The organism is Hymenobacter monticola (assembly GCF_022811645.1).
Taxonomy (GTDB): Bacteria; Bacteroidota; Bacteroidia; order Cytophagales; family Hymenobacteraceae; genus Hymenobacter; species Hymenobacter monticola.
On the sequence record NZ_CP094534.1, the window covers coordinates 5,331,522 to 5,389,192 of the forward strand.

At 64.8% G+C, this 57,671-nt stretch carries 44 protein-coding genes (2 of these 44 cut by a window edge); 25 read left to right on the forward strand and 19 right to left on the reverse strand.

Annotation, left to right across the window (positions count from 1 at the left end; translation table 11 throughout):
* From MTP16_RS22320 to MTP16_RS22345, 6 genes are all read left to right on the forward strand, one after another.
* A protein-coding gene (locus MTP16_RS22320; protein WP_243514203.1) for a DUF885 domain-containing protein crosses the window boundary here: on the forward strand, window positions 1-1,037 show its 3' portion. 820 nt of this gene lie to the left of the window's left edge; only the last 1,037 of its 1,857 coding nucleotides appear in the window; the start codon falls outside the window, past its left edge; it ends in the stop codon at window positions 1,035-1,037.
* 47 nt (window positions 1,038-1,084) lie between these two features.
* On the forward strand, window positions 1,085-3,421 hold the full coding sequence (locus tag MTP16_RS22325; RefSeq protein WP_243514206.1) for a S9 family peptidase: 2,337 nt from the start codon (window positions 1,085-1,087) through the stop codon (window positions 3,419-3,421).
* 150 nt (window positions 3,422-3,571) lie between these two features.
* A complete protein-coding gene (locus MTP16_RS22330) occupies window positions 3,572-5,587 on the forward strand; it encodes a S9 family peptidase (protein ID WP_243514208.1) in 2,016 nt (671 codons plus the stop codon).
* Between the two features lie 121 nt (window positions 5,588-5,708).
* Window positions 5,709-7,205 carry a M28 family peptidase gene (locus MTP16_RS22335; RefSeq protein ID WP_243514211.1) on the forward strand — a complete coding sequence of 499 codons (1,497 nt, stop codon included), beginning with the start codon at window positions 5,709-5,711 and terminating at the stop codon, window positions 7,203-7,205.
* A gap of 107 nt (window positions 7,206-7,312) precedes the next feature.
* Window positions 7,313-7,732 (forward strand): MauE/DoxX family redox-associated membrane protein, encoded by a 420-nt coding sequence (locus MTP16_RS22340; RefSeq protein WP_243514215.1) that lies wholly within the window; start codon window positions 7,313-7,315, stop codon window positions 7,730-7,732.
* A 60-nt stretch (window positions 7,733-7,792) separates the two neighbouring features.
* Window positions 7,793-8,425, forward strand: a complete 633-nt coding sequence (locus tag MTP16_RS22345; RefSeq protein ID WP_243514218.1) for a flavin reductase family protein — start codon at window positions 7,793-7,795, stop codon at window positions 8,423-8,425.
* A gap of 72 nt (window positions 8,426-8,497) precedes the next feature.
* Here the strand turns inward: MTP16_RS22345 and MTP16_RS22350 are convergent, their stop codons facing one another.
* Window positions 8,498-9,691: an MBL fold metallo-hydrolase gene (locus tag MTP16_RS22350; RefSeq protein ID WP_243514221.1), complete on the reverse strand. Its 1,194-nt coding sequence runs from the start codon at window positions 9,689-9,691 to the stop codon at window positions 8,498-8,500.
* Between the two features lie 205 nt (window positions 9,692-9,896).
* Window positions 9,897-10,265: a hypothetical protein gene (locus tag MTP16_RS22355; protein WP_243514223.1), complete on the reverse strand. Its 369-nt coding sequence runs from the start codon at window positions 10,263-10,265 to the stop codon at window positions 9,897-9,899.
* Between the two features lie 120 nt (window positions 10,266-10,385).
* Between MTP16_RS22355 and MTP16_RS22360 the strand changes: the two genes are divergently transcribed.
* Window positions 10,386-11,525: an esterase/lipase family protein gene (locus tag MTP16_RS22360; RefSeq protein WP_243514225.1), complete on the forward strand. Its 1,140-nt coding sequence runs from the start codon at window positions 10,386-10,388 to the stop codon at window positions 11,523-11,525.
* A 78-nt stretch (window positions 11,526-11,603) separates the two neighbouring features.
* Here the strand turns inward: MTP16_RS22360 and MTP16_RS22365 are convergent, their stop codons facing one another.
* Window positions 11,604-11,915: a hypothetical protein gene (locus tag MTP16_RS22365; RefSeq protein WP_243514227.1), complete on the reverse strand. Its 312-nt coding sequence runs from the start codon at window positions 11,913-11,915 to the stop codon at window positions 11,604-11,606.
* Between the two features lie 106 nt (window positions 11,916-12,021).
* Window positions 12,022-13,566: an HTTM domain-containing protein gene (locus MTP16_RS22370; RefSeq protein ID WP_243514230.1), complete on the reverse strand. Its 1,545-nt coding sequence runs from the start codon at window positions 13,564-13,566 to the stop codon at window positions 12,022-12,024.
* A 130-nt stretch (window positions 13,567-13,696) separates the two neighbouring features.
* Between MTP16_RS22370 and MTP16_RS22375 the strand changes: the two genes are divergently transcribed.
* Window positions 13,697-14,116, forward strand: a complete 420-nt coding sequence (locus MTP16_RS22375; protein WP_243514233.1) for a thiol-disulfide oxidoreductase DCC family protein — start codon at window positions 13,697-13,699, stop codon at window positions 14,114-14,116.
* Window positions 14,117-14,230: 114 nt separating this feature from the next.
* Here the strand turns inward: MTP16_RS22375 and MTP16_RS22380 are convergent, their stop codons facing one another.
* From MTP16_RS22380 to MTP16_RS22415, 8 genes are all read right to left on the reverse strand, one after another.
* The gene (locus tag MTP16_RS22380; RefSeq protein WP_243514236.1) at window positions 14,231-15,472 is read right to left on the reverse strand and encodes a serine hydrolase; all 1,242 of its coding nucleotides are present in this window, start codon (window positions 15,470-15,472) and stop codon (window positions 14,231-14,233) included.
* Window positions 15,472-16,587, reverse strand: a complete 1,116-nt coding sequence (locus MTP16_RS22385; protein ID WP_243514238.1) for a mandelate racemase/muconate lactonizing enzyme family protein — start codon at window positions 16,585-16,587, stop codon at window positions 15,472-15,474. Before MTP16_RS22385 ends, MTP16_RS22380 begins: the two co-directional genes overlap by 1 nt.
* An 81-nt stretch (window positions 16,588-16,668) precedes the next feature.
* A complete protein-coding gene (locus tag MTP16_RS22390; protein ID WP_243514239.1) occupies window positions 16,669-16,914 on the reverse strand; it encodes a hypothetical protein in 246 nt (81 codons plus the stop codon).
* Between the two features lie 491 nt (window positions 16,915-17,405).
* Window positions 17,406-18,380, reverse strand: coding sequence for a hypothetical protein (locus MTP16_RS22395; RefSeq protein WP_243514241.1), 975 nt, complete (start codon window positions 18,378-18,380; stop codon window positions 17,406-17,408).
* Between the two features lie 296 nt (window positions 18,381-18,676).
* Entirely contained in the window at window positions 18,677-20,944 is a 2,268-nt protein-coding gene (locus tag MTP16_RS22400) for a pectate lyase family protein (RefSeq protein WP_243514243.1), read from the reverse strand.
* A 292-nt stretch (window positions 20,945-21,236) separates the two neighbouring features.
* Window positions 21,237-21,830, reverse strand: a complete 594-nt coding sequence (locus tag MTP16_RS22405) for a hypothetical protein (protein ID WP_243514244.1) — start codon at window positions 21,828-21,830, stop codon at window positions 21,237-21,239.
* 127 nt (window positions 21,831-21,957) lie between these two features.
* The gene (locus MTP16_RS22410) at window positions 21,958-22,359 is read right to left on the reverse strand and encodes a hypothetical protein (protein WP_243514246.1); all 402 of its coding nucleotides are present in this window, start codon (window positions 22,357-22,359) and stop codon (window positions 21,958-21,960) included.
* A 756-nt stretch (window positions 22,360-23,115) separates the two neighbouring features.
* On the reverse strand, window positions 23,116-25,569 hold the full coding sequence (locus MTP16_RS22415; protein ID WP_243514248.1) for a glycoside hydrolase family 31 protein: 2,454 nt from the start codon (window positions 25,567-25,569) through the stop codon (window positions 23,116-23,118).
* Between the two features lie 246 nt (window positions 25,570-25,815).
* Here MTP16_RS22415 and MTP16_RS22420 point away from each other — a divergent pair, with 246 nt between their 5' ends.
* From MTP16_RS22420 to MTP16_RS22435, 4 genes are all read left to right on the forward strand, one after another.
* Window positions 25,816-27,255: a glycosyltransferase family 4 protein gene (locus MTP16_RS22420; RefSeq protein ID WP_243514250.1), complete on the forward strand. Its 1,440-nt coding sequence runs from the start codon at window positions 25,816-25,818 to the stop codon at window positions 27,253-27,255.
* 78 nt (window positions 27,256-27,333) lie between these two features.
* Complete coding sequence (locus MTP16_RS22425; RefSeq protein ID WP_243514254.1) at window positions 27,334-27,804, forward strand: YdeI/OmpD-associated family protein; 471 nt, start codon at window positions 27,334-27,336, stop codon at window positions 27,802-27,804.
* Window positions 27,805-27,965: 161 nt separating this feature from the next.
* On the forward strand, window positions 27,966-29,846 hold the full coding sequence (locus tag MTP16_RS22430) for a glycoside hydrolase family 13 protein (RefSeq protein ID WP_243514257.1): 1,881 nt from the start codon (window positions 27,966-27,968) through the stop codon (window positions 29,844-29,846).
* A gap of 52 nt (window positions 29,847-29,898) precedes the next feature.
* The gene (locus MTP16_RS22435; RefSeq protein WP_243514260.1) at window positions 29,899-31,740 is read left to right on the forward strand and encodes a sensor histidine kinase; all 1,842 of its coding nucleotides are present in this window, start codon (window positions 29,899-29,901) and stop codon (window positions 31,738-31,740) included.
* 179 nt (window positions 31,741-31,919) lie between these two features.
* Here MTP16_RS22435 and MTP16_RS22440 read toward each other — a convergent pair whose 3' ends face one another.
* The gene (locus tag MTP16_RS22440; RefSeq protein ID WP_243514264.1) at window positions 31,920-33,776 is read right to left on the reverse strand and encodes a T9SS type A sorting domain-containing protein; all 1,857 of its coding nucleotides are present in this window, start codon (window positions 33,774-33,776) and stop codon (window positions 31,920-31,922) included.
* Window positions 33,777-33,809: 33 nt separating this feature from the next.
* The gene (locus tag MTP16_RS22445) at window positions 33,810-34,445 is read right to left on the reverse strand and encodes a response regulator transcription factor (RefSeq protein WP_243514268.1); all 636 of its coding nucleotides are present in this window, start codon (window positions 34,443-34,445) and stop codon (window positions 33,810-33,812) included.
* Between the two features lie 142 nt (window positions 34,446-34,587).
* Between MTP16_RS22445 and MTP16_RS22450 the strand changes: the two genes are divergently transcribed.
* The 5 genes from MTP16_RS22450 (at window position 34,588) to MTP16_RS22470 (ending at window position 41,160) form a co-directional block, all read left to right on the forward strand.
* Window positions 34,588-36,117 (forward strand): hypothetical protein, encoded by a 1,530-nt coding sequence (locus MTP16_RS22450; protein ID WP_243514270.1) that lies wholly within the window; start codon window positions 34,588-34,590, stop codon window positions 36,115-36,117.
* On the forward strand, window positions 36,075-37,835 hold the full coding sequence (locus MTP16_RS22455) for a tail fiber domain-containing protein (protein WP_456237613.1): 1,761 nt from the start codon (window positions 36,075-36,077) through the stop codon (window positions 37,833-37,835). Before MTP16_RS22450 ends, MTP16_RS22455 begins: the two co-directional genes overlap by 43 nt.
* Window positions 37,835-39,286, forward strand: a complete 1,452-nt coding sequence (locus tag MTP16_RS22460; RefSeq protein ID WP_243514271.1) for a T9SS type A sorting domain-containing protein — start codon at window positions 37,835-37,837, stop codon at window positions 39,284-39,286. Before MTP16_RS22455 ends, MTP16_RS22460 begins: the two co-directional genes overlap by 1 nt.
* 24 nt (window positions 39,287-39,310) lie before the next feature.
* Window positions 39,311-40,474 (forward strand): T9SS type A sorting domain-containing protein, encoded by a 1,164-nt coding sequence (locus tag MTP16_RS22465; protein ID WP_243514272.1) that lies wholly within the window; start codon window positions 39,311-39,313, stop codon window positions 40,472-40,474.
* Between the two features lie 317 nt (window positions 40,475-40,791).
* Window positions 40,792-41,160, forward strand: a complete 369-nt coding sequence (locus MTP16_RS22470) for a hypothetical protein (RefSeq protein ID WP_243514275.1) — start codon at window positions 40,792-40,794, stop codon at window positions 41,158-41,160.
* A 99-nt stretch (window positions 41,161-41,259) separates the two neighbouring features.
* Here MTP16_RS22470 and MTP16_RS22475 read toward each other — a convergent pair whose 3' ends face one another.
* Window positions 41,260-41,826, reverse strand: a complete 567-nt coding sequence (locus tag MTP16_RS22475) for a hypothetical protein (RefSeq protein ID WP_243514278.1) — start codon at window positions 41,824-41,826, stop codon at window positions 41,260-41,262.
* A 292-nt stretch (window positions 41,827-42,118) separates the two neighbouring features.
* Window positions 42,119-44,185: an alpha amylase C-terminal domain-containing protein gene (locus MTP16_RS22480; protein ID WP_243514281.1), complete on the reverse strand. Its 2,067-nt coding sequence runs from the start codon at window positions 44,183-44,185 to the stop codon at window positions 42,119-42,121.
* A 300-nt stretch (window positions 44,186-44,485) separates the two neighbouring features.
* Between MTP16_RS22480 and ggt the strand changes: the two genes are divergently transcribed.
* On the forward strand, window positions 44,486-46,237 hold the full coding sequence (ggt, locus tag MTP16_RS22485) for a gamma-glutamyltransferase (protein WP_243514284.1): 1,752 nt from the start codon (window positions 44,486-44,488) through the stop codon (window positions 46,235-46,237).
* Window positions 46,238-46,403: 166 nt separating this feature from the next.
* Here ggt and MTP16_RS22490 read toward each other — a convergent pair whose 3' ends face one another.
* Window positions 46,404-46,772, reverse strand: a complete 369-nt coding sequence (locus tag MTP16_RS22490) for a hypothetical protein (protein ID WP_243514287.1) — start codon at window positions 46,770-46,772, stop codon at window positions 46,404-46,406.
* Window positions 46,773-46,948: 176 nt separating this feature from the next.
* Window positions 46,949-48,022, reverse strand: a complete 1,074-nt coding sequence (locus MTP16_RS22495; RefSeq protein ID WP_243514289.1) for an NYN domain-containing protein — start codon at window positions 48,020-48,022, stop codon at window positions 46,949-46,951.
* 169 nt (window positions 48,023-48,191) lie between these two features.
* On the opposite strand from MTP16_RS22495, the gene MTP16_RS22500 reads away from it, so the two are divergent.
* From MTP16_RS22500 to MTP16_RS22510, 3 genes are read left to right on the forward strand one after another with little or no spacing between them, the layout of a single operon-like run.
* The gene (locus MTP16_RS22500; protein WP_243514292.1) at window positions 48,192-51,215 is read left to right on the forward strand and encodes a TIM-barrel domain-containing protein; all 3,024 of its coding nucleotides are present in this window, start codon (window positions 48,192-48,194) and stop codon (window positions 51,213-51,215) included.
* A 21-nt stretch (window positions 51,216-51,236) separates the two neighbouring features.
* Window positions 51,237-52,730 (forward strand): TlpA family protein disulfide reductase, encoded by a 1,494-nt coding sequence (locus tag MTP16_RS26045; protein ID WP_317244081.1) that lies wholly within the window; start codon window positions 51,237-51,239, stop codon window positions 52,728-52,730.
* Between the two features lie 39 nt (window positions 52,731-52,769).
* On the forward strand, window positions 52,770-53,327 hold the full coding sequence (locus MTP16_RS22510) for a GNAT family N-acetyltransferase (protein ID WP_243514295.1): 558 nt from the start codon (window positions 52,770-52,772) through the stop codon (window positions 53,325-53,327).
* On the opposite strand, the gene MTP16_RS22515 is transcribed toward MTP16_RS22510, so the two are convergent.
* A complete protein-coding gene (locus tag MTP16_RS22515) occupies window positions 53,324-53,956 on the reverse strand; it encodes a phosphatase PAP2 family protein (protein ID WP_243514298.1) in 633 nt (210 codons plus the stop codon). The two genes, MTP16_RS22510 and MTP16_RS22515, sit on opposite strands and share 4 nt — an antisense overlap.
* A 161-nt stretch (window positions 53,957-54,117) precedes the next feature.
* Between MTP16_RS22515 and MTP16_RS22520 the strand changes: the two genes are divergently transcribed.
* The 4 genes from MTP16_RS22520 to MTP16_RS22535 form a co-directional block, all read left to right on the forward strand.
* Window positions 54,118-55,593: an alpha-amylase family glycosyl hydrolase gene (locus tag MTP16_RS22520; protein ID WP_243514300.1), complete on the forward strand. Its 1,476-nt coding sequence runs from the start codon at window positions 54,118-54,120 to the stop codon at window positions 55,591-55,593.
* Window positions 55,594-55,659: 66 nt separating this feature from the next.
* Complete coding sequence (locus tag MTP16_RS22525; RefSeq protein ID WP_243514301.1) at window positions 55,660-56,376, forward strand: DUF421 domain-containing protein; 717 nt, start codon at window positions 55,660-55,662, stop codon at window positions 56,374-56,376.
* Window positions 56,377-56,551: 175 nt separating this feature from the next.
* Window positions 56,552-57,142 carry a nitroreductase family protein gene (locus MTP16_RS22530; RefSeq protein WP_243514303.1) on the forward strand — a complete coding sequence of 197 codons (591 nt, stop codon included), beginning with the start codon at window positions 56,552-56,554 and terminating at the stop codon, window positions 57,140-57,142.
* 126 nt (window positions 57,143-57,268) lie between these two features.
* A protein-coding gene (locus tag MTP16_RS22535) for a TlpA disulfide reductase family protein (protein WP_243514305.1) crosses the window boundary here: on the forward strand, window positions 57,269-57,671 show its 5' portion. Its footprint extends 743 nt past the window's final position; 403 of the gene's 1,146 nt are visible here — the first part of the coding sequence; it begins with the start codon at window positions 57,269-57,271; its stop codon lies beyond the right edge, outside the window.

Here is a 57,671-nt window from a genome sequence, read left to right on the forward strand (position 1 = left end):
ACCTGCCCAAGGCCCGCACCACCTCCGGCTACGGCGACCTGCCCGGCGGCGCAGCGGCCTACCGCTACGCGGTGAAAGAGGCCACGACGACCAGCAAAACGCCCGACGAAATCTACCAGACGGGCCTGAGCGAGGTGAAGCGCCTGCGCACGGAAATGGAGCGGGTGAAAAACGAAGTGGGCTTTCAGGGCGACCTGCCGGCCTTCTTCGCTTACATGAAAACCGACCCGAATTTCCGGCCCTACAAAACGCCGCAGGAGGTGCTCGGCGGGTTCGAGGCCATTCACCAGCGCATGGCGCCCAACCTCAAGAAGCTGTTTGGGCGCACCCCCAAAACGCCGTTTGAGGTGCGGCAGACGGAAGCCTACCGGGCGGCTTCGGCCAGCGCCCAGTACGTGCCCGGCGCGCCCGACGGCTCGCGGGCGGGCATTTTCTACGTGCCCATCCTCGACGCCACCCAGTACAACGTGACCGCGCTGCCGCCCATGGAGGACGTGTTTCTGCACGAAGCCATTCCGGGCCACCACTACCAGATAATGCTGCAATACGAGAACACGGCCCTGCCGGAGTTCCGGCGTTTTGGCGGCTCAGGCGCGTTTGTCGAAGGCTGGGCTTTGTATTGCGAGAGCCTGGGCAAGGAGTTGGGCCTCTACACCGACCCGTACCAATACGTGGGGTCGTTGGGCGGTGAAATGCACCGCGCCATCCGGCTGGTGGTGGATGTGGGCCTGCACGCCAAGGGCATGACCCGGGAGGCCGCCATTAAGTATATGATGGACAACGAAGTCATCACCGAGCAGCTGGCGACGGCCGAAATTGAGCGCTACATGGGCAACCCCGGCCAGGCCCTGAGCTACAAAACGGGCCAGTTGAAAATCCTGGAATGGCGCGCCCGCTACCAGAAGCAGCTGGGTTCCAAGTTCGACCTGCGCGCCTTCCACGACGAGCTACTGGCCGGCGGCGCGCTGCCGCTGGACGTAGCCGAGCGCCGCATGGACGCCTGGGCCGCCCGCCAGCGCCAGGCCCCGCCCAAATAGCCCTGCTTTCCCCAATTACCTGAATTCCCGCTTTTTTGACTGACACTATGCACAAGTATGTACCGGCCCTCGTCACGGCCGCGACCTTTTTCGTTTCGGCGGCGTCGGCCCAGCAGCGGCCCGTGCGCACGGCCGAAGACTACGCCCGCGCCGAGCGCGCCATGGGCTACAACACCGCCGCGCTGATAGACCACAGCGCCGGCCAGCCCAATTGGCTGGCGAACGACCGGTTCTGGTACCGCACCATGACGGCCCAGGGCAGCGAGTTTATCCTCGTGGACCCGGTGCGCAAAACCCGCACCCCGGCCTTCGACCAGACCAAACTGGCGGCGGCGCTGTCGGCGGCCAGCGGCAAGAGCTACGAGGGCAGCCGGCTGCCCTTCCGCACGTTCACGTTTGCGCCCGATGAGAAGTCCATCACCTTCGCAGCGGCTGGCAAAAGCTGGAAGTACGACCTGGCCAGCGGACAGGTGAGCCAGGACACCGCGCCGGCCCCGGCCGCCAACCCGAATGCGGGCAACGAAGAGGTGTCGCCCAACGGCCAGCTGGCCGCCTACATCAAGGACTACAACCTGTGGGTGCGCGACACGAAAACCAACCAAAGCACCCAGCTCACCACCGACGGCACCAAGGACTACGGCTACGCCACCGACAACGCCGGCTGGACGCACAGCGACAAGCCCATCCTGCGCTGGTCGCCGGACTCGCGCAAGATTGCCACCTTCCGGCAAGACCAGCGCAACGTGGGCGACATGTACCTCGTGACCACCAACATCGGCCACCCCACCCTGAAAAGCTGGAAATACCCGCTGCCAGGCGACAAAGACATTGCCATGATTGAGCGCGTCGTCATCGAGGTGAACCCGGCCAAAGTGGTGCGCTTCCAGATGGCGCCCGACGCCCACCGCGGCACGCTTTCGGACGATATTTCGAGCAGCGGCACCTTCGACGACGTGGACTGGAGCGCCGACGGCCGCGAGCTGGCGTTTGTGTCGACCTCGCGCGACCACAAGGAAGAAAAGGTGCGGGTGGCCGATGCCACGACCGGCGCCGTGCGCGACGTGTTCAGCGAAACCGTGGCCACGCAGTTTGAGTCGGGCCAGGGCACCATCAACTGGCGCTATTTGCCCAAGAAGAAGGAAATTGTCTGGTATTCGGAGCGCGACAACTGGGGTCACCTCTACCTGTATGATGCCGGCAGTGGTAAGGTGAAAAACCAGATTACCAAGGGCAATTTCGTGGTGACGCAGCTGCTGAAAGTGGACGAGGCTAAGCGCCAGCTCTACTTCCTGGCCGATGGACGCGAGGCCGGCAATCCCTACTTCACGCACCTTTACCGCGTGGGCCTCGACGGCAAGAACCTCACCCTGCTCACCCCCGAAGCCGGCAACCACCAGGTGATGGCCTCGCCCTCGGGCCGCTACTTTGTGGACACCTACTCGCAGCCCGACAAGCCGGGCGTAACGGTACTGCGCAGCGCCGACGGCAAGCTGATTTCGACGCTGGAGAAAACCGATATCTCGCGCCTGGCCGCCACCGGCTGGAAGGCGCCCACGCCCATCACGGTGAAGGCCCAGGACGGCAAAGACGACCTGTACGGCCTGATGTTCACGCCCTCCAACCTCGACCCCAGCAAGAAATACCCGGTTATCGACTACATCTACCCCGGCCCGCAGGGCGGCGGCGTGGGCAGCTGGTCGTTCTCGGCTGCGCGCGGCGACCACCAGGCCCTGGCCGAGCTGGGCTTCGTGGTGGTGGTGATTGAAGGCAGCTGCAACCCCCTGCGCAGCAAGAGCTACCACGATGCCTGCTACGGCAACATGGCCGAAAACACGCTCTCGGACCAGGTGACCGGCCTGCGCCAGCTCGCCCAGAAGTACTCCTACATCGACCTGGACCGGGCCGGCATCTGGGGGCACTCGGGCGGCGGCTACGCCACGGCCATGGCCATGTTCCGCTACCCCGACTTCTTCAAGGTGGGTATTTCGGAATCGGGCAACCACGAAAACCGCAACTACGAAGACGACTGGGCCGAGCGTTACCTCGGCCTGCTCAAAACCAACCCCGACGGCACCACCAACTACGACAACCAGGCCAACGCCACCTTCGCCAAGAACCTGAAAGGCAAGCTGATGCTGGCCCACGGCCTGATGGACGATAACGTGCCGCCCTACAACACCTGGCTGGTAGTGGAAGCCCTCACCAAAGCCAACAAGAGCTACGACTTGGTGGTATTTCCCAACGCCCAGCACGGCTACGGCCAATATTCGCCCTACATGACGCGCCGCCGCTGGGACTACTTCGTGCAAAACCTGGCCGGCGCCGAGGCCCCCCACGACTACCAGATGACGCCCAAGCCCGACCCGCGCAACATGGCGCAGTAAGCACCGGATAGTTAATAAAAAGAACGTCATGCCGAGCGGAGCCGAGGCATCTCGCGTGCAGCAGTAATCCAACCGAAGGGTTTACTATTGCACGCGAGATGCTTCGACTTCGCTCGGCATGACGTTCTTCTTTTTCCTTCCAAAACGGTTATGGAAATCCGTCACATCAAACCACTTCCACGATTCCAGCTTCTCGGGCTGCTGACGTTGCTGCTGCTTCCCTGTCTCAGCCAGGCCCAGCGGCGCTTCGAGCTGGCCGACATCGGCCGCTTGGTGAGCGTGAGCGACCCGCAGCTCTCGCCCGATGGCAAAAGCATTCTGGTGGTGGTTTCGCGGCCTAACGTGACCACCAACCGCAATGAGGCCGAGGTAGTGCTCGTGTACGTGGCTAGCGGCCTGCAGCGCGTGCTGGTGGCCGGGCGGCCCACGGTGAAGCAGCCGCGCTGGTCACCCACCGGCGACCGGGTGGCGTTTCTGGCACGCACCGGCGCGGGCAAGGACGCACACACCCAGCTTTTCGTCCAAAACCTGGCCTCTGGCGAAGTGCGCCAGCTGACCACAGCCGTTGAAAACGTGCAGCTTTATAGCTGGAAGCCTGACGGCAAGGCCCTCGCCTACTCTTCGGCAAATGCTCCGGCCAACGCCGCTGAGGTAGCCCGCGGCAACGACAGTTTCGAGGTGGGCAACGGCAGCGTGACGGCCAGCGCGCCGCCCGCACCCGACCACATCTGGCTGGTGTCGGCCACCGACGGGCAGCCGGCCCGCCGCCTCACCTCTGGCCCGCTCAGCCTGCCTGACGATTCCTCCGCGCCTTTCGCCTGGCACCCCGACGGCCGCACGCTGGCTTGCGTGTTGCGTCCCAGCGCCCAAACCGGCGACCAGGAAACCACTGTGCATACGCTGGACGTGGCCAGCGGCGCCCTGCGCGAGCTGCCCGGCTCCCCGCACCGCGTCGATTTGCCCGCCTACTCGCCTGATGGCAAGTGGCTCAGCTACCAAACGCCTCGGGAGGCGCCGTTTTTTGAGTCGCTTGAGTTTGATGTAGTGCCCGCGGAGGGCGGCCCCGCGCGTCACATCTGCCGGGTAATTGACCGGAATTTGCAGCGGGCTTTGTGGAGCCCGGACAGCAAGAGCCTGCTGGTGGGCGGCAACGACGCGGCCACAGTTTCCATCTGGCAGCAGGGCTTGGATGGCAAAAGCCAGAAGCTGAAGCTGGGGCCGGTTTCGCCCAACGGCAGCTACTGGGTGGAGATGTCGGTGGGCAAGCGCAATGCTTTGGCCATTACGGCCAACGAGCCCGGACGCCCGGCCGAGTTGTACTACCTGGCTTCCCCTACTGCCACCCCGCGCCGCCTCACCGATTTCAACCACGAAACCGCGGCCTTGGCGCTGGGCCGCATGGAAGCCGTGGAATGGCAGTCGGACGACCTGCGGCCCGACGGCATCCTGACTTATCCGCCCGATTTTGACCCCACCAGGAAATACCCGCTGGTGCTGATGATGCACGGCGGACCGTCCAATGCCTCACGGGCTGCCTTCTACGGGCTGGGACAGGCGGTAGCGTCGCACGGCTACGTGGTATTTCAGCCCAACTACCGGGGCTCCGATAACCTCGGCTACGCCTTCCAGCGGGCCATTCGTGACGATGCGGGCACCGGACCGGGGCGTGATGTGCTGGCCGGCATTGCCATGCTGGAAAAGCGCGGCTGGGTCGATACCAGTCGCATTGCGCTTTCAGGCGCCTCGTACGGCGGTTTTATGACAGCTTGGCTGATGGGCGAGCCGCGGCGCTGGCGCTGCGCAGTGGCCGCGGCTTCGGTGGTCGATTTGCTGGACAGCTACAACCTGAGCGACAACAACATCGCCAATGCCGGGCACTACGGCCCTTCCCCCTGGCTGAGCGCCGCGAACCTGGCGCATTACCAGGCGCAGTCGCCGCTGTCGCGGGCCACGCGCTGGCGTACGCCCACGCTCATTCTGCACAACGTGGGCGACTTCCGCGTGCCCATCAGCAACTCGTACAAGATGTACCACGCGCTGAAAGACAACGGCATACCGGTGCGCTTCATGGCCTTCCCCACCGCCGCCCACGTGCCCGGTGACCCGGTGCGCAGCGCCGAATGGAACCGCCTGTGGCTGGAATGGCTGGACCGGTACCTGAAATAAAGTACGACGTAGGGGCGGCGCCTGCCCCCGCCCGGTTGCGTGCGCCGTATCAACGGCTTCGTTCAACGGTGGGCGGGGCAGGCCCCGCCCCTACGCCGTTCAATAATTGACCCTATACCCCATGCAAAAGCTCATACAAACTACCTCCCACCTCCTGCTGGCCAGCCTGATGCTGGCCTCTCCACTGGCCGCCACGGCCCAGAAAAAGCCCGCCGCCAAACCCGCCAACGCCCAAAACGCCATCCGCGAAGCCGACATCAAGCGGGACTTGTTTGCGCTGGCGGCCGACCATTTCCGGGGTCGCGAAGGTGGCACGCTCGACGAGTTGAAGGCCTCCGTGTGGCTGGCCGACCAGATTCGGGCCACGGGCATGCAGCCGGCTGGCGACGACGGCACCTACTTCCAGTGGTTCAATATGCAGCGCACCCGCCTGAGCAAAAGCAGCACGTTGCGCATTGGCACCCACGAAATCAGGCTAAACGAAGACGGCGCCGTAACGGCCCCCACCAACGCCAGCCTGAACGTGCCGCTGGTGTATGTCGGCTCGGGTTCGACGGCCGATTTGGCCAAAGTGGACATCAAAGGCAAGGCCGTGGCGGTGCAGATTTCGGGCGCGCCCACCGACGGCATCAGCTACCGGCGCTACGTATTTGGCAAATTTGCGAACCAAGCTGGCGAGTTGGTGAAGGCCGGTGCTGTGGCCGTGGTGTTTGTGTCGGACCCCAAGCAGCAGGCCCTCTACGACCATTGGAGCCACATTTACGAGCGGGGCCGCTACAGCCTGCCCGGCGCGGCTACTACCCGGGTGGTGAGTGCGCCGCCGGTGGTGTGGCTGCCCGCCAGCGCCGCCAGCTGGGTACAGCAGGCCGGGCAGCAGCTCACTGCCGAGTTGAAGGTGGAAAGCTTTCAGTACCCGTCCGTCAACGTCGTGGCCAAAATGCCCGGCACCGACGCGCAACTGAAGAAAGAGTACGTCCTTTTCAGCACCCACCAGGACCACGACGGCGTGCGGGCGCCCGTAGCCGGCGACTCCATCTACAACGGCGCCGACGACAACGCCACCGGCTGCGCGGCCCTGCTGGCCATCATGCGGGCCTTCAAGCAGCAGCCGGGGCGGCGCTCAGCGCTGTTTGTATATCAGGGTTCGGAGGAACGCGGGCTCATTGGCTCGACCTATTTTTCGGCCCACCCCACGGTGCCGCAGTCGTCTATTGTGGCGGTGCTGAACGCGGAGATGATGGGCCGCAACGCACCCGACAGCGCCGCCCTGCTGGGCAGCACGCCGCCGCACATGAATTCTTCGGATTTAGTGAAAACCGCGCTGGCAGCTAACCAGGCCGGCCCCAAATTCAAGCTCGATACCGAGTGGGACAAGCCCACGCACCCCGAGGGCTGGTACTTCCGCTCCGACCACCTGCCCTACGCGCGCCTGGGCATCCCGGCCATCATGTACACCTCGTGGCTGCACGTCGACTACCACACCCCGCGCGACGAAGCCAGCCGCATCGACTACGCCAAGCTCACGCGCATGACGGAGTGGATGTACCTCACCGGCTGGGCCGTGGCCAACCGCACGGCACCGCCCGCGCGCGAGCCCGGCTTCAAGCTGGAGCGTTAATGTAGCGTGGACGCTGCGAGTCCGCGCAATGCCAGAACGTTCACACGGGCGCGGACTCGCAGCGTCCACGCTACATCTCTGCATCAAGCTGCGCCGTATGGAGAGGCATGCTGAACCTAACCAACCCCGAAGTGGCCTTCGTGCTGGGCCGCCTGCTGCTGGGCGTGGCATTTCTGACGCATTTTCTGGCGCGGCTGCCCAAGCTGGCCGCGTTTCAGGCGGGCATGGTGAAGCAGTTTGCCAACTCGCTACTGCCGGAACTGTTGGTGCGGCCGTTTGCGGCGGTGCTGCCCTTTGTGGAGGGCGCCATTGGCCTGCTGCTCATCATTGGCCTGTTCACCCGCCCGGCGCTGGCCGCCGCCCTGCTGCTGATGACGGCGCTGGTGTTCGGCAGCAGCTTGCTGGAGCAGTGGGACACTGTGGGCACGCAGCTGGTGTACGGCCTGTTTTTGTTTGCGCTGGTGCTGCACTGCCAGCACAACCGCCTGTGCCTCGACCGCCGCGTGGCACCGGAAAAATTTAACTGAACAATTGAGCAGGCCGGCGCTTAATTGCTCGTCTTCATTGCTCATTAAGCGAAGCGTAAAATGCGCCACCTCACCGCCGCCGACATCCAGGCTTTCGACAAAATCTACCGTCTCAACCTCGTCAACGGCCTGCCAGGCTTCAAGCCGGCCAACCTGGTGGGCACGGCCGCGCCCGACGGTGCTACCAACCTGGCCGTGTTCAGCTCGGCCCTGCACCTGGGCTCCGACCCTGCCCTGCTCGGCATCGTGACGCGCCCCACCACCGTGCCCCGCCACACCTACGCCAACCTGAAAGCCAGCGGCTGCTTCACCCTCAACCACGTGCCCGAAGCCCTAGCCGCGCCGGCCCACTACACCTCGGCCAACTTCCCGGACGACGTGTCGGAGTTTGACGAATGCGGCTTCACCGCCGAATACCGCGACGACTTTCCCGCGCCCTACGTGGCCGAAAGCGCCGTCAGCATCGGCCTGCGGTTGCTCGAAGAGCACGCCATCAGCAACGGCACTGTGCTGCTGGTAGGCACCGTAGAGCACGTGTACCTGCACGCCGAGCTGTTGCGGCCCGATGGCACGCTGGACCTGGTGGCCGCCGGTACGGCCGCCATTTCCGGCCTCGACGGCTACCACGCCGTGGCCCCGCCGGTGCGCTTCGGCTACGCCCGGCCGGGCCAGCCGCCTGTGCCGCTGCCCTAATCTAGCTTTTTACCACACAAAAGCCTCGCTTCCAGTCGGAAGCGAGGCTTTTGTGTTAGTGGGCTTTTTTCTTTACGGATACTGCGTCTCGATTTTGCGACTTCCGGTGTCGGAGTAGCGCTGCTCGGCGTGGTGCTCATTCCCATCAGCCGATGCTGCATTGGATGAGTAGGTTTCGAAGCCGCTGGCCTCCGGCCCGGCCGGGCTGTCGCGGTACCAGGCGCGGTAGGAGCCATCAGGCGTGCGCGACGGCACCCGGTCCGATGCAGCCGGCTGGGGGTATTGCTGCGCTTTGCGCTTCTTGCCTTTCTTCTTGCCCTTGCCCGCCGTGGCCAGCGCGATGCCGCCGATGGCCACGCCGGCCACGGCCAGCACTTTCAGCCAGGGCTTTACCAGCGGCGGCGGCACCGACGTCACGCCGCTGCCATCGGCCGTGGCGGGCACGTGGGCGTAGCGGCCCACTTTCGGGCGTGCCAATACGTCGAACCGGGGCACAAAATCAGCCAGTTGGCGGCGCAGTTCCTCGCCATGCATGGCAATGCCGTGGCCGGTGGCCGCCACTTCGGGCTCCAGGCGGGCCAGCAGGGCCATCGAGTCGCGCGCGGCATCCCAGTCGGGCGTGAAGTAGGCCGGCGGGCCGTGCACCTCCTGCTGCTGGGTATACACGGCCGAGCCCGACTCCTGCTTCACGGTGGTGAAAGCGTCGCCGGCCACGAGCAGCTTGTCGTGCTGCCGGAAGAAGGACACGTGCCCGAACGTGTGGCCCGGCGTGTGCACCCAGCGCCAGCCGGGCAGGCCGGGCACACTGCCGTCGGCCGGCAGGGCCTGCACCCGGTCGCCAAAATTGTAGGCGTGCTTGGGGTAGGTGAAGGACAGGTAGGCCATCATGCCGCCGCCCACGGTGGGGTCGGGCGGGGGGAAGCTAGAGCGGCCCGTCAGGTAGGGCAGCTCCAGGGGGTGGGCATACACGGGCACGTCGGGCCAGGAGGCCAGCAGGCCGTCGAGGGCGCCCACGTGGTCGAAGTGACCGTGGGTGAGCAGAATGGCCACGGGCGGCGTGTCGGGGCCAAACAACTCCTCGGCCTGCTTCTTAATCTTGTGGGCCGAGCCGGGCAGGCCGGCATCAATCAACACCCAGGGGCCCTGCGGCTGGTCTTCGGGGAAGGCGTAGAAGAGGTTCACAAACACGTCGCGCAGCACGCTCAGGCCGGGCACTACGGAAGTGAAGGCGGGCGTGTTGGCCCGGGTGGCATCGTTGGAAAGCATAGGCGAATGGTGAATGGGTGGACGGATGCGTTGGCGGATTGCAAGGCGGCCGGGCCGCGCCGGTACTACGGCAGCCAATAGGCCGGGGGTTGGGTTTTTGCGCGTTAAGGGCAGCCGGCCTACGTGCCACGGTGGCGCTTGACCGAAACGCAAAAAGCCCATTACCGGGAAGGTAATGGGCTTGTAAAGCGGAGCTTATAAAAAGCTACTCCGGCTGTTGCTGGTCGTTCTGGTTGCCGTTGCCGTTCGTCGACTGGCCGGCGTTGCCGAGCTGGCCGCTGGCATCCTGGGGCGAGGTGCTGCTGTTGCCGGCCGGGGCCGAGTTCAGCTGGTCTTGCACGGTGCCGTTCTTGATGCCGATGGCCGAGCCCACGCCGATGGGGGTGTGCACTTCCTGCTTGTAGTTGATGCTGTCGCGGTTCACGTCCGAATTGTGCCAGCCGGGGTTGCCGGTGAAACCATGGCGGAACTGCGTGTTTTCGCCGGGGCTCCAGCGGTAGTCGCAGGAAGTAAGCGTGGCGGCCAAAGCGGTGCCCAGCAGCAGGGCCAGGGCGGGACGGGAAGAAAGCTTCATGAAGTAGGTCTTGGGATTGGACACACAAAGTACGGGGATTTCGCCCGGAAGGCCAACCCAATACGGCCCGGGGCGTTACTTTCGGGCGCCATACGTTCCGCTCGTTTCCCGTTTTCACTCATGGCCGACTCCGATTCCAACCCGCCTTCTCGCTTCCGCCGGGCCCTGGGGGCCGTGGGACGGGCCGCCCTGCTGCCGGTGCGCGGCGCGGGCTACCTCGTGCGCTCGGGCCAGGCGCACCAGCATTTTTTCCTGCCCGTGCTCAACGGCGCCCTCGGCGACCAGCTGGCCGCGCGCTTCGACAAGCGCGCCATCCGGATGAGCTTCCGGCGCGGCGGCCACGACGTGGCCGTGGCCGACCTGCGCCTGAGCGAACCCCGCCAGAAAACCGTCGTGTTCGTGCACGGCCTCATGGGCGACGAGCTTATCTGGCAAACCGGCTTCCAGGATGCGCCCGGCAGCCGCCGCTACGGCCCCCGCCTGGCCGAAGAAACCCGCTGCCGCGCCCTCTACCTGCGCTACAACTCCGGCCTGCACCTCTCCGAAAACGGCCGCGAGCTCAGCCGCCTCCTCACCGAGCTCGTCACCTCCTACCCCGACGCCATCGGCGAGCTGGTGCTGGTGGGCCACAGCATGGGCGGGCTGATTATCCGGTCGGCGGGGTATTATGGACAGTTAGGAGTTAAAAGTGAAGAGTTAAAAAGCCTGGGTAGCAGCGCGGACATTTTACCTTTTAACCCTCAACTTTTAACTCAACCCGCGCCCTGGCTGGCCCACTTGCGCTCGGTTTTCCTCATCGGCACGCCCAACGACGGCTCGTGGCTGGAGCAGAACTCGCACCTCACGGCGCGGCTGCTGGAGCGCATCAACCTGTTTCCCACGCGGTTTCTGAGCAAGGCGCTCAACCAGCGCAGCAACGGCATCAAAGACCTGCGCTACTCCATTCTGGTGGATGAGGACTGGCAGGACGCTCACGCCCACGACCTCACGCCGCCGCGCACGCCGGTGCCGCCGCTGCCGGGCGTGCACTACCACATTCTGATGGGCTCCTGGCTGCGCACCACGCGTCCGGCGGCCCTGCGCGAGTACTTCGGCGACGGGCTGGTGGGCCACGGCAGCGCCCGCGGCCCCGCCACCTTCGGCGATGAGGCGGCCCTGCCGGCCGGGGCCCACGTGCGCACGGCCGTGTTCAGCCAGCAGCACCACGGCGGGCTGCTCACGCACCCAGAGGTGTTTCAGTACCTGAAGCAGTGGGCGTAGAGCGTATTCACCCCAAAAAAACAGAGCCAAATCCGCGAAGGAAATGGCCCTGTTGATAAAAAGGAAGGCAGGTTAAAATCAGGTAGTTGAGCCGGACGTGCTGGTGCTGGTGCCCGTAGTGGTCGTGCTCGACGTGGTGCCGGTAGAGCTGCCCGACGTGCTGGTTCCGGATGTGGTGGTGCCCGACGTGGTGCCATCGGTGGTGCCGCGGGGGCTGGCGCTGCCGGCCGGCGTGCCGTTGATGTCGCTGGCCGAGGTGGTGCCGCTGGTGGTTCGGGGCGTGGTGCCGCCGGAAGAATCGGCGTTTTCAGAAGCCGTGCAGGCACTGAATACGGTGAGCGACGAGCACAAAAGCGCACCCGAAAGCACAGAAAGCATCTTGCGTTTCATAAGTTTTAAGGAAGGTGGAAAGGAAGGACGGTGTTGTTTCGTGGGCTATACGGACGTTTTCAGGGAGAAGGATAGTGAGGCCTGCACAAATACGTATTTTCCACTATTACTTCGTGTTAACTACTTGGTTTTGGTCAGGCAGTTCGCAGTCGCACAGCACCTCGCGGGTGGGCCTGGCCACCCGGTAGTCGGGCAGCGACACCTCTTTCATGTACACCACCGAGAGGTGGCGCAGCGGGGCGTGGGCCGGGTTTTCGTGCCAGATGCGCAGCAGATAGTTGCAGTAATAGGGCCGCATCCAGGCGTTGTTCACAAAAAGGTAGTTCTCGGAATACTTGCGCCACCTGTCGTTCGGGAACAGGTCGACCACGGCGGCCGGCTTGGCGTAGCGCACCGGGGCCCCGTCGCGGTTGAGGTCCAGCACTTTGCCCTTGGTAGTGGTGCCTTCGAGGATGTACCAGCCATCGTCTTTGAACACCACGGGCGCGAACATGCCCCAGTGCTGGTCGACGCGAAACAGGTAGCCAAACCAGCGCAGGGGCGCCGGCAGCAGCCCGCCCTCCGGCCGGATGACGGCCACGTCGTCCAGGTTCCAGACGCAGACGTAGGCCAGCGTGAGGCCCACAAAAACCTCGCGCACCACGCGCCCGCGCCGCTGCGCGGTGGCCGTGGGCGGGCGCGTGCGCTCCAGCCGCAGGCGCCAGGGCAGCCGCCACGCGGGCAGGCGCACCGGCCAGCGGAGCCTGGGAGGCGCATCGGCCCCCACCCGCCGCGCCAGCCAGTCGAGCGCCACGGGCGGCAGCAAGCCCACGATGGAAGCCCAGTTTATCAGGAAAAACAGGCCCACGTACAGCGTGAGGCCAATGGTGAGGTGAAACCCAAACAGCACCCCCACCACCAGCAGCCGCCACCAGCGCACGCCCACCGGAATGAACAGCGCAAACGGCAGCAGCAGCTCCATAAAATACGCCCCAAATGTGAGGAAACGCAACAATTCGGGATACGGGTAAAGCAGCCGGCCGCCGGGCAGCAGCAGCTGGTCGAGGCTGAAGGCGTAGTAGAGGGCCGTGCCGTCGTGGGTCCACTCGCCGCCGCTTTTGAGCAGGGCCGTGCACCAGTACACCAGCGCCAGCTGCACCACGTAGGCCACCGTGGCGGCGCTGAAGTAATCGAGCCGCTCGGGGGCAGGCTTGCCGCGCGCATCCCAGGCCCACACCCGGCCCCAGGGCAGGAAAATGCCCCAGAACAGCAGCATACGCAGCAGGTCGTCGCCGCCCTGGCCGATGAGGGTGTTGCGGTTTTGCAAGGACACCAGCAGCACCCACGAGGCCACCGTGGCCAGGCGCGTGTGGTAGCCCAGCAGCAGCGCCCCGGCCAGCCCGGCCGCCAGCAGAAACAGCACGGCTTCGCCCTGCCACAGGCCGGTAGCGGCGTGCAGCGAGAATTGGTAGGGCGACCACGCGTGCTCCATCAGGGCCGATACCGGCAGCACGCCCATGTTGCCGTAAAAGGCTTCGAGGTCGGGGGTGCGGATGGCCAAATCGAGCAGCACCACGGCCGCCGTGGCCATGCGCAGCAGCGCAAGGGCCCGCAAATCGAGCACAAAAGGGCGTTTCAGCACGCCCCAAAAGCCGGGGTGCTCGTTCATCATTCGTCGTATTCAGCGGAGAAAGGGAGCCTTCTGTACCGCACACAAGGGCACTTGGTTGCAACGGTTGAGCCCCGGCCGGCCAAACAAGCCGGGCGCCTGCTGCGTTAGCCCCGCACCAGTGCCTCCCGCTATGCCTCCCTCCTCCCCCTCCGACGTCATCCTGTTCGACGGCGTGTGCAACCTCTGCAATGGCTTCGTGCAGTTTGTCATTCGCCACGACGCGGCGGGCCGCTACCGCTTTGCCGCCCTGCAAAGCGACGCCGGGCGGGCCCTGCTGGCGGCGCACGGCGTGGCCCCCGCCTCCCTCGCGGCCGAGCCCGACTCGGTGGTGCTGCTCAGCGGCGGGCGCCTGTACTCGCACTCCGGCGCGGTGTTGCGCATAGCGCACGGGCTGGGCAGCCTGTGGCGCGTAGCGGCGCTGGCGCAGGTGCTGCCCCGCGCCTGGCGCGATGCCGCCTACCGCTTCGTGGCCCGGCACCGCTACCGCTGGTTTGGGCGTGAGGAAAGCTGCTGGCTGCCCACGCCGGAGTTGAAAGCGCGGTTTTTGTAGGCGCGTGAATTAGCAGAACGTGTACCCCGAAGCTCTGCTTCGGCCAGCGGCGGCACCGTCCACCGAGCCGAAGCAGAGCTTCGGGGTACACGTTCTGGCAATCCTTGAATAGAGTTAGTGTTGTTTTGAATCCGTTGTAGCCCGCCGCAGCTCCGCCTCGTACACGCGCCGGCCCAGGTCGCGCAGGAAGGGGAAGCCGATGCTGTCGTACTCGTACTTGTCGTCGTTGAGCACGCCGTCGGCATTCACATAAAGCACGGCGCTGAGCAGAAATTCCACGCCGTGGGCCTCGTCCTGCACGTAGGCATTGTCGATGAGGAAGCCGTAGGCCTGCCCGATTTTATTGAACACCCGCACGCCTGGCGGCAGCGCCGCCAGGCCGGCCCCACCCAGCAGGAACTTGGCGTAGGTATCGGGGTAGTGCGCGGCATCGTAGCGTGGGTGCGCGCTTTCGCGCGGCAGCTCCGACAAGGCCGCGCGCAGCAAGGCATAATCCTCCGGGGCCAGGCGCAGGCGCTGAGCGGCTGGCACGGTCTCCGGAAAGAGAATGGCGCGCAGTAGCCGTTGCTGGTCGGGCAAGGAAAAGGCGTTTTTCTTGCTGAAATCGAGTGGGCCGGGCAACACGGCCTCCCCTTTCACATACGCCTCGCCAATGGCCTCGCCCCGCAGATTCAACCGAGGCCAGGGTTCCGTCTCGTGCCGGGCCGGCAGCTGGTAGAGCAGCTGCGTAGCGGCCGTGTCGGCGTAGAAGCGGATGGGGTTGAGGTGGCGGGTGCCGGGCTCCTGGTCGCCCACCGACAGGCGGTGCTGCAGGCGGCTGTGGCGCAGGCCTAACCGGGCCAGCTCGCGGTTGAGCTCCGCAGGTCCCACAAATTCGTAGAGCCGATTGAAGGCATCGTTGTCGCTCACCAGCAGTGCTTTGCGGATGTAGTTGGCCACGGCGGGCCGGCCGCTGGCGCTGCTGCTGTCGCGCCGCATCCGCGTCTGGCCCGCAAAGGCCGAATCCGTCAGCATGGGCGTATCGGGGCCGAGGCCGGGCACGATGGCCGCCAGGGCGCGCAGCTTCTGCAGGGCCAGCGCGGCGGCGGCCAGCTTCACGGTGCTGGCCGGGTAGAAGTACTGGCGCGGCCGCACGCGGTAGCGGTAGGTGCGGAAATGCGGCTGCCCCGCCGCATCGCGCCGAATACGGGTGTACTGAATTTGCAGCCGGTAGAGGTCGGGCCGGGCCAGCACCCGGCCCAGGCCCGCGCTGTCGTGGTGCAGCACCTGCCGCAACAGGTTCGGCCGTTGCGCCGCGGCGGGGGCGGCCGTGCCCAGTAGCAGGCCCAAAACCAGCAGGACGGTTGCCTTACGCATCAGAAATGTACTTGCTCGGCCCGGCGCAGCCAGTCCTCGTCGATGGTGGCGCCCAGGCCGGGACCGGTGGGCATTTCAATCACGCCGCCCGGGCCGTAGCGGAAGCCGCCCACCACGGGGTCGTCGGTGAACATGAGCGGGGTGTCAAAGTCGCAGTGGTGAATGGCGGGGCTGCTCAGGGCCAGGTGAGCGGCGGCCGTCATGCCCAGGCGCGATTCGAGAAAGCCGCCCACCTGCAGCGTGAGGCCAGCCGCCTGGCCCAGCTTCGCAATTTTCTGCGCGCGGTGGAAGCCCGACGACTTCCCCAGTTTGATGTTGAGCATCTGGCAGGCCTGCAGCTGAATGAGGCGAGCGGCGTCGTGCTCGTCGCCGCAGCTCTCGTCGGCCATGATGGGAATGGGCGAGGCGGCCCGCACCCGGCTTAGCTCCATGAAATGCTGGCGCAGAATAGGCTCCTCGCAGTGCTCAATGCTGAACTCGCCCAAGGCCTGCAGCACGGCAATGGCGCGGTCGGCCGTTTGCCAGCCCTGGTTGGCGTCGATGCGCAGCGGGTGCGCGGGCCCGATGCCCGCCCGGATGGCCCGGATGCGGGCTACGTCGTCTTCCAACGGGCCGCCCAGCTTCACTTTAATGGCCGGGAAGCCCTCCTGCTGAAAGCGCACGGCGTCGGCCTGCATCTTGGCGGGCGAACCCAGGCTCACGGTCATGTCGGTGGTCAGCACCTTGTCGTTTTTCCCGCCCAGAAACTCGTAGAGCGGCAGGCCCGCGTGCTGCGCGGCAATGTCGTGGAGGGCAATGTCGAAGGCGCTTTTGATGCTGCTGTTGCCGTAGATGATGCGGTCCAGCTCGGCCAGGCAGCCGGGCAGGTCCAGCGCATCGCGGCCGATGAGAGCGGGCGCAAAGTACTGCCCCACAATGAAGCCGGTGTCCACGCTCTCGCCGTTGATGGTGAGGAAAGGGCTGCTCTCGCCGTAGCCCACGAGGCTGTCGGCGGGGCGAATGACAACCACAATATTCTCTACTGCCGTGAGCGGGCCGAGGGAGATGACGAAGGGCTCCTTCAGCGGCACGAGCAGCTTGTAGAGACTAATGGCTTGAATGGGGAGGCCGGGCATGGGGCGAAGAAACGCGCTGGCCGCCGGAAAAAGAAAAGGCGCCCGGTGGGGCGCCTTGTTCTGTTGGTAAAAGCCGGGGCGCTACTCGCTGGCCGCTTTTTTTTTGCCAACGGCGAAGCGGTAGCGCAGGCCCAGGCTCAGGGCGCGGGTCAGGCCCAGCTTGTTGCCCGTCACGGCCAGGTGCACGTACTCCGAGGCGGGGCGGAAGTTCTTGCTGTAGGTCCAGTCGAACACGCCCTCGAAGTTGCGGCCGAAGGGGTAGCGCAGCCCAATGCCCCCCGTAGCGTAGAGGTGCGTGGCTTTGTTTACTTCTGTATAAGTTGCCACCACTTGCCCATTTACCCGGTTTTCTATTGAAAATTCGTCGTAGATTCCCACCAAACTAAGACCCAGAATGGCATCAACCTGTAATCGGGGCTTGGGCAAGCGTACCAGCGCGTACCGGGCTAGCAACGGCAGGCAAAAGGTTTGCCGTTTGCTGCGGTAGGAGCCGTCTTCGTATTGTCCCGACAGCGTTGTGCGGGTATAAGAAGGGTCATCGACAAATTTTTTTCTTGCGAAAGTCCCCCCCAGTTGCAGGGCTAGCCGAGAAGAAATCTGATGCCCCAAAGTAAGCTGCCAAGAGGTTTCCGTGCCCGCAACATTGGCCGTTTTGGGAAAGAAAATCTCATAGGCGCCATTAAATGCGTGAGCGCCAACAAAAAATGGATAGGCGGGCGGTGCAGGGTCTACTTGAGCATGTACCTGCTCAATCGGCTGGGCCAGGGCGTATGCAAACCCCATCATTTTCCAGACTTTCATTTTGCCAGTCGCTGAAATTACCGATAGCAAAAGTAGATGTAGTCTCCACCAGCTCCTTCGTTCAAGTCCTTTGGGTATTTAGTCCATCCCGCCGGCGGAGTTATGGTACTGCTATTGCCCGAAAGAATACCAATTTCTGCAAACGCCGGCCACAAAGTAGTTCCTCCCGCCGGATTGTTTACGATAGGCGTCTTGCTCTGGTAAGAATAAATGTAATCACCGTCTGCGCCCGCATTAAGGTCTTGCGTAGCCCAAAAGGGATAAGGATTTTGGTTCGGTAGCCAGATATCGAAGAAATAAGTATTGGCCTGCGGCTTGTTAGTCAAACTTCCATTCTGGGTTTGAAAATTTGTCAGAAAGTCGCTGGGTGAGGAATATGGTTGGTTATAGTAATACTCCGCTCCGTTCAGCACATTGTTTTGGTCGCGCTGGAAACATAGGTAGATGTAGGCGCCGCCTGCCCCTTTGTTCAGGTCAGCGTCCAGCATGGTATATCCGCTGCTTGTTACCCGCACCCGGCTGGGCGAATTGACGTCATTAATCAGCTTCAGGTCGCGGATGTAGCCGCTGCCGCCTTGGTTTTCCGAGGTGGTGAAGGTGCTGTACAAGCCCCCACCCCCACCGCAGCCGCCGGGGCCCTCGTAGCAGGGGGCGCACGGGTCGGTGTACTGTATCACGCAGGGTTCCTCTATCACGTCGGTCGCCGCGCCGGTCCTGGCCTGTTGCCCGGTACGCAAACTGTACCCGTTGCGGGTATCGCGCAACGCAACATCAACTTTGGGCCGCGCCAGGCGCGACCCTTGCGCATTTGCCCCGACCCAGGTTGCTTTGGCCACATACTGACCGACCGGGTCGATGCGCTCGCCGCGCTCTACCTCGTCCACGAACCGCAGCCACGCGGCTTGCGCAGAAGTAGCCGCTTCGTCGGGCTTCGCCGCTTTTGACAGCTGCGTGACCGGCGCGGCAGCCGGACTAAGCTCAGCAGGCGCCATCTTCTCGCAGCCCCACAGTGCAATTGCCCCCCCCAAATAATGCCAGCGAGCGGGTGCTGGTAATGCCTTTTTTCATGGTAGTGAAAATAAAGGTGAATGATGAGAAAAACGGAAAGGAAGGATGGACCAAATGTAAGCGAAATACTTTCGCATCCAACTCAAAGTTTGAATTTTATTACACGCTAGCGATGAGGCAGGTAGCTGCGCGCCCAACGTGCACCGGGCCGGCTATTGCCCATGCAAAAAGGGCGCCCGGTGGGGCGCCCTCTTGGGTAGTCGCGGCGGGTGCGCGGCAGCTATTGCTTCAGCAGGCGGCTGGCCCGCAGGTAGCCGTCTTCGTCGCGCAGTTGAATGAGGTAGAGGCCGGGCTTCAGGTCTTTCAGGTTGAGCGGCTGGTTGGTGACGCCCGTTTTCAGCAGGCTGCCCGTCACGCTGTAAATCGCAAACGTCCGCGGGCTGGGCCAGGCCACCGTCACTTCGTCGGTGGTCGGGTTGGGGTACAGCTTGAGGGCCAGCTCGGCCTGGCTGCGGGCAGCCAGCGTGGTGTAGGCCGTGCTCATGTAGTAGAGGTTGGCCGTGGTGCCTTTGGCAATCTGGTGGGCGCCGGCCGGCAGCGTCATCGAGAACTGGCCGCCCGATACGGTTTGGTTGACGTTATCAATTCTCACCGTGCCGCTGAAGGCCGTATTGAACACCAGCGTGAGGGTGGCAGGCGCCGTGGTGGTGAAGGCGATGTTGGTGGCCGACTCCATTTTCAGGCACTGCGTCAGGTTCAGGCCGTTGTAGGTAACGGTGCCCTGCGACGTGGACAGGTTGCCTGTAATAGTATAGAACGTGCTGGTGGTGCCCGACGCGGTGAAATTGTGCACCATGCCGGAGGTGCCGGTGCCCGGGTTGGGCGTGGGCGGGGTGGGCGGGGTGGTGGGAGCAGCATCGCCCTGCACCGAAACCAGGCCGCCGGTGTAGTTCACCAGCGCCGTTTGCAAGGGCGTGTTGATGGACGAGGAAACGTCATCAACCGCGTTGTTGAACGTCCACTGGAAGTCGCCGCCTTTCACGCGGCCGCTGTACAGGATGGCGTTGTCGCGGGCCGCGGTGGGGTTATCGGGCGTGTAGGCGTACATCACGGCCGCGTTGGTGTCGAAGTTGTTGTAGGCATTGGCGCCGTAGGCCGAGCGCACCGTGGCGGGCACCGTCTGGGTGCGGCTGCTCACCACGTAAGCGTCGAAGTCCACGGTCGGGTTGGGGAAACCGGTGGCGCCGTAGGGCACGAAGCGCGTCTGCCCGGTCATGAAGTTGTCGAAGGCCTTGATGGTGCCGCCGTCTTCGTTCGAGAAGATGGGCATGTTGGTGTAGTCGTTGCGCTGGGTGGCGGGGTTGTACACGTCGGTGCCCTGCATCGAGGTCAGCATGGGGTACTTGCAGTTGCGGAAGTAGTTGCCTTCCATGAACACCGAGGAGCCTTCCGTGGAGCCGGCGCCGTACTTGGCGTTGCCGTCGTAGTAGTTGTTGTACACGTGGGCCGAGTAGAAGCGCACGCGCGGGTGGCGCGAGTCGGAGTGGTCGTACCAGTTGTGGTGGTAGGTGATGTAGAGGCCTTGCGTCGTATTCTCACTCAGGCCCAGCAGGTTGCTCTTGCCCGAATCCCAGAAGTGGTTGTAGGAGAAGGTCACGTAGGTCGACCGTTTGCAGTCCAGGGCGCCGTCGCCCTTCACTTGGTCGGCGGCGCTGCCGGCGTGGCCGTAGAAAAAGTCGGAGTTGTGCACCCAGATGTAGTCGTTGTCCTGCTGCAGGCCGATGTTGTCGCCCTCGTCGCTGTCGCAGTTCATGGTGCCCACGTTGCGGATTTCCACGTTGGAGGCATTCTTGATGCGGATGCCCCAGCCGTTGACCACGGCGTCGTTGCCCACGCCTTCCACGGTGATGTAGCTGGCCGCGGAGTTGTTGTTCTCAATCACCGCGTCGCCGTTGAGCAGGTAGCTCGGGTCGGTGATGTTGCCCACCAGGCGCACCAGCAGCGGCCGGGCGTCGCGCCCGCGCTTGAAGCCGTCGAGGATGGTTTGCAGGCCCACGCAGGGGTTGGTGGTGGCCCCGGTCACGTTCAGCGACACGGTGTTCTTGCTGTTCTGGGTGATGTAGAGGATAACGGCGTTGGTCTTCACCGTGCCGTTGGCGTTGTAGGCGCCCGGCACCCGGCCGCCGTTGAAGGCAAAGCCGCTGCGGTCCTGGGCCAGCACCGTGACCGCCGGCGTGGTGGTGGCCGTGCCTTCTACCCCGCCAATGACGGGCGCCACTTTAAGCGTGTAGGTGCCCGGCTGCAGGCCCAGGGCGTCGGCCCGGTAAAAGGTGCCGTAGTTGCGAATGAGCTGGTCGTCAATCTTTTGGTTCACCAAACCCTGGCCGGTGTAGTACACGTTGTAGCTCTGGGCGCCGGCCACGGGCTGCCAGCGCACATACGCCGTTTCCAGCCACCCGCTCGATTCGACGAGGGTGGGCGCCTGGGCGTGCACGAGCCCCGGCATCAGCAGCAAGGAAAGAGAGAATACGGTAAGCAGTCGCTTCATAGTCGGAGGGTTTTGGGTGGGAAATAAAACTTATGGGGTTTACACAAACCTACCCCTCTGGCGCCCGAAATGCTTGCTAAGCAAGGCTATGGGGATGACTATATTTATGCAATCGATGCCGGCAACGTTGCCGGGCAGGCTCAGGACCACCTTAATTACTCCGACTTCGAGCGGAACGGAAGCCATCAGTGCTTCCCGCACCACGCGCCGCCCCGGCCCGCGCTGTTTTACGCGTGGCTTGGGGCACTGGGGCGGCTTGGCTATCGGCGGGGGCGGCAAAGCCACGATGCTGCTATTGCTTTGCTTCAGGCGTGCCGATGGGCGTGTTCATCATCTCCTTTAGCTGCGCCTGTAACTTCGCCGCGGCCTCGGCAAAAGTCTTGCGTTCTGCTGCCTGCTCTCTGCCCCCGTCTTCGGTGATGGGGCGCGCGCTTATCAAATCGACTTCGGCTGGCAATCGGGAAGCCGACGGCTTGGCTTTTGGGTACTCAATGATGAAATCCGTCAACTCGTACCGGTAGCGGCCCTCCCGTAGGGAAAGCTTCACGGTGTAGTGGAGCACCTGCTTCACCGCATGGTGGCGGGGATGGCCGCCGATTGTTTGGGTCATGTCATAGGTGTAGGCAAAGGGCTGGGCCCCATACGCGGTAAGCACCTCGGTGTCCTGCTCACTGGTTTCAACCGGGGGCTTGCCAGCGGGGGCAAGGCCACTGGCCCAGGCGCGGGCGCGAGCTTGCAAGTCCGCTTGGCTTACGCCAACTGCCGGCACCACGGCCGCATAGCTTATCCGGCGCGTTACCTTATCAAGGGGGAAGGAAGCCGGGGCCTGCCCCATTGCCGTGCCGGTTAGGCAACAGAGTAGGGCAACGGGAAGCAGCATTTTCATCAGGCAAATGTATTTAAGCTACCGGAGCAACCAGAGCTTCCCCTTTTTCCGCCCCCCGGCCCGTTTCCAAGGGCACTTAAGCAACTGGTGCCGCTTTAGAAACAAACTAGGCGGCAGGAATTCTTAATTAACTGGCGTTGCCTCGAATTAGGCTTCCAACTCGCCATAAAGCACCTAGTAAAAAGATGAGCATGAAAGCCATTATTAATAACGGCTTTTGCTTGTCAATTTCAAGTACAAGTGCTTCCTCAGGAAAAAATTCAGGATATAAAACTGTTATTTGAGGCTGCTTGTGAAGCTTTTCATAGTCTGGAACTGATAAATACCTCGAAACAGAATAAGTATCCCCATCGAATTTATTCTGATAACTGTATTCCAGTTGATGGTCATTAAGAGTTGTTATAACTCCCGTTGAGGTTTGGCCATTGAACCGAGTTAGCACAACCGGGAGCATTAAGTAGACGACGTATGCAATACCCGAAATCAATATGATTAATGCTAATGGGTAGTTAGTTTTCTTTAAATCCATCGTGCTGGCAGCAATATGGTTTGGTAAAGTCTGATTGAGATGGTGCGAGGATATCCCCCGCGCCATCTTCTACAATACCGCCGTTTCTCCCTTCTCCCCCGCCGCCGGCCCCACGCTCACCCGCACCTCGCCTAAGCCGACGGGCACCACGAGGCTGGGCAGCCCCACCCCCGTTTCTAGGGTCACTTCGGCCACTTCAGCTACGTGGCCGCGCCGAAGATAGGGCCGCAGCGGCAAGGCCCGCTACGCCACCACCGACGCCCGCAAGTACGAGGACGACGGGGTAGCCGACGCGCACCGGCCGGTGGCCCCGCCACAGCCGTGAGCCACGAAGCGTGTGCAGGAAAAAGGGCGCCCGCTGGGACGCCCTTTTTTGAGGTTGGAGCGTTTGATTAGTGACGGCCAAAGTAGAGCTACTTCAAACGCTTATTAATGAACGTCACAATTATAGATATCATAAGCAGGATAAATGATGGTATGCCTAACGCAATTCTCATATTGAAATCAAATATCAGGCAATACACTATAAGTAATCCAAAGAATACAAGACATACAACCGCATAATCTTTAAAGCTCCTGTCCTTATTATTAATTAATTCTCGCAATTTTTTAATAAGGAAGATGGGAGCGAATAAGGTCAATACCAGTAAGAGACGCATCAAAATTTTATTATCAAATATTGCGTCCATAATTAGCCGTACATAGGATTGTTACTATTACATCTGCAATGGATATGTGTCAGCCTTATACCATTAGTTAGGCAACCCCCACCGCCCCCACGCTCACGCGCACCTCGCCGAAGCCGACGGGCACCACGAGGCTAGGCAGCACCAACCCCGTTTCCAGGGTCACTTCGGCAACTTCAGCTACCTGGCCATCAGCCGTGGCCTCCAAAGGGCCGGGCAGACCGTGCAGCACCACGCGGTAGGTGGCGTAGCTGGGCGCGTAGTCGCCCTCGATGGCCTGGGTGAGCACCAGCTCCTGCGGCGAGCCCGTCACGGTGAAGCGGCGCAGGGTGCGCTGGCCTTCCTGGTAGCCGTAGCCCTCGCCGCCGTCGTCGTAGTGCACGCTCTCTGCCGTGCCGTTTTTGTAGTACACGTGCAGGGTGAGCTGCTCTATCACCTTTTCGCCCACGTATTGCAGCACGGGCTGCATGGGCAGCACGGCGCCGGCCTTCACGAAGAGCGGGATGCGGGTGAGGTCGGCGGTGGCCCAGACTTCGGCGCCGCCGCTGGTGGGCGCGTCGGTCCAGTAGTAGAACCAGTCGCCGCGGGGCAGGTACATCCAGCGGCCGTCGGCGCCGGGCTGGGTGATGGGGCAGACAAGCAGGTTGTCGCCGAGGCCAAATTCGGCCATGCGCAGGTAGGTTTCGGTGTCGTGCTGGTCGAGGAAGGTGAGCGGGCGCAGCATGGGCGTGCCCTGGGTGGCGTACTGCCAGAACGTGGTGTACATGTAGGGCAGCAGGCGGTAGCGCAGCTCGATGAAGTGGCGGGCCAGGTCGGTCACCTCCTCGCCGAAGCTCCAGGGCTCCTGGTCGCCGTGGTCGCCGGAGGAGTGGGTGCGAAAGAACGGGTGGAAGGCGCCCAGCGCAATCCAGCGGGCGTAGAGCTCGGGCGTGGGCGAGTCGACGAAGCCGCCGATGTCGGAGCCGATGAAGCTGAAGCCCGAGATGCTCAGGCGCTGGCACTGGATGTTGGCCAGCCAAAGGTGCTCCCAGGAGGCGATGTTGTCGCCGGTCCAGCCGGAGGAATAGCGCTGGCCGCCGGCGTAGGTGCTGCGCGTGATGGTGAAGGGCCGGTTGGGATAGCAGAACTGCTTCACGCCGTCGTTGGTGGCGCGGGCCATCTGCATGCCGTAGATGTTGTGGGCCTTCTGGTGCGAGGCCCAGTGCCCGTCGTAGTGGAAGCGCACATCGGGCGGGAAAGTGCCTTTCTCGAACACCGCCGGCTCGTTCATGTCGTTCCACACGCCCTTCACGCCGATGTCCTGGATGAGCTCCTTGAACAGGCCGGCCCACCACGTGCGCACCTCGGGGTTGGTGTAGTCGGGGAAGTTGCAGAGGCCGGGCCACACCGAGCCCTTCATCAGCGGGCCGTCGGCGCGGCGGCAGAAGTAGTCGTTGGCAATGCCTTCCTGGTACACCGAATACTCCGGGTCAATCTTGATGCCGGGGTCGATGATGACGACGGTTTTGAAGCCGTCCTCGGCCAGCTCGCGCACCATGCGCTTGGGGTCGGGGAAGTGCTGCTTGCTCCAGGTGAAGCAGCGGTAGCCCTCCATGTAGTCGATGTCGAGGTAGATGGCGTCGCAGGGAATCCGGCGGTCGCGCAAACCGGAGGCAATTTCCTTCACGTTGCTTTCGGGGAAGTAGCTCCACTTGCACTGCTGGTAGCCCAGCGTCCAGAGGGGCGGCAGCTCGGGCGGGCAGGTGAGCAGGGTGTATTCCTGGGTCACCTCCATCAGGGTGGGGCCGTAGATGAAGTAGTAGTTCAGCTCGCCGCCCTGGGCCCAGAAGCTGGTCACGTCGGCGCGCTCGGCCGCGAAGTCGAAGCTGGCCCGGAAGGTGTTGTCGAAGAAAATGCCGTGGGCAATTTTCTGGTGCAGCACGTGGTAGAACGGGATGTTCTTGTAGAGCGGGTCGGAGCCTTTGGTGTAGCCGTAGGTATCGGAGCCCCAGTTGGTGAAGCGCTTGCCGCGCAGGTTCATGTTGTCGGGCTTGTCGCCGAGGCCGTAGTAATGCACACCGGGCGGCACCTGCTTGCTCATCTTCACGATGTCGTTGCCCGAGTCGTAGTCGTATTCCCAGTGGAAGCCCTTCTCATCATCGCTGAGAATGGTGCCGGAGCGGTCGAGCACGCGGGCCTTCAGGTTTTCCTTCTGCACAATGCAGATGAGGCGGGCCGTGGTGAGGCGGTAGTGGTCGGGCTTCTCGCGGAATTCTACCTGCGCGGGCGCCAGCCGGGTGGTGGCATCGGCGGGCACGGCGTAGGAGAAATCCGTGTTCAAAGGCCCATCGGTGAGGTAGCGGAAGCGCAGGATTTTGTCGCTGAGCACGTGCAGCAGCAGGCGCACGCCGTTCTGGCAGGTGAAAAGGAAGCGGTGGTTGCCCAGCTCCTCCACGCGGATGACCGCGCCGGGGTATTGCTCCTGGTGGCTCTTGGCCGCCAGGTCGTTCACCATGTAGTTGTTTTCCTGAATCGAAGTATCCATATAAAAAGCGAGTCGAAGCCAAAAGCCCGGGCCGCGGCCGAGCCGGCCAAATAAAGCCCGACCGGGCCTGCGGCGCCGGGGTTAAGCACGCAAGATACTTTTTCCGGACAAGCGGGCGCCGAAATTTTCGGTCAGCGCAGATTTTTCGTCGTTATATGGTTCGGCTTGCGTAGCATTGGCCCCCGATAGCGCGCCGCCCCACCCCAGCCGCCCCCACCGGCCCGCTTTCGCCCCCTTCCGCTGCCCATGACCCCGTCCGATTTTTCCGTTCTGCTGCTCGCCTGGGACGATGCCGACCCCAGCGTGGCCGTGCTCGGCGGGGCGGCGCTACCCCCTACCCTGCCCCTGGTCTACCACCTCGCTCAGGAGCAACCCGTGCTGGCCGTGTTCCCGCACCTGCCGGAGGAATCGGGGGTTGTGGACGGGAATGAACTGGCTGGGCCGGTCATTGCAACCGAAACCACCAGATTCAGTGCTCAAGGCGCTGACGCAGCTACCAAAGCATCCGTCACTGAAGAAGCTTTTGCAACAGAAGACACGGAAACTTCCGAAGGAGCTTTCGGCAACGCGGCTTTTTCAACAGCAGCCGGCGTCCGCCGCTTGGATGCAGTTGGCGCAAGCGAAATTGCCTTGCCCTCTTTCCTGATTGGTTTAGAAGAATTGGCTACAACGGCTACTCCGGCCGAAATGCCAGCCGCGCTGCCGGCGCCCATTATCACCGCTGCACTGGCTCCTGCGCCCATCCGCAGCCAGTGGCCCACCGGCGCCAACGCCCCGCAACACCTGAGCTGGAGCGCGCCCGCCGCGCCCTACCTCGGAGCCAGCGCGCCGGCCGGGCCGCCGGTAGTGGCGCCCGTGCCGCCGCTCGTTCCCGCGCCCATCGTGCGTGAAGCGGCCGACTTGGCCCAGGCCGCCCTGAGCTGGCCCGCTGGCTTTAGTCCGCTGGCTTCATCGGTGGCGGCGCAGGTGCTGGCCGGCCTCCCTATTGCGCCCGGAGCTGATGCAGCGAAGGATACCAAAGTGACTGGGGCGACCGAAGAAGCTGTAGCAACTGAAGAAATTCAGGAGGCTGAAGCAGATAATCGGGAGCCTTCCACGAGCCTCGCACCGGAGGTTTTTGAAGAAATAACGGAAGAAATTGGCGCCGCCGAAGCTAACGACCTTGCGGCACCAGAAGACAATTTAACGCCGGATATTCCCGAAGAAACCACGCCCATCGCGGAAACGGCGCCTGCTTATTCCGAAGCCGAAGCAGTTCCAACGCCCATGCCCGCACCGGTTCTCACGCCGCGCACGCCGCCGCTGGATGGCTTAAACTCCCGCATGATTCACTACGCCCGGCAGGCGGCGCAGCTGGTGCGAGACCGCAGCGATTTTGGAGTGATTTACGCGCCCAGCTGGCCGGCGTGGCTGGCCGCGCTCGAAATCCGCAACAGCTCGCGCCGGCCGCTGGTGCTGTACGCCGCCAGCCTGGCAGCTGACTTCGCCCCGCCCGCCGAACGCGGCTGGCTGCTCGAAGTGGAGCGCATGGCCCTGCGCCGGGCCCGCCTCGTGCTGGTGCCTGATGAAAGCGTGCGCCAGCAGCTCCGCCAGCACTACGGCCCCGACACCGGCGAAGTGCGCGTGCTGCCGGCTGGTGATGAAGATGCCCTGCAAGCCGTATTGCAGGAACTGGCTGCGGGGTAGGCCGGCGGGCGGCGTGGATTGAATTGGTTTTCTTTGCACCAACTAAGCCATTTTGCTCGCCATTAAACCTCATCCCGCATGGAGCCCGAACACGAATTTGAAGCCACTTTAGAAGCTGACGGCGACACGGGCGGCGTATTTGTGGTTATACCGTTTTCGGTGGCCGAGGTGTACGGCAAGCGCGGCCAGCTGCCCGTGCACGTCACCTTCGACGGCTACCCCTACCAAGGCAGCGCCGTGCCCCTCGGCGACGGCCACCACGCCCTGCTCATCCTCAAGCAAATCCGCAAGGCCATCGGCAAAACCCTGGGCGACAGCGTGCGCGTGACCCTGCGCCACGACACGGCCGTGCGCAAAATGGAAGCCCCCGTCGACTTGGCCGAAAAACTAGCTGCTGACCCTAAAGCCGCCGCCTACTACGACAAGCTGGCCTTCACCCACCAGCGCGAGTTCGTGCGCTGGCTGGAAGGCGCCAAGAAACCCGAAACCCGCGCCAAGCGCCTGGCCCAAACCGTGGAGCTGCTGGGCCAGGGGCGTAAGCGGCCGTAACGCCCGTAATAGCTTAGCCGCTCCTATTGTCATCCTGAGCGCAGCGAAGGACCTTCTCACGGCTGAACAAACTGTTCCTACGTGACAGGGTCCTTCGCTGCGCTCAGGATGACAGTTTATTTACTTAAGTCCAACGGTTTCCCACCCAACCCCGCCTTCTCATGAAAAAGCCCTACCTGCTGCCGCTGTTGCTTCTGCCGCTGCTGGCCGGCGCCCAAACCGCCAGCATCGACCGCGTGAATCCCACCAACTGGTGGGTGGGCATGAAGAACCCCAACGTGCAGCTCATCGTGCACGGCCCCGGCGCGGGCACGCTGGCTTACTCAGTGAACTACCCGGGCGTGAAGCTGGTGAAAACCAATACGGTGGAAAACCCCAACTACGCCTTTCTGGACCTCACCATCGCCCCCACCGCCAAGCCCGGCCGGGTGCAGCTGGTGGGCAAAAAGGGCGCGCAGACCGTGACGCAAAGCTGGGAAATAAAGGCCCGCGACAACGCCCCCAAAGCCCAGGGCGTGACGGCCGCCGACTTTATCTACCTAGCCATGCCCGACCGCTTCGCCAACGGTGACCCCAGCAACGACAAGTTCGCCGACCTGCGCGACCCCAACCACGACCGCGCCAACCCCTTCTTCCGCCACGGCGGCGACTTGCAGGGCGCGGCCCAGCGCATCGGCTACCTCAAAGACCTGGGCGTGACGGCCGTGTGGTTTACGCCGGTGCTCGAAAACAACCAGCCGCTCACCAGCGAGGGTGGCACCATGCGCGCCTCCTACCACGGCTACGGCTTCACCGACCAGTACAACGTGGACCGGCGCCTGGGCGGCAACGCGGCCTACAAAAGCTACGTGCAGCAGGCCCACGCCGCCGGCCTGAAGGTGGTGCAGGACGCCGTGTACAACCACGTGGGCAACACCCACTGGACCGTGCAGGACCTGCCCATGAAAAGCTGGCTGCACCAGTGGCCCAGCTACACCAACACCACCTACCGCTACACGCCCATCACCGACCCGCACGCGGCCCAGAGTGACCGCAAAATCACGCTCGACGGCTGGTTCGTGCCCTTCCTGCCCGACCTCAATCAGCAGAACCCCTACGTGGCCAACTACCTGATTGAAAACGCCATCTGGTGCGTAGAGAATTTCGGCATCGATGCCTGGCGCGTCGACACGTATTTGTATAACGACCAGCCGTTTATGAACCGCTGCAACGCGGCGCTGCTGGCCGAGTACCCGCGCCTGCACATTTTTGGCGAGTCGGCGGTGACGAATGCCATCGACCAGGCCTACTACACGCGCAGCAGGATTGATTTTCCCTTCAAGTCGAACCAGCCCGGGGCGCTCGATTTCGTACTGGAGGGCGCCCTGTTGGGTGCGTTGAAAGACACCGGCACGCCCGCCGGCACCGGCTGGGACGGCGGTGCCCAGCGCGTGTACCAGGCCCTGGCCCAGGACGTGGTGTACCAGGACCCGACCAAGCTCGTCACCTTCCTCGACAACCACGACCACAACCGCTTCCTCTCCGAAATCGGCGACGACCTCGACAAGTATAAGCTGGGCCTGACCTGGCTGCTCACCACCCGCGGCATCCCCAGCCTGTACTACGGCACCGAAATCCTGATGAAGAATTTCAAAGACCCCACCGATGCCGAGGTGCGCAAGGATTTCCCCGGCGGCTGGGCCGAGGATAAGGAAAACAAGTTTGCCGCCGCCGGCCGCTCGGCCCGCGAAAACGAAGCCTTCGATTTCGTGAAAAAGCTGGCCACCTACCGCCGCGACCACAAGGTGCTGCACACCGGCCAGTTGATGCAGTACCTGCCCGAAAACGGCCTCTACGTGTACTTCCGCTACGACGCCAGCGGCACCGTCATGGTAGCCTCCAACACCACCGACAAAGCCGCGGCGCTGCCCACCGCCCGCTTCTCGGAGCGCCTAAGCGGCTTCACGAAAGCTCGCAACGTGCTGACAGGCGAGAACCTGAACACCCTGGCTACTTTGCAGCTGCCCGCTAAAACCGCTGTGGTGCTGGAGCTGCTGAAGTAGCAGGTAGAGAGCCGCAGGTACGCAATGTTGATTTCGTGCTGAACTTTAGCGCATGACAAGGAAGCGCCGTATTGGATGGGCCGTGAACTGGGCCGTGAGCTGCCTGCTGCTGGCGGCCCAGCCAGCGAGTGCCCGGCCGGTGGCACCCACCCCGACCCAGCTGCTGGCCGACAGCCTGCGCCAGCTCCCGCGCTGGCCGCTGGCCCGGCAGCAGGCCCTGTCCCAAACCCGGCTGCTGCCGGGTTCCCCGTTGGTGCCGGTGGCGCAGGACTGGGTGAGCCGCCGGGGCCAGGGGCTGGCCCGTGATGTGTACTGGAACCTGGAAATGGCCCTGGGCCGCTACTACATCGACGCCAACCAGCCCAGCAAGGCCGTGCGCCAACTCCTGACCCTACGCCAGCAGTGCGGGACCGACTCCGCCCGGAGCAGCCTGGCCAACATGTGGCTCTGCTACAGCTACCTGAACCTGGGGCAGGTTGAGCGCAGCATTCCGTTTGGGCACGAAGCCATTCGGTGGTTTCCGCGCACCACGCCGGCCCCGCACAACCGGCAGGACATCTACACCATCCTGGCCGGGGCGGCCGTCGACGTGGGCAACCGGGCTCTACAGGAGCATTACCTGCTCAAATGCCTGGCGCTTGACGAGGCTTCGGGCGTGCCGCAGGACATCGGCATGGCTTACCTCTTGTTGGTGAACCCCGCCCTGGACCAGCGCCGGTACGCGCTGGCCCATCAGCGCCTCGATTCGGCCCGGCGGTACCTGCGCCCGCTCCGCGACGACGGCATTTTTGTGCTGGAGCGCCAAATCACGGCGCGGCTGGCCATTGCCGAGCACCGCTACCGCGCGGCCGAAGGGGTGCTGCGCGCCACCTACCCGCTCATGCGCAGCCGCCCCGTTTGGGAAGGCGAGGTGCTGAAGCTGCTGGTGCCCGCCTTGGTGGGCCAGCACCGCTACCAAGAGGCCCTGGTCCACCAGCAGCGCCTGGCCGAACTGCAGTTCGGGACCTTTGAAGCCACCGCCCACCGCCAGGCGCAGGAGCTGCAGGAAGCCTACGCCGCCAACGAGCGGGAGCGGGAAATTGCCCGCCAGCGCCAGCGCATTGGCCACTTGCAGGCCCAGGAGCAGCTGCAGGCCGCCCAGTACAGCCGCCGCCTGGCCTGGCTGGGCGCCGCCGTGCTGGCCGGGGCGCTGCTGCTCACGCTGGCCGGCGGGTGGTGGGCCGCCCGGCAGCGCCGCCTACGCGCCGAGCGCGAGGAACGCCTGCGCAACCGCATTGCCACCGACCTGCACGACGACGTGGGCACCCTGCTGGCGCGCGTGACCATGCAGGCCGACCTGCTGCGCCAGCAGGCCCCCGCCGCCGAAGGACCGGCCCTCGACCGCCTGCTGGCCAACGCCCGCGCCGCCGCCGGCACCATGCGCGACATCGTGTGGGGCATCGACACGCAGGCCGATGCCGTGAGCGCGCTGCTCGACCGCATGCGCGAGCACCTCGACCAGAGCGCCGCCGCCGCCGGCCTCAACACCCACCTGGCCGTGAGTGGCCTTGCCGATGAGCAGCCGCTGGCCTCGGAGCTGCGCCAGCATTTGTTCCTCGTTTTCAAAGAAGCCGTGACCAACGCCGTGCGCCACGCCCACGCCACCGACCTGTGGGTGACGCTGGCCTGGGCGCCCCACGAGCTATGCCTGGAGGTGCGCGACAACGGCCGCCCCGCCGCCCCGCCCGCTGCCGGCCGCCAAAGCAGCGGCCTGGGCCTGCGCAGCATGCGGCAGCGGGCCCAGGCACTGGACGGCACCCTGCAGGCCGCGCCCGGCCCCGAGGGCTTCATCGTGCGGCTGGTGGTACCGCTCAAAGTCGGCACGAGCATGACCGTGGCCAGAGCCGCGCGCTAAAGCGGATTTGAGCGTACTGAAGTCGATGTCCGGCTTTGGATTCGGTGTAAATTCGTGCAGGGACGGGGCCTGCCCCACCCCTACCTCCAACGACTCCGAAGCTACCTTGGATATGACGCAAAACGTCGGCCCTGACTTCCCCGGGGAGCCACGGCCGGCGGATGCTATTGCCACGGGCGCTACTTGTTGATGACCAGGCGACGCTGCGTGAGCAAGTTCCCCTGCTGCACTTGCAGCACGTACACGCCCGCCGCCAGAGCCGACAAATCGAGCACCGTGCGGCCCGAGGCCAGCCCGGTGCCGCTGTGCACGCGCTGGCCCAGCAGCGTGGTCACGGTCGTTTGCACGGGTTGGCTGGACGGCAGTCCGGTGGTTTCCAGCTCGAACCAGCCGCTGGCCGAAGGGTTCGGAAACACGCGCACGGCCTGGTCGAGGGCGGCCGAAGCGGCGGCCGACGTGGGGCCGCTCAGCACGGCTTCGAGCATGAACTTGCCATTGGGCGTGTTGGCGGCATCGTTGGGCACGGCCCCGGCGCTGGATACGAAAAAGAAGCTGTCGGAACGCAAAATGGCCTCGTTTTGGGTGCCGAGGGCGGGCGTGGTGCCGCCCGTGCTGGCCTGGACGATGCCCACCAGGAAGTCGCCGGCCGGCACACTCACCGGCGCGGTCAGCGGGAAGGTGTGCAGCGTGTTCTGGTCGGCCGCGGTGAGGACGTAATTGGCCGAGCGGGCCAGCACGGCGCCGGTGCTGCGGCTGAGCACCACCCCGTAGAAAGACGCGCCGGCGCCGCCCACCAGATAGGCCCGCACCGCCGCCACGGTGGCCGGCGCGCTGATGGTGAACCGGGCCGCCACCCCCGAGCCGTTGGTGGTGTTGACGATGCCCGCCGTGTTGGGCAGGCCCGGCGTGACGTAGGAAAACGTGGTGGCGGTGGTGAGCAGCGGCAAGGCGCTCACGTTGTTGCCGTTGTTGCCGTCGTTGGGCAGCGTGGCCGTCACGGTGTTGGCGCCTGCGATGGATACGGGCACGTTGGCGAACGTGACGACGGTGCGGGCGCCGGGCGCCAGCGTGGTGGCGGTTTGGGTCAGGGTCAGGGTGTTGGCGCCGGCCACGGTCAGCGTCACCACCGGGGCCGCGAGGGTGGTGGTGCCCACGTTGGTCACCAGGGCGCGCAGCGTGGCCGGCGAGCCGGGGGGCACGGCCAGCTGGTCGTAGCTGTAGAGGAACACGGCCGCGTCGTTGGGCACGGCGGCGGTGAAGCGGTAGGTGCGGCCCGCGTCGGGGCGCACGCTGCCGCGGGCGTTGTGGGTGTCGCTGCCCTGGCGGAACCCGGTCAGGCTCCAGGCATCGGTGGAGTTTTTGCCGGCCAGCACCAGGTCGGGGTTTGCCGCCGAATTGCCCTTCAGGCCGATGAGGATGTAGCGCAGGGCGTCGGGGCCGGGGCCAGCCGTGGCGGGGCCGTACACGAACTCAATCTGGTTGCTGCCCTCGTAGAGCTTCACCTGGAAGGAAAAGTTGTCGTACTGCGTGCCCAGGCCATTTTCGGGCTTGTCCTGCACGTTTTTCCATTGAATGGTGCACACCTGGCTGCCGGCCGTGCCGGTGGTGGCCACGCGGTATTCGGCCCCGGCGGTGCCGGCCCGCAGGTCGGTGTTGAAGGGCAGCACTACGTTGGTTTCCGAAGAAAACACCAGGCCGCCGGTGCCGGCGTCGGCCTGCGGCTGGGTGGCGAAGAACGGCCCGGCCGGCGCCACCGCGCCCAGCTTCAGAAAGCCGTTGGTATTCAGCACGAACTGCGTGAAACTCTGCCCGTTGTAAGCAAACGAAAAGCCGATGCTCTGCGCGGCGGAGTTGGCGTCGTCGAAATTGCCGCCGGTGCCAATGGCCGTGCCCGCGCTGCCGAGGTCGGCGTAGGTGCCGGCCACGTTCACGGCGTTGGCCGCGGCGTAGGGCAGCTGGGCGTGGGCCGCCGGGGCGGCGGCCAGGAAAAGCGCGGCGCCCAGCAGGCCGCCAGGCAAGGAGTAGCGTGTCATCATGCAATCAAAGAAATGAAGGTGGAATGATAAAACTTAGAGCTGCCCGCGGGCCGAACGGCTCATGAGCTCGGTGCGGCCGCTGACCTGCAGCTTCTTGTAGATGCGCTTGGCGTAGGTGCGCACGGTTTCGACGGAGAGGTCGAGCCGGGCGGCCACCTGCTTGTCGCTCAGGCCATCGACCACGGCCTGCACCACTTCGCGCTCGCGCTCCGTCAGCAAATCGGCCTGCACCGAGGGCGCGGGCTTGAAGTGGGCCAGTACCTTGCGGGCCACCGAGCGGCTCATGGGCGCGCCGCCGCGGTGCACTTCCAGCACGGCCTCCTTGAGCTCGGGCAAGGAGGTGTGCTTGAGCACGTAGCCGCTGGCCCCGGCGCAGAGGGCCTGGTAGATGCGGTCGGCGTCGTCGAACACGGTTTGCATGAGCACGTCGGCCTGGGGCAGGCGCTGCTTGAGGAGCGGCAGGGCTTCGAGGCCGCTCAGGCCGGGCAGGTGGATGTCGAGCAGCACGACCTCGGGGGCTTGGCGCACATCGGGCAGCTCGGCGAAAAAGGCCTCCACCGAATCGGCCAGCAGCACGCACTCGAACTCGGGCTGGGCGCAGAGGTAGCCGTGCAGCAGCTGGCGCAGCTCGGGGTCGTCTTCAACGATGGCAAGGCGGATACGGGGCATGGCACAAAGGTCTGGCAGGCGGAGAGCTCGGGCAATTTTAGGCATGTCCTCAAATGAGGTACGGCCCCGGCTTGCGGGCCGGCCGGGGCGGGCCGGAGCTTTGCCCCGCATTTGCCCTTCTTCCCTTTCGCTATTGCAGCTTATGAATAAATTCCTACGCGCCGCCGGCCTGTTGTCGGGCCTTTTATTTGGGCTGCGGCCCGCCGCCGATGCCCAAACCGCGGGCGGCGTGGGCATCGGCACGGCCACGCCCGATGCTTCGGCCCTGCTGGATTTGACCAGCACCACCAGGGGCCTGCTGGCCCCGCGCATGACGGCCGTGCTGCGCGCCGGCATTCAGGTGCCGGCCCCCGGCCTGCTCGTGTACCAGACCGACGGCGTGCAGCCGGGCTTCTGGTACTACACCGGCGCGGCCTGGACCTACCTCAACCCCGCGCCGGCCGGCGACAACCTGGGCAACCACACCGCCACCCAGAACCTGAACTTGGCCGACAAGCAACTGGTGGGCAACGGCGGCACGAGCGGCCTGGGCATCAGCAGCAGCGGCGACGTGGTCATCGGCACAGGCAGCCCGTTGGCCCCGCTGGAGGTGCGGCGCGACAACGCCAACGCTTACGCGCTGTTCCACGACCCCTTTGATGCTTACTTCTCCTTCGGCCAGGACCGCAGCGACAACAACAACATCAAAATATCGGACGGCAACGGCTTCAGCAACGGCGTCAACTACCTCACCATTGCGCGGGCGTCGACCAACGTGGGCATCGGCACCACCGCTCCCAGCCAGAAGCTGGAGGTGGCCGGGCAGGTTTACAGCAGCACCGGCGGCTTCCGGTTTCCCGATAACACGGTGCAAACCACCGCCGCCGCCGTCCCTGCCCCGCAAACGCTGACGTTGAACGGGCAGCAGCTGAGCATCAGCGGGACGGGCGGCAACTCGGTGACCCTGCCCAGCGCCACGCCCCAGACGCTGACGCTGAACGGGCAGCAGCTGAGCATCAGCGGGGGCAATGCGGTGACCCTGCCCACCCCGGCCGGCGACAACCTAGGCAACCATACCGCCACCCAAAACCTGAACCTGGCCAATAAGCTGCTCGTCGGAAACGGCGGCGCGAGCGGCCTGGCCATCAGCAACGGCGGCAGCGTGGGCATTGGCACCACCAGTCCGGCTGCTTCGGCCCTGCTCGACATCTCGTCAACGACGAAGGGTCTGCTGCCGCCGCGCCTGACCGAGGCGCAACGCGATGCCATTGCCAACCCGGCCCCAGGCCTGGAGGTATTCAACACGACGGCCAACACCCTAAGCCAGTGGGACGGCACCCGTTGGGTAAACTACCTGAGCTACTCGGCATCCAACACGGTAGCCAGCACCACGTTTAGTTTTCAGAATAACGGCAATAGGTATACCTACCAAGTACCGCTCGGGGTGACGCGCCTGGCCGTAGACATGGCCGGCGGCGTCGGCGGCGGCAGCGTCCTCGGCACTCGCGTTGTGAATGGCGGCAAAGGGGGACGGGTGCAAGCCACATTGACCGTGACGCCGGGCCAGCTGCTGACGATTTACGTGGGCGGCAGCGGCACGGGAGTCAGCAACAATGGGGGGGTATCGGATTTGGCGGCGGAGCCAGCGACATCCGGGCGGGCGGCACCGACCTGGCCAGCCGCGTGCTGGTAGCGGGCGGCGGGGGCGGCGGGGGCAACCCTGGCCCGTATGGCCCGGGCCTGGGCACGGGCTACGACGGTGGCGGCGGCGGTGGAACCACGGCCCTCGACGGCCAAGCGCTGGGCGGCGGGGGCGGCACCGCCAGTGCGGGCGGCGCGGGCGGGGCAGCCCCATACTCCTATAGCGGCGGCAACGGCAGCATCGGCCAGGGAGGGATGGGAGGCCGGGACCAGCCCGGTTCCCCCAGCGGCAGGGGCGGCGGCGGCGGCGGCGGCTATTACGGTGGCGGCGGCGGGGCCTACGAACCGTCCAGCGGCTCGGCCGGCGGCGGCGGCGGCTCTTCCTACGCCAACCCAACGATGACGACCGGGGTGGTGCATACACAGGGCTACCAGAGCGGCAATGGCTACGTCACCATCACCCCCGGCCCGGGCGTGCCGGCACCCGTGCTGAACGGGGCCAACTTTCAAAATGTGGCCGGCGACAACCTGGGCAACCACACCGCCACCCAGAGCCTGAGCCTGAACGGCAACGCCATCAACTTCGGCACCACCACCCAGCAGATGCTCAACCTGTGGAACGCCAACTACGGCATTGGGGTGCAAACCAACACCGAGTACTTCCGTTCCGCCGACTCATTTGCCTGGTACAGCGGCGGCAGCCACAACGATGGCCAGTTCAATGCCGGCGGAGGCACCACGCAGATGGTGCTGCAAGCGGGAAAACTCGGCATCGGCACCGCGGCCCCGGTTTCGGAGCTCGACGTGCCCAACGGCTCGGTGCACCTGCCCGGCGACTCGTGGATTCGGTTCTCCGGCAACAATAAAAACTACCTGCGCGGCACCACCATCCTGGCCGACGACGCGCAGGGCGGGCGCGTGGGCATCGGCACGGCCGACCCGGTTTTTCCGCTCGACGTGCAAAGCACTGTCACGCCGGGCAACTACCCGTACGCCTTCTACGCCGTGGCGGGCAACGGCGCGGTGTCCACGGGTTCGACGGGCGGCAACACCGGCCCGGTGAGCATCCGCGCCACCGGCCGCGTGCTGGCCACCGAGTTCAAAGCCACCTCCGACCGCCGCCTGAAAACCGTCATCGGCCTGAGCGACCGCGCCGCCGATTTGGCCTTGCTGAATAAGCTGCGCATCACCGACTACACCATGCGCGACCGGGTGCAGTACGGCAGCCGGCAGTTCAAGAAAGTCATTGCCCAGGAAGTGGAGCAGGTGTTCCCGCAGGCGGTGAACCAGCACACCGGCTTTCTGCCCGATGTGTACGCGAATGCCGTGAAGGCCGAAACGCAGGCCGACTCGCTGCTGGTGCTGACGCTGCGCGCCGCTTTGGCTGCGAAGCCGGGCCAGCGCATCAGGCTCATCGCCAAAACGGGCGAGACTACCGGCACGGTGAAAACCGCTCGCGGCAACACGCTCGTGGTGCGCGGCGCGCAGCAGCTGGCCGGGCAGGAAGTGTTTGTCTTCGGCCTGGAGCACACCGACGTGCGGACGGTGGACTACGAGGCCCTGGCCATGCTCAACGTGAGCGCCACCCAGGAGCTGGCCCGCCAGCTGGTCGAGCTGCAAAAACAAAACGCGGCTTTGAAAGCTGATGCCGCCGGCAGCCGCGCTGACTTGAAGCAATTCAAGGCCGAAGCCAGTACCCAAACCGCCGACCTCGCCCAGCGCCTGCAAGCCCTGGAGAACATGCTAGGCGCGAAAGCTTCGGTGAAATAATGCGCCGGCTACCCACTCCTGCCGCCGTGGTACTGGCCCTGACGGCCGCCGCGGCCCACGCCCAAAGCCTCACCAACACCGGCACTCCGCTCACGGTGGAAGCCGGCGCCGTGCTCGTCGTGCCCGGCGCGCTCGATAACCAGGCCGGCGCCACGCTCACCACCGGCGGCACCGTGCAGGTGGGCGGCGACTTCCGCAACGCGGGCACCGTGGTGCCGGCCAGTGGCAAAGTCGTCTTTGCCGGCACTGCTGACCAGACGCTGACGCCCGGCGGCGCCACTCTGGCCAAGGTGGAAGTGCGCAACACCGGCCCGGCCGGCAACAACCGCGTGCTGCTGCCCACCGACCTCACCGTGAGCCAGCAGCTCATCCTGACCAGCGGCCTGCTGCGCACCGACCCCGCTGCCACCCTGCTCCTGCCCGACGGCGCTACCCTAAGCGGCGAAACCACCGGCCGCTATGTGCAAGGCAATCTGCGCGTGGAGCGCGCCAACGTGAGCGGCAGCACACCCATCGACTTCGACAATAGCCTGACGTTGAGCCCTAACGGCAACGCCCTCGGCACCGTGCGCGTGACGCGCACCGCCGGCCTGCAAACGGCAGGTGTGAGCTTTGATACTAACCCAGCCAACGCCGCCCAGAAAAGTATCGACCGCGTCTGGACCGTGACCGCCGACCAAGCCCCCACCGCCGCCGTGGAAGCCCCCCTGAGTTGGCTGGCTGATGATGACAACAGCCTGACTTTTGGACAGGGCCAGACGTACCGGGTGCCGGGTGCCAGCGCAGCCTGGCAGGCGCTAAGCAGCCCGGCCAACGGTGCGGCCCGCAGCCTCACGGCCAGCACCGGCAGCCTCGGCCGCTTCACGGTGAGCACGGCCTCGGCGCCGCTGCCGGTGGAGTTGCGCAGCTTCACAGCCGAGCGCCGGGGGGCTGATGGACTGTTGCGCTGGGCCACGGCTTCGGAGAAAAACAACGACCGGTTTGAGGTGGAAAGCAGCGCCGACGGGCGCACGTTCCGCCGCATTGCCACGGTGCTGGGCGCCGGCAGCAGCACGCAGCGCCACGACTACGCGCTGCCGGACCCCAACCTGGCCCGCTACGCCGCCGACTTGGTGTACTACCGCCTGCGGCAGGTGGACCGCGACGGCACGGCGGCCTACTCGCCGGTGCGCACCGTGCAGGTGCCGGCCGAAACGGGCTTTGCGGCGCAGGCCTATCCCCAACCTTTTGTCAACGAACTCACACTGCTGGTGCGTACTGGCGAGGACGGGCCCGTCGTCGTCTTGGCCTACGATGCGGTGGGGCGCCTGCTGTTCACGCACCGGGCAGCGCTGGCGGCCGGCACCAACACCGTGCCGCTGCCCCAGGCGGCGGCCTTGCCCACGGGCGCTTACATGCTCAGCATCACGCAGCAACGCTACCATCGCACCCTCAAAATCATTCGCGAATAACGCTAACCGTTTCCTTTTCAACTCATGAAATCACTTTTACCCACCCTCGCCCTGCTCGCCGCGGGCTTTTCGGCCTCGGCCCAAACCGCCATTACGCTCACGCAAAGCAACTTCCCGGCGGGCCCTACCAACAGCCTCTACTACGCCGCCAACTTGAGCGGCGTGACGCGCCCCACCACCGGCGCCAACCAGGCCTGGGACTACCGCAGCCTGACTTCCGCCGGGCCTACGTTCGATATTTACAACCCGGTGCCGGCGGGTTCGCCATTCCCCACGGCCACGCGCGTAGTGCCCTACACCGTGACGCTGGGCCCGCTGTCCGTGCGCGGTACCACTTACCAGGCCCTCACAAGCGCCGGCCTGGTGGAGTTGGGCTCGCAGCTGGCGGTGCAGCGCTTCGGCCTCGGCGCCCTCACGGGCAGCCCCACCGACTCGCTGGTGGTGCCCGCCCAAACGGTGTCGTTGAACAACCGCGTGGAGGTTGCCTTCCCGCTCACGGCCGGCTCCGTGACGCGGCAGCAGAGCCGCACGGGCACCGTGGGCCTGCTCACGGTGGGCCTGGTGGGCCTGAACCGCACGCCGCTGCAGCTGGTGCAGCGCGTGAGCCGCGTCGACAGCGTGGCCGGCTGGGGCACGGTGCGCATTCCGGCCGGCACGGGGGGCACGGCCGCCATTCCGGCGCTCATGCGCCGCACCCGCATTGTGGAGGTCGACAGCTTCTACTTGGGTGGGCAGCCGGCGCCGGCCGCGCTGCTCGGCGCGCTGGGCGTGCAGCAGGGCGCCACGTTCGGGGTGTTCTACGACTATTTCTACCGGGCCAATTCCGGCCAGACGCTGCTGGAGTTTAACTACACCACTTCCAGCTTCCAGACCCTGAGCGCCGTGTATTACTCCCGCGAAGCCAACCTGCCCCTGACGGCCCGCACCGCCCTGGCCACCGAGTTGGGCGGCCTCCGCGCCTACCCTAACCCCGTGGGCCACGGCCCGCTCACGTTGGCCGCCGGCAACGGCCGCCGCGAGCCGTTGCGCCTGACCGTGCGCGACGTGCTGGGCCGCGCCCGGGCCACCGCATCGGCCACCACCGGCCAGCCCACCGACGTGCTCGCGGGCCTGCCCGCTGGCACCTACCTGCTGGAGGCAGAAGGCGCCAACGGCGCCCGCAGCACCGTGCGCGTGGTGCGCGAGTAGCCGGAGCCAGCACCCCAAAAAGCCCGCCCTGAATGCCAGCGCGGGCTTTTTTGTTGTAAGCCCCGCGCCGACAGTGAGCCCAGGGTTATTGCCCGCTGATTTCAGACACGCCCCAGGCGGCCACCTTTCCAAAAGGTAGCCATTTCACGCAGTTCACGAGTGCTTCGCGAAGCGGCAGCGGCTGCATTGCCAGCGCCCCGCCGTCGACCACCGCTGGCTGCTCCGGACGACGAGCCTCCGGGTCGTGGCTTGCCGGGCCGGCTCCTGCTTTTATATTCGTCCAAACGCTGTGCAGCAGGGTTTCTTTACCATTTCCGATGACCAACTCCCTACGCCGCCACCAAGTCCGGGTTTTAGGTGCTTTGCTCGTGATGGTTGCGGTGTACCTGCTGAAGGACGGGCTTCTTTGGTGGCTCTCCAAGCACGGCCTGCTCGAGGTGTATGTGCCGGCCCGTTTGAGTTTTGCCCAAGCGCTACGAGCAAACGAGGCCGTAGTCAACGGCCTTTTTCTGTACGAAACAGGAAATATTTTACTCTGCGTGTGGCTCATCAACTCCCTTGAACAAGCCCCCGGCTTTTTGGCGCACCTGGTCAAGGGCCTGGCCTATTTGCTGGCCACCATCTACGTGGTAGGCCTGACCCTTTCGTTTCTGCCGGCTTTTTTGCCCCGCTTTCCCATCGGATAAGTATCTGGGGCTTTCACGGCCCGCCTCTACGCGGCCGGGCTGCTGTTAAAGCAGCGGGCTGTTATTTGATGCGTAGCCGTGGGCATCAACGCCTCGCTTTCAGCCCATTAACGCCAGCAAGCCCACAATGCCGCCCCCAAGCATGGCAAACGCCGAGAAAATGGTAGCCAGAATGAACAGCACCATTTTAAAGCCCGCGGCCGGAATGATGCGCAGCTGGTCGCCGGGCTCGAACTGGGCCGCGCCGGGGTTGCGCAGCTCATATTCGCCGGCCATGCTGGCCCGGAAGGTATCGAAGCGCAGCGTGGTGTCGCCGCCCAGGTTGCTGCGCTTCACGTAGCTCAGGCGCGGGGGCGTGAGGTGCTGCGTGGCGCCGCCGGCCAGGGCCTGCACCTCCAGCACCACGGGCGGCAGCGTGAACAGCCGCCCCCAGCGGCCGGGCCGCGTGCAGCCCACCTCGTACTGCCCGGGGCGGGTGAGGGTGAAACGAAAAACGGGCTCAGCAGCCGAAAACGTGAAGGCGTTTTCGGCGGGGCTGAACAGGCGCAGCAGGCCGCGCACGCTGTACACAATCCCCACTAGTCCCAGCAGGGCCAAGGCAAACAGCGGGAAGGCCAGCCACGCGGGCAGGGCGGGCGAAGCGGCCTCGACAACAAGTAGTAGCATAGCGCGATGAAATATCAGTTTACAACCATTTCAAAGGAAAGCCGGCTCCCGGTAGCAGGGTGCAGCGCCACCAAGCCGGGCGGCCCCACCGAAGCAGCCACGGAAACAGGAGCCGCCCAGAGTCCCGCCCGCGTGGCGTAGTCCCCGCCGACCGTCAGCGGCCGCACCGCCCCTTCAGAAACAGCGCATAAAAAACAGCAAACAAGGATACTCCGAACTAACGACTTACAGCTCCTTCACCGGAACAACGCTCATTCAACCAATTAATGTGTTGAATGGGCAGATGCCCTTTTCAAGCATTGGGTTGCCCAGTACCCAGCGCCAGCACCAGCGCCACCCGGCTGGGCAGGTAGAGGCTGAGCTGGTGCTCGTACGTCTCGTACTCGAACGCCTCATCGGGCCGGTCGAAGCCGCCGAAGCGGGCGTTGTCGCTCGAGAGCACCACGCGGTACTTTCCTTCTTCCGTCACCCAGAAGCGGTAGTCGGTCAGGCTCTTTTCCACGTGCAGGTTCACGATGAATACCAGGCCGCCGCGCTCGAAGGCCAGCACCTGGTTTTCCTCGTCGTGCTTGAGCAGCGTGGCCGGGCCGGCTGCCAGCAGGTGCCGGGCTTTGGCCAGCTGAATCAGGGCCTTGTCGAAGGCGCCCATCTGGAAGAATTTCAGGTCGGGGTTGTCGCCCAGGCTCCACTGGCGGCGGGCAAACTGGTAGCTCCAGCCATTGCCCTCGCGCGGGAAGTCGACCCATTCGGGGTGGCCGAACTCGTTGCCGATAAAGTTGAGGTAGCCCTCCCCGCCCGCCGAGAGGGTGAGCAGCCGGATGATTTTGTGCAAAGCCAGCGCCCGCGCCGCGCCGGGGTCGCCGTCCACGTTGTGCATGTGGGCATAGATGGCGGCATCAAACAGCCAGTGAGCCAGCGTCTTGTCGCCCACAAGGGCCTGGTCGTGGCTTTCGGCGTAGGCAATGGTTTTCTCGCCCGCGCGGCGGTTGATGAGCGTGTGCCAGAGGTCGCCGAGGGGCCAATGCTCGTCGGGCGTGTGCTTGAGCAGCTTAATCCAGTAATCGGGAATGCCCATCGCCAGGCGGTAATCGAAGCCCACGCCGCCCTCCTTGATAGGCCGGCACAGCCCCGGCAGCCCGCTCATGTCCTCGGCTACCAGGATGCTGCCTTTCTTGAACTCGTGGGCCAGCGTGGTGGCCAGCTGCAGGTAGAGAATGGCGTCCTCGTCGGCGGCCGGGCCGAAGTAGTTGTCGTAGCCCACGAAGGCCACGCCCTCGCCGTGGTGGTGGTAGAGCATGCTCGTCACCCCATCGAAGCGGAAGCCGTCGAAGTGAAACTCTTCCAGCCAGTAGCGCACGTTGCTCAGCAGAAACTGCTGCACCTCGGGCCGGCCGTAGTCGAAGAGTTTGGAATCCCAGCCGGGGTGGTTGCCGCGCTCCCCTTTATGAAAGTAGAGGTTGCCGGAACCGTCGAAGTCGGCCAGGCCCTCGGCCTCGTTTTTCACGGCGTGCGAATGCACCACATCCAGCAGCACCGCAATGCCGCGCCGGTGGGCTTCGTTGATGAGAAACTTCAGGTCCTCGGGCGTGCCGAAGCGCGAGCTGGCCGCGAAAAGATTGGCCACGTGGTAGCCGAAGGAGCCGTAGTACGGGTGCTCCTGCACGGCCATCAGCTGAATGGTGTTGTAGCCGGCGGCTTCGATGCGGGGCAGCACGTTTTCGGCAAACTCCCGGTAGGTGCCTACGCGGTTTTCCTCGGTGGCCATGCCTACGTGGGCTTCGTAAATCAGCGGCTCCTTGCCGGCCGCGGTGGGTTTAAACTTCTGGTCGGTCCAGGCAAAGGGCGTTTCGGGCCGCCATATTTGGCCGGCAAAGTCCTTGGTTTCCTCGTCCTGCACGGCGCGGCGCAGGGTGGCGGGCAGGCGGTCCTTGCCCTGGCCGTTGGCCACCACGTGCACCTTGAAACGGCTGCCGTGGGCCAGGCGCTGGTCGTACTCGGCATCGGGCAAAAAGGCTTCCCACACACCGTAGTCCAGCTTTTGCAGCGGGTTGGCGCCCCGGTCCCAACCGTTAAAATCTCCAATCAAAGCCAGATACTCCGCCCCCGGCGCCCACTCGCGGTACACCCAGCCGCCGCGGCCGGCGTCGTGGTTGAGCCCCAGCTGCTGGTGGGCGGTGGCGTAGTTCAGCAGGGAGCCGTGGTACTGCTCGATTTCGGCCAGCCGGGCCTGCAGGCGCTCCTGACGCTGGCGCAGCACGGGCTCGTAGGGCGCCAGCCAAGTGTCGTTTTTTACCAGGGCCAGCGGGGCGGGCTTGCGGACTTTGGCGGTAGCGGGGGCAGCGGGTTTCGACTTGGCCATAATATGGAGAGGTTTGGGTCAAATGTAAGGCGATGCGAAATTGAATCGGTAAGGGAGTTAAGGTCATCTGTCATCCTGAGCGCAGCGAAGGACCTTACCACGTTTAAAGGAGTTGTTCAAGCGCGAGAAGGTCCTTCGCTGCGCTCAGGATGACAGACATGTTGTTTTTCAGGATAAGAGGATTGATTTGCGACCAGCCATAAGCTCCTTCGCTTCGCGCAGAACGACGGCCGTCGGCAATTGCCCCGCCTTCATCGCCTATTACATTGCCCAGCGGCATTATTGCCGTTATTTTGCTCCATGTTGAAACGTTTACTTGCCATTCCGCTGGCGCTGCTGCTGGCTTGCTCGGCCGAGCGGCCCGTCACGTCCACTTCGCGCGCTTTTGAGGGCTCGTTGGGCACGCCCATTCCCAAGGCGGCGGCACCCAAGCTGGCCCGCTACGCCATGGTGGTGTCGGCCCACCCCGAGGCTTCGCGCATTGGCACCCAGATTCTGCAGCGCGGCGGCAACGCCTACGACGCGGCCGTGGCCGTGCAGTTTGCCCTGGCCGTGGTGCTGCCCACGGCCGGCAACATTGGCGGCGGGGGCTTCCTGCTCTACCGCGACCGCAACGGCTCGGCCGGCTCGCTCGACTTCCGCGAAACGGCCCCGCAGGCTGCTACGCGCGACATGTACCTCGACAAAAGCGGCAATGTGGTGCCCGGCTTGAGTACAGCCGGCGCGCTGGCCGTGGGTACGCCCGGCACCGTGGCCGGCATGGCCACCCTGCACCGGCAGCTGGGCAAGCTCTCGTGGCCCGCGCTGGTGCAGCCGGCCATTGCCTTGGCCACCAAGGGCTTCGCCCTCACCACCAAAGAAGCCGCCGGCCTGAACCGCGTACGGGCCGATTTTGAGAAGTACAACCCCGGCAACCCGCCCGCTTACGTGCGTCCCGGCGGCGGCGAATGGCAGTCCGGCGACACGCTGCGCCTGCCCGAGCTGGCCCGCACCCTCACCCGCATCCGCGACCAGGGCCGCGCCGGTTTCTACCGCGGCGAAACCGCCCGCCTGCTGCTGGCCGAAATGAAGCGCACCGGCGGCCTCGTGAGCCAAGCCGACCTGGATGGCTACCGCGCCAAGTGGCGCGAGCCCCTGCGCGGCCGCTACCGCGACTACGACGTGATTACGATGCCCCCGCCCAGCTCCGGCGGCGTAGCCTTGCTGCAAATGCTGCAAATGCTGGAGCCCGTCGACCTGGCCCAGGCCGGCTACCACACGCCCCTAGCTGTGCACTTCCTCACCGAGGCCGAGCGCCGCGCCTACGCCGACCGCGCCACCTACCTCGGCGACCCCGACTTTGGCTTCGTGCCCACCCAGAAGCTGCTCGACGTGGACTACAACCGCCAGCGGGCTGCCTCTATGCGCCCCAAGGGCCGGGCCTCGGCCAGCTCGGAGGTGACGGCCGGCGCCAATCTGCCCGGCTACGAAAGCGACCAAACCACGCACTACAGCATCGTGGACGCCCTCGGCAACGCCGTGAGCTGCACCACCACCCTCAACGGCGGCTACGGCAGCCGCGTGGTGGTGCCCGGCGCCGGCTTCATTCTCAACAACGAGATGGACGACTTCTCGGCCAAGGCCGGCGTGCCCAACTCCTACGGCCTGGTGGGCGGCGCCGCCAACGCCATTGCCCCCGGCAAGCGCATGCTCAGCAGCATGACGCCCACCATCCTCACCCGCAACGGCCGCGTGGCCCTCGTGACCGGCACGCCCGGCGGCAGCACCATCATCACCAGCGTGTTGCAAAGCATCGTTGGCATTGTCGACTACGGCCTGAACGCCCAGCAAGTCGTGACGGCGCCGCGCCTGCACCACCAGTGGCTGCCCGACGTGCTCGACGTGGAAGCCGGCGCCCTGCTGCCCGCCGCTCAGGACACGCTGCGCGCCCGCGGCTACCACCCCCAGCCCCGCTTGCCCTGGGGCCGCCTCGACATCATCCACGTGCTGCCCGACGGCACCCTGGAAGGCGGCGCCGACCCGCGCGGCGACGACACGGCGCTGGGGTATTGATTGAGTTAAGAGTTGCAAAAAAGCCCGCCGGACTATTCCAGCGGGCTTTTTTAATGTTTACCTAGCTTGGCGAGCAATGTAGAGACGCATATTTGCGTCTTGTCGTCTGCGCCGTGCGACGGATGTCGTTCAATGACGAGACGCAAGTATGCGTATCTACTGCGTTCTAGCGCGCAACGGCCGTGCTGGCTACGTGGCGCAGGTTGCCGGCGGCGGCAATCAGTTTCTGGCTGATTTCGCGGGCTTTGTCGCCTTCGCCGCTGAAGTTGTGGGTAGTGAGGGCCGACTGGGCGGTGAGTTCGCCCAAGGTCTGGAAGGCTTCGGCCATGCCGGCGGGGTTGTTGCCTTCGATGTGGCGGCGCAGGGTTTGCAGCTCGGCCACGATGGGGCGCAGCACGGGCTGGTCGATGGCGCTGAGGTGGTTAATCCAGCTGTCGATGTGGTTGACGCCCGTGCCGGGGTCGCCCTGGAAGCCCTGGCCGGTGGCCTTAAACAAGGTCTGGATGCTGGATTCTACTTCGGAAATGAAGCTCATGGAAACGAAAATTGGAGATGAAGAAAGTAAACCGGAACCGGCCGAAGCTTTTGCGCTGGTAGTCAGTATTTGGTAGTCAGTAGTCGGAGCGAATGGCGTTCACGTCCGACTACTGACTACCAAATACTGACTACTCCATTGAATCCTTCGGCGCCCAAAGATAACCGGGCCGGCGGCTAGTTTTCCTCGCCCGGGTGCAGGGCCTGCACGTCGGGGTGGTTGTAGTTGACCACAATGACCGAAAACGGATGCGGCTCGCCCTCGCGCTTCTCGATGCGCAGCGTACCGGCGTCGCGCAGGTGGTTGAGCAGGTCGCGGCGCTCGTAGTCGGGCAGCTCGGGCAGCTCGTCGGTGAGCAGGCGCATGAACGGGCCCAGCCACAGCTCGGGCACGCGGCGCTGCTGCTTGGCCTCCAGCTTCTGGAATTCGCTGAGGATGAAGGCCAGCGTGCGGCGCTCAATCTCGCGTGCCAACGGGCGAACGGGCGCAAAATCCGGCACTTCCTCGCTGAAGCGGGGCGCGGCGGGCCGGGCCGTGGCCGGCACCACGGGCCGGGGCGCCCCGGCCGAGGGCACCGGCACGGGCATCATGGGCCGGGGCAGGGCCTCGGGCGTGGCAGCGCGGGCGGCGAGCGCGGCGGCCGAGGGCACGCCGGCCAGGCCCTGTTCGCGCAGGCGACGGCTTTCCTCCTGCAGGCGCAGGCGGTCGGCGCGGCGCTTTTCAAGCTGCTCCACACGCTCGGTGCCCAGCAGGTCGCGGGCGTCGAGGAACTGGGCCGAGCCGATGTTTTGCAGCAAATCGCCGGACACGGATTCGCGGAAGCCGGCCACCAGCACCTGCCGGGCCTGGCGGCGCAGGTGCTGCAGCACAGGAATGTAGTCGCGGTCGCCGGCCACGAGCACAAAGGTGCCAATGTCAGGCCGGGTGTACATCACCTCCAGCGCGTCGATGCAGAGCTGCATGTCGGCGGCGTTTTTGTGGTCGGTGCCCAGCACGTTGCGGGTGCTCACGCCCATCAGGTAGAGGGCGCCCTGCGGGGCAGTGGCCAAGCGCTCAAAATCGGCGTAGGCGTAGCTGATGAGCGAGTCGAGGCCCTTGCGGCTCAGCTCCTCCCGCAGCGAGCGGATGATGTCGAGTACGTAGTCGTTGAGGTCGGGCGGGTCGTGGAAATGATTCTTGAGAAAATAATAAACATTCTCAAAATCAATGAATACCGCGGCGTAGGGAGATGTTGTGGGCTTGGACAACATGGGGCAAAAAGATTGATTCTAGACACGGAGAAACAGCTCTGTGGGTAGACCAGAACATTTTGCAGCGCGCACCCAGCCGGCAAAGGAGCCGCGCCGTGAGTCCTTGGAAAGCAGGGACAACGGCTTGTCAATGGTGGCGAATTTGCCAGCTTGTGCGTTATTTGACCGGATGAAGGTACGACACCTGGCTTCTACTGCCGCGGCGTGGCTGGCGCTGCAGTTTTTCCTTTGCCCGGCGGCGCACGCCCAGCGCGCCGACAACGGCCGGCCCGTGCAGGACCCGTTTGGGCGGCGTGTGGTGCCGGCGCGGGCGGTCCCGGGCGGGCGGTACCGGTCGCATTCCTTTCGCAGTGGCATGCTCATCATCGATGCTACTGACGGGAGCACCATCCGGGTGCGGCCCTGGGACCGGCACGTGGTCAGGGTTGAGTATATTGCTTCAGGTCAGCACAGTTACCCAGATTCGACTGCCGAACGGGCAGTAGCGGTGATGCAACGGCCCAACACCGGGGTGGTGCCCGGCGCTAACGTCGACAACCTGGACGGCAAAGTGCTGGCCCGGCTGGTGCGCAACGGCCGCCAGCAGCTCGTCTTCGCGCTGCCAGGCTCGCTTTCCTTCCGGGCAGTAGTGCACAAAAACCCCTTGCGCGTGAGCATTGTGGATGGCGCCGACACGCTGGTGTCGGAACTGACGGGAGCTTTTCGTCGGGTCGCCACCAGGGCCTCCCCCCCGGAAGCCTCCGCAGCTGAGCCCGGCGGCGCAGGCGTGCGCTTCCGCCTCGCGCCGGGCGAACAGCTCTACGGCACCGGCTCGCGCGCCCTGCCCGTAGACCGGCGCGGCTACCGGCTGGAGCTGTACAACCAAGCGCACTACGGCTCCCAAAACAACGAGCCCAACCTGAATATTGCCCTGCCCACGGTGCTCAGCAGCCGGGGCTACATGCTATTTTTCGACAACCACGCGCCCGGCTACCTCGACCTAGGCAAGGCTGATAAAAACGTGCTCGAATACGGCGGCGAAGGACTAATGTCGCTTTCCTACTTCGTGATAACAGGCCGCAACCAAGCCGAAATTCTGGGACGCTACACCACCCTCACGGGCCGGCAGCCGCTGCCGCCGCGGTGGGCGCTGGGCCTCATTCAGAGCCGGTTCGGCTATAAAAGTGAAGAAGAGATGCAGCAGGTGGCCGCCCGCATGCGCCGCGAAAACTTCCCGCTCGATGCGCTGGTGCTGGACTTGTACTGGTTTGGCGGCATCAGGAAGCAGGGCGATTTTACCTGGGACCGGTTTCATTTCCCCGACCCTGCGGGCCTGATGAGCAGCCTACAAAAGCAAGGCGTAAAGACGGTTCTCATTTCGGAGCCTTACGTGATGCGTACCTCGCGCAACGACTCAACCGTGCGGACGCAGGGGCTGGTGGGCACCACGGCGGCGGGGCGGCCGTTCACGGTGGGCTCGTTCTGGGCGGGGCCGGCCAGCATCCTGGACGTGTTCAAGCCCCAGACCCGCAACTGGCTGTGGGGCTACTATAAAAAGCTGCACGAGCAAGGCGCGGCCGGCTGGTGGAGCGACTTGGGCGAGCCCGAAAACCACCCCGTGGCCATGCAGCACGTGTCCGGCCAGGCCCGCGCCGTGCACAACGCCTTTGGGCAAAGCTGGGCCGGCATTTTGCGCGAAGGCTACACCCGGGATTTTCCGGAGGAGCGGCTGTTCAACCTGGCGCGTTCGGGCTGGGCGGGCATGCAGCGCAATTCCGTTTTCCCGTGGTCGGGCGACATCAACCGCTCCTGGAGCGGCTACCAGGCCCAAGTGCCCGTGATGCTGGGCATGGGCCAGGGCGGCGTGGGCTACATGCACTCCGACGCCGGCGGCTTCTGCGTGGGCGGCCTCGACCCGGAGCTGTACACGCGCTGGCTGCAGATGGCCAGCCTCGGCCCCATCCTGCGCCCGCACGCCTCAGAGGTGCCGCCCGAGCCGTACTTCTACCCCGACCCTTATAAAAGCAGCGTGCGCGACGCGGTGCATCTGCGGTATCAGTTGCTGCCCTACCTCTACACGCTGGCTTGGCAGAACACGGCGCGCGGCCTGCCGCTGGTGCGGGCCATGGATTTTAACAGTGGCTATGGGAGGACCCCGCCCCCGCCGCCTTCCAAAGCCGAATACCTGGCGGAGATAGATGCCGCCGATGGCTGGGGAACGCCACCGGATAGAGAGCATTTCTACCGGGACGTCGTCACCAGTGCCCTGTCTGATTCGGCGGTTAAAGCATTGGCGAGGGCCAACGACCAGTACCTCCTGGGCCCCAACCTGCTGGTGGCACCGGTGCTCCACCCCAGCCAGCGGCGCCGCAACGTGCAGCTGCCCAGCGGCAACTGGATTGACTTTTACACCAATCACACCTACGCCGGCAATAGCGTGGTGGGCGTGCCCGCCCCGCTGGCCCACGCGCCCCTGCTGGTGCGCGGCGGCGCCTTTCTGCCGATGACGGCCTACCGGCCCAGCACCGCCCTCTACCGCCCCGATACCCTGCTGCTGCGCTACTACCCCGACCCCAGCGCGTCGGAATCGGAATTCACGATGTACGACGACGACGGGCACTCGGCCCAGGCCCTGGCCCGGCGGCAATACGAGACGCTGACCATGCGCGGCTTCTGCACGCCGGAGCAAACCGACGTGCTTTTGAGCAGCCACGGCGAATACCCTGGCCAGCCGGTGTTCCGCTACCTGCGGCTGCTGGTGCAGCGGGTGGCCGCGCCGCCCACGGCCATTTTCTTCGACGAAAAGCCCGTGCCGGCCGAAGGCTACGCTTATGACCCGGTGAAGCACGAGCTGGAAGTGCATTTCCTGATGAATGCGGGCGTGGCCGTGAGCATGCGCGGCCTGCGCATCCTCACCGCCTCCGTGGCCGACGCCGCGCCGGAAACCCTGACGCTGGAAGCACCGGATAGCCGCAGCTTCGGCCCGCGCGGCACCACCTTGCATTACACCCGCCACTCCCCTAGTCCTGTCGAGGCGCAACTACTTATTCGCAACGCGCAAGGCCAACCGGTGCGGGCACTGCCGCTGGTGCCCGCGCCCGGCCCTCACGCCCTGGCCTGGGACGCCCGCGATGGCAGCAACCAGCCCGTGCCGCCCGGCGTGTACACGGCCGAGGTGGCTGGCCAGCACCAGCGCCTAATTGTGACGCGCTGAAAACCCCGCTTACTTGTGCTTATGAGCTCGTTCAGGAAATTGCTTTGTTGCCTATTGCTGCTCGGCTGCGGGCGCGCGGCGGCTCAGCCGGCTGCCCGCGCCGTGCTGCGGGGCCGGGTACTGCACGCCAACGATTCCGTGGTGTGCCTGGCTTGGTCGCGTAACTTGCTCGACCTCACACCGGTGTACAAACAGGTTCGGTTAAGCCCACAGGGCGAATTTCAGTTCGTGCTCGACAGCCTGCCCCGGCCGCTGGCGGCCCAGTGGGGCCTGGGACGCCCCGACCGGGTGCGGCGCTACACCGACGTGTGGCTGACGCCCGGTGACACCCTCAAGCTGACCGTGGATGCCCGGCGTTTCAACAAAAACTTGCATTTTGCTGGGCCCGGCGCGGCCGTGAACGACTACCGCGCCGCCCAGCGGCGGGCCCGCACCGCTGATTTTTACGAAGCCCCCGAAGGCCGCCCCGAGCCCCACGACCCGGCCCGTATGCGTGCCCTGGCCGACCACTTCCGCCAGCGGGCCGAAGCCGTGCTGCGCGCCGCCGACCGTGCCCACCCGCTGCCCCCGGCGCTGCGTAGCCAAGAAGCAGCGGCCATTCGCTACGAATGGGGCCGGGCGCTGCTGGCGTTTCCCTACGACTACGAGTACCAGAAACCGGGCCAGGGGCCGGCGGTGCGGCAACTGCCCGACGCTTATTACAGCTTCCTGGCCGAAGTGCCCGTGAACCAGGATTCGCTGCTGGCGTACCGGGCCTATCAGCTTTTTGCCAACCACTTTTCCACCTACCTGCTGCGCGAGCGGCGGCAGCGGCTGCCCTTCACCGCCTACGTGCCGCAGCAATTTCCGTGGGCTTACGACACGGTGCGCCAGGTGGAGCCGGCCAGCCTCACCCGCGACTACCAGCAGGCCCAGCTGCTGCACGACCTGATGCGCGCGGGCAATGAACGGGACCTGGCCCGGCCCCTGGCCGATTTCAGAGCGCATTGCACCAACCCTGAGCTGCTGCGGGCTCTGGCATGGAAGCAAGACCGCATGGCCACCATGCGCGCCGGCCAGCCGGTCCCGAATTTCACGCTCACCGACCTCAACGGGCAGCCCGTGCAGCTGTCCGATTATCGGGGCAAGCTGGTGTATGTGGATTTCTGGGCCAGCTGGTGCAAGCCCTGCCGGGCCGAAACCCCGGCCTTGCGCACTTTGCAGACGCAGTTTGCGCCGCGCGCCGGCCAGGTGGTTTTCCTTAGTCTTTCCATCGATGGCAATGCCGCCGCCTGGCGCCGGGCCGTGGCGGCCGACCACCTGACCGATGCGCCCAACCAGCGGCAAGTGCTGGGCCAGCTCGACGACCCGGCCGTGCGCCGGCTGTGGGGGCAGCGGGGTATCCCCATTTATTGGCTCATTGGCCCCGACGGCCTCATCCTTGATGCCAACGCCCCGCGCCCCAGCAACCCGGCGGCCCGCGCGGCGCTGGAAACCGCGCTGCAGGCCTCCCCGGCTAAAAAGCCGTTGCCTTAGCCGTCGCTGCCTTTTCAAAGCCCACCGCTTCCTCTCCTCATGCTTACCGCTGCCCAGCCTTTCGTTTCCGCCCGCCTGCATTTCCGCCCGCTCACGGCCGCTGATGCGCCGGGCATGTTTGCGCTCGATTCCGACCCAGCTGTGCACCGCTACCTGGGCGGCGTGGGCGGCCAGATGGTGACAGAGCTGGCCCAGAGCGCGGCCACCATTGCCTTCATTCAGGCCCAATACGCGGCCACCGGCATCGGGCGCTGGGCGGTGCTGCTGCGCGACACCGGCGAGTTCGTGGGCTGGGCCGGCTTGAAGCGGGTAGCCGGCCCTGTGAACGGCCAGCACGATTTCTACGACTTGGGCTACCGGTTCCGGCCGCAGTTCTGGCGGCAGGGCTACGGCTTTGAAGCCGCCCAAGCATGGCTCGACTGCGGGTTTCAAGCCCTGAACCTGCCGCGCATCTGCGCCTACGCCGACGCAGAAAACGCGGGCTCGCGGCGCATTCTGACCAAAATTGGCCTGCGTGAAGGCAATGAATTTTTGGAAGGCGGCACCCGCTGCGTGTGGTACGAGGCCACGGCGCCGGGCATAACCAACACGATTTAAGCCACCGATTTGGCCCACCGCCGGCTGGCCAGCAGCTGCACCAGTAGCACCCAGCCCACGGCTGCGCACCAGCCGGCCAGCACATCGGAGGGGTTGTGCACGCCCAAGTACATGCGCGCCCAGCCCACGGCCAAGGCAAACAGCGCCGCCAGGCGCCCCACCCACGGCCGGCCCGGCAGCAGAAAAAACAGCGCTGTGGCCAGCGCCGCCGTGTCCATGGCGTGGCCGCTGGGAAAGCTCAGGGTGGTTTCGGGCCGCAGGCTGAGCCAGAGCGTGGGCCGCGGCCGCGCCACCAGCGCCTTAATAACCTGCGTGAGCAGCATGGAGCCACCCACCGAGAGTGCCCATACCACTGCCGGGCGCCACCTCCGGCGCCGCAGCAGCCATAGCAGCACCAGCACGCCCGCGCCCACCATGGGCCCGGTATTGCCCACAATGGTCAGGAACACGGCCAGCGCATCGAGCGCCGGCGTGGCGTGGCGGTGCCAGAACAATAAAATCGGGGAGTCCCAGCCGGGCCCGCCGGCGCGCACCACCGCTACGGCCAGCCCGCCAAACACCGCCCACGCCAGCCCCAGCACCGCCCAGAACCCGGGATTTTTGCGTGTGGGCAACGGGGAATGATTCATATAAAAACCTGGCTTTTCTACAGCAGCTAGGTTGGTCGAGTGCTGCTGAAAGCAGTAACGGCAGCGCACGAATTTTGGCTTGAATTCAACGCCATACAGAACGCCAACCGCCGCCGGAAAGAAGCCCAAGGAACAGCAGCCCGACTTAACTACTTTGCAGCATGAATTTCTCCTTCTTGCTACGTCGCTGGCACGCCATCCTGGCGCCGCTGCTGCTACTGGGCGCCTGCCAGTCGGGCACCAGAACCGAGGCCGAAACCGCCACGAAAGCCCCGGCCGCCGGGCCCGACTCATCGGCTTTTACCGTGCGGCATCCGGCCTGGGCCCGCAACGCCAGCATCTACCAGGTGAATGTGCGGCAGTACACACCGCAGGGCACTTTTCGGGCAGCCGAGGCTGACCTGCCACGCCTGCAGCAGATGGGCGTGGGCATTGTGTGGCTGATGCCCATCCACCCCATTGGCCGCGCCCACCGCAAGGGCACGCTGGGCAGCGCCTACTCGGTGCGCGACTACCGCGCCGTGAACCCCGACCTGGGCACGCTGGCCGATTTGCAACGCTATGTGAACCGGGCCCACGGCCTCGGCATGCACGTCATCCTGGACTGGGTGGCCAACCACACGGCCTGGGACAACCCGCTCACCACCGAACACCCCGACTGGTACACCCGCGACGCCAAGGGCAACTTCCGCCCGCCGGTAGCCGACTGGCAAGACGTCATCGACCTTGACTACTCCAAGCCCGCCCTGCGCCGGTACATGACCGAAAGCATGGTGTACTGGGTGAAAACCGCCGGCCTCGACGGCTTCCGCTGCGACGTGGCCGGGCTGGTGCCCACCGATTTTTGGAACGACACCCGGCGCGAGCTGGAGAAGGTGAAGCCCGTGTTTATGCTGGCCGAGTGGGACGAGCTGTTTCCGCCCACCTTCATTTCGCGGCAGGAATTCGACCCGCACACCCGCCTGCTCGAAAAGGCGTTTGATGCCACTTACGCCCTGAGTTTGCACGGCCTGCTCGACAGCATCGGGCGGGGCCAGAAACCCACCGCCGAGCTGGCCCGCTACTGGGCCGCCGAGCGCCGGATTTACCCGCCCGGCGTGAACCTAATGACCTTCACCAGCACCCACGACATCAACGCCTGGGACGGCAGCGAGTACGAGCGCCTCGGCCCAAATGCCCTGCCCGAAGCCGTGCTCGCCATGCTCTGGCCCGGCATCCCGATGCTGTACAACGGCCAGGAAGCGGCGATGAAAAAGCGCCTGCGCTTCTTCGACAAAGACACCATTCCGAGGAACGGTTACCCGCTGCAGGATTTCTATACAAAGCTGCTGCAGCTCAAGAAGCGGAACCTGGCGCTGCAGAATTTCGATGCAGCTTCTAAATTCCGGCTACTTCCCAGCCCGCCCCAAACGGTGGCTTTTGAGCGCCGGAAAGGCGACCACGTCGTGATGGTCGCGGTGAACCTCAGTGCCCTGACGCAGCACGTGCAGCTACCTGAACCATCACTAATAGATGAGCGCTGGCCCCTATTTCGCTCTAATCAACCAATCGGTTATAAAATAACAGGCCAATCTGTGACGCTACCTCCCCACAGCTATCAGGTATGGGAGCAGTGGGCCAGGAATAGGATTTACTAGTTACCTGCCAAACACCTGACCGATTCCGGCGTTAGAAGGGTTATTACTCTTTTACATACACACTTCATGCCCCTGCTTGCCGAAACCATCACGCCCTTCGACTGGCAGCGCCTGCTCTGGACGGCCGATGCCCCGCCCACGTTCCTGTTCGAAGTCGCGTTTCGTTGCGTAGCCGTGTATTTGCTCACACTGGCCGCCCTGCGCATCACGGGCCGCCGGGGCGTGCGGCAGCTCTCGCTGTTCGAATTGAGCATCATCCTGTCGCTGGGCTCGGCGGCCGGCGATGCCATGTTTTACCAGGACACCGCTCTGACGCACATCGTGGTAGTGTTTGCCGTGGTGATGCTGCTCTACATCGTCTTCAACCGCCTTACCGAGCGGGCGCCGGGCTTCAGCGACTGGCTGGAAGGCAAGCCGGTGAAGCTGGTGGCCGACGGCGCCCTTGTGCACGAGGCCCTGCGCGCGCAAAACCTCACCCACAAGGAGCTTTTTGGCGAGCTGCGGCAGCTGCAAGTGGAGCACCTGGGCCAGGTGCGCATGGCCTACATCGAAGCCACGGGGCAGGTCAGCGCCTTTTTTTACGAAGACGAGGACGTGCGCCCGGGCCTGCCCATCTTGCCCGAGCTGCGCGAAAACCCGCTCAGCATCATCGAAAAATCTGGCACCTACGCCTGCTCCGAGTGCGGCCACGTGGAGGAGTTGGCCCCCACGCCCGCCCGGGCCTGCCCGGTGTGCCGCTGCGACAAGTGGCTGCCCACCCACACCGGCCGGCGCGTGGCGTAGCACGACAGTAGCGCGACAGTAGCGCGAACTTTGTGGTTCGCGGGCCCCACGCCGTCTCAACGATTGTCGTTCTGCCCCGCGAACCACAAAGCTCGCGCTACTTGCCTGGCGCGTGGCCTGAGTTAACTTTCCGGTCCGACCGCAGGTTAGGTTGATTCACTTTTCCGGCTTCCGCATGTCTGACCTCTTCGACACCGAGCAAATCAACCGCCTCATTCGCACGCGGCGCAGCACCTTCATTCCGCAGTTTGTGCCCGGCCGCGTCATCCCCGATTCCACCGTGTGGCAGCTACTCGAAAACGCCAATTGGGCCCCCAGCCACAAGCAAACCGAGCCCTGGCGCTTCATCGTGTTCACGGGCGCGGGCCTGCAGCGGCTGGCTGATTTTCAGGCCGATTTGTACGAGCGCACCGCCGGCCCGGCCTACAAAGCCGCCAAGCACGCCAACCTGCGCCGCAATCCGCCGCTGTGCTCGCACGTCATCGCCCTGGCCATGAAACGCACCGAGCGCCGCCTGCCCGAAATTGAGGAAATTGAAGCCGTGGCCTGCGCCGTGCAAAACCTGCACCTCTCGGCCCACGCCTACGGCCTGGGCGGCTACTGGAGCAGCGGCGGCATCACCTACACCGAGGAGGCCAAGGCGTTTTTCGGCCTCGACGCCGACGACCGCCTGCTGGGCTTTTTCCAGCTCGGCTACATCGACGTGCCTTCGGCGCCGGGCCAGCGCGGGCCCGTGCAGGACAAAACCCGCTGGGTGAGCGAATAAGCCTGGCCGTTCCGGCCGATGTTCGCCTATATTTAGGGCCCAAAACCGAGTCCGCTCGGCAGCGTGCGCTCGTGCAACGGGCAGCGGCTTTGCGGTGCCCTTTTGCCAACTCATTTTCTGCATGTTATGAAAAAGCTTCTCTGCGGCGCGCTGGCGCTGCTGCCCGCCCTGGTCCAGGCGCAGGCCCCCACCGAAAACTTTGTGGTGAAAGGCACCGTGGGCGCCAAAGCCAACGTCACAAAAGCCTACCTGCGCTACGTGAACGCGCAGAAGTGGCTGGTCGACTCGGCGGCCGTGAAGAATGGGCGCTTCGAGCTCAAGGGCGCGGTGAACGAGCCGGGCCGGGCCACGCTCATCCTCAGCCACAACGGCACGCCGCTGGCGAAATCGAAGGACATGACCCATGACTTTTTCTTTGTGGAGCAAGGCACCGTTGCCATCAGCATGCCCGATTCGGCCACCAAAGCCGTGGTGCGCGGCACGCCGCTCAACGACGAGAAAGCCAAGCTGGGGGCTTCGCTGAAATTGT

What these genes read in the sequence shown, in the direction of transcription:
- MTP16_RS22325 (WP_243514206.1), top strand. Translation starts at nt 1,085, where the DNA reads ATGCACAAGTATGTACCGGCCCTCGTCACGGCCGCGACCTTTTTCGTT.
- MTP16_RS22330 (WP_243514208.1), top strand. Translation starts at nt 3,572, where the DNA reads ATGGAAATCCGTCACATCAAACCACTTCCACGATTCCAGCTTCTCGGG.
- MTP16_RS22335 (WP_243514211.1), top strand. Translation starts at nt 5,709, where the DNA reads ATGCAAAAGCTCATACAAACTACCTCCCACCTCCTGCTGGCCAGCCTG.
- MTP16_RS22340 (WP_243514215.1), top strand. Translation starts at nt 7,313, where the DNA reads ATGCTGAACCTAACCAACCCCGAAGTGGCCTTCGTGCTGGGCCGCCTG.
- MTP16_RS22345 (WP_243514218.1), top strand. Translation starts at nt 7,793, where the DNA reads ATGCGCCACCTCACCGCCGCCGACATCCAGGCTTTCGACAAAATCTAC.
- MTP16_RS22350 (WP_243514221.1), bottom strand. Translation starts at nt 9,691, where the DNA reads ATGCTTTCCAACGATGCCACCCGGGCCAACACGCCCGCCTTCACTTCC.
- MTP16_RS22355 (WP_243514223.1), bottom strand. Translation starts at nt 10,265, where the DNA reads ATGAAGCTTTCTTCCCGTCCCGCCCTGGCCCTGCTGCTGGGCACCGCT.
- MTP16_RS22360 (WP_243514225.1), top strand. Translation starts at nt 10,386, where the DNA reads ATGGCCGACTCCGATTCCAACCCGCCTTCTCGCTTCCGCCGGGCCCTG.
- MTP16_RS22365 (WP_243514227.1), bottom strand. Translation starts at nt 11,915, where the DNA reads ATGAAACGCAAGATGCTTTCTGTGCTTTCGGGTGCGCTTTTGTGCTCG.
- MTP16_RS22370 (WP_243514230.1), bottom strand. Translation starts at nt 13,566, where the DNA reads ATGATGAACGAGCACCCCGGCTTTTGGGGCGTGCTGAAACGCCCTTTT.
- MTP16_RS22375 (WP_243514233.1), top strand. Translation starts at nt 13,697, where the DNA reads ATGCCTCCCTCCTCCCCCTCCGACGTCATCCTGTTCGACGGCGTGTGC.
- MTP16_RS22380 (WP_243514236.1), bottom strand. Translation starts at nt 15,472, where the DNA reads ATGCGTAAGGCAACCGTCCTGCTGGTTTTGGGCCTGCTACTGGGCACG.
- MTP16_RS22385 (WP_243514238.1), bottom strand. Translation starts at nt 16,587, where the DNA reads ATGCCCGGCCTCCCCATTCAAGCCATTAGTCTCTACAAGCTGCTCGTG.
- MTP16_RS22395 (WP_243514241.1), bottom strand. Translation starts at nt 18,380, where the DNA reads ATGGCGCCTGCTGAGCTTAGTCCGGCTGCCGCGCCGGTCACGCAGCTG.
- MTP16_RS22400 (WP_243514243.1), bottom strand. Translation starts at nt 20,944, where the DNA reads ATGAAGCGACTGCTTACCGTATTCTCTCTTTCCTTGCTGCTGATGCCG.
- MTP16_RS22405 (WP_243514244.1), bottom strand. Translation starts at nt 21,830, where the DNA reads ATGAAAATGCTGCTTCCCGTTGCCCTACTCTGTTGCCTAACCGGCACG.
- MTP16_RS22410 (WP_243514246.1), bottom strand. Translation starts at nt 22,359, where the DNA reads ATGGATTTAAAGAAAACTAACTACCCATTAGCATTAATCATATTGATT.
- MTP16_RS22415 (WP_243514248.1), bottom strand. Translation starts at nt 25,569, where the DNA reads ATGGATACTTCGATTCAGGAAAACAACTACATGGTGAACGACCTGGCG.
- MTP16_RS22420 (WP_243514250.1), top strand. Translation starts at nt 25,816, where the DNA reads ATGACCCCGTCCGATTTTTCCGTTCTGCTGCTCGCCTGGGACGATGCC.
- MTP16_RS22425 (WP_243514254.1), top strand. Translation starts at nt 27,334, where the DNA reads ATGGAGCCCGAACACGAATTTGAAGCCACTTTAGAAGCTGACGGCGAC.
- MTP16_RS22430 (WP_243514257.1), top strand. Translation starts at nt 27,966, where the DNA reads ATGAAAAAGCCCTACCTGCTGCCGCTGTTGCTTCTGCCGCTGCTGGCC.
- MTP16_RS22435 (WP_243514260.1), top strand. Translation starts at nt 29,899, where the DNA reads ATGACAAGGAAGCGCCGTATTGGATGGGCCGTGAACTGGGCCGTGAGC.
- MTP16_RS22440 (WP_243514264.1), bottom strand. Translation starts at nt 33,776, where the DNA reads ATGATGACACGCTACTCCTTGCCTGGCGGCCTGCTGGGCGCCGCGCTT.
- MTP16_RS22445 (WP_243514268.1), bottom strand. Translation starts at nt 34,445, where the DNA reads ATGCCCCGTATCCGCCTTGCCATCGTTGAAGACGACCCCGAGCTGCGC.
- MTP16_RS22450 (WP_243514270.1), top strand. Translation starts at nt 34,588, where the DNA reads ATGAATAAATTCCTACGCGCCGCCGGCCTGTTGTCGGGCCTTTTATTT.
- MTP16_RS22460 (WP_243514271.1), top strand. Translation starts at nt 37,835, where the DNA reads ATGCGCCGGCTACCCACTCCTGCCGCCGTGGTACTGGCCCTGACGGCC.
- MTP16_RS22465 (WP_243514272.1), top strand. Translation starts at nt 39,311, where the DNA reads ATGAAATCACTTTTACCCACCCTCGCCCTGCTCGCCGCGGGCTTTTCG.
- MTP16_RS22470 (WP_243514275.1), top strand. Translation starts at nt 40,792, where the DNA reads ATGACCAACTCCCTACGCCGCCACCAAGTCCGGGTTTTAGGTGCTTTG.
- MTP16_RS22475 (WP_243514278.1), bottom strand. Translation starts at nt 41,826, where the DNA reads ATGCTACTACTTGTTGTCGAGGCCGCTTCGCCCGCCCTGCCCGCGTGG.
- MTP16_RS22480 (WP_243514281.1), bottom strand. Translation starts at nt 44,185, where the DNA reads ATGGCCAAGTCGAAACCCGCTGCCCCCGCTACCGCCAAAGTCCGCAAG.
- ggt (WP_243514284.1), top strand. Translation starts at nt 44,486, where the DNA reads ATGTTGAAACGTTTACTTGCCATTCCGCTGGCGCTGCTGCTGGCTTGC.
- MTP16_RS22490 (WP_243514287.1), bottom strand. Translation starts at nt 46,772, where the DNA reads ATGAGCTTCATTTCCGAAGTAGAATCCAGCATCCAGACCTTGTTTAAG.
- MTP16_RS22495 (WP_243514289.1), bottom strand. Translation starts at nt 48,022, where the DNA reads ATGTTGTCCAAGCCCACAACATCTCCCTACGCCGCGGTATTCATTGAT.
- MTP16_RS22500 (WP_243514292.1), top strand. Translation starts at nt 48,192, where the DNA reads ATGAAGGTACGACACCTGGCTTCTACTGCCGCGGCGTGGCTGGCGCTG.
- MTP16_RS26045 (WP_317244081.1), top strand. Translation starts at nt 51,237, where the DNA reads ATGAGCTCGTTCAGGAAATTGCTTTGTTGCCTATTGCTGCTCGGCTGC.
- MTP16_RS22510 (WP_243514295.1), top strand. Translation starts at nt 52,770, where the DNA reads ATGCTTACCGCTGCCCAGCCTTTCGTTTCCGCCCGCCTGCATTTCCGC.
- MTP16_RS22515 (WP_243514298.1), bottom strand. Translation starts at nt 53,956, where the DNA reads ATGAATCATTCCCCGTTGCCCACACGCAAAAATCCCGGGTTCTGGGCG.
- MTP16_RS22520 (WP_243514300.1), top strand. Translation starts at nt 54,118, where the DNA reads ATGAATTTCTCCTTCTTGCTACGTCGCTGGCACGCCATCCTGGCGCCG.
- MTP16_RS22525 (WP_243514301.1), top strand. Translation starts at nt 55,660, where the DNA reads ATGCCCCTGCTTGCCGAAACCATCACGCCCTTCGACTGGCAGCGCCTG.
- MTP16_RS22530 (WP_243514303.1), top strand. Translation starts at nt 56,552, where the DNA reads ATGTCTGACCTCTTCGACACCGAGCAAATCAACCGCCTCATTCGCACG.